The organism is Phytoactinopolyspora limicola, assembly GCF_011320225.1.
Classification (GTDB): Bacteria; Actinomycetota; Actinomycetes; order Jiangellales; family Jiangellaceae; genus Phytoactinopolyspora; species Phytoactinopolyspora limicola.
The window spans coordinates 428,973-486,643 of sequence record NZ_JAAOEN010000004.1; the positions used below are offsets into that span (position 1 = coordinate 428,973).

Below are 57,671 nucleotides of genomic sequence, written 5' to 3' on the forward strand. Positions count from 1 at the left end.
CCCCTCCCCTCCCCGCCCCTCCCCTCCCGGTGATCATTGGCTTTTGACTCCCGAATTCGGTAGTCAAAAGCCAATGATCACCGGGAGGGGAGGGGGCGGATAGTCCGGTGAGTTATCGCGAACTCTTGACTGTCGTCATATAGATGACAGACTGTGCATAGCTACGGTCCCCCGCCGGGTCTCCGGCGGGGGATGCCATGGGGTGCACGTCCAGGGACCGCGAGGTGAGCCATGCAGTTGACGGAGTCCGCCCACGTCGACACGTTCTGCCGCGACCGGCTACCCCCCGCCGACGCCTGGCCCGAGCTACTCTTCGACCTCCCCGAACTCCAGTACCCCAACCGGCTCAACTGCGCCCACGAACTGCTCGACGCCACCATCGAACAGTTCGGCGCCGACCGGCCATGCCTGCTCGGCGCCGGCGGCACCTGGACCTATGGCGAGCTACGCGACCGCGCCAACCAGGTGGCCAATGTCCTCACCGAGCGGTTCGGGCTGGTCCCGGGCAACCGCGTGCTGCTCCGCGCCCCCAACAACGCATGGCTGGTCGCCACCTGGATGGGTGTCCTCAAAGCCGGTGGCGTCGCGGTGCTCACCATGCCCCTGCTGCGGCCCACCGAGCTAGTCACCACCATCGAGCTCACCCAGCCCGACCTCGCCGTCTGCGACCACCGCTTCGTCGCCGATCTGCAGACCGCTCGCGACCAGGCCGCCGCGTCGCTCCCGGTGATTCCGTATGGCAGCGACCTCGACGACGACCTCACCGCCCTGGCGGCCGCCGCCAGCACCGACCACACCGACGTCGCCACCGCCGCCGACGACGTCGCGCTGCTCGCCCCCACCTCCGGCACCACCGGCAAACCCAAAGTGACCATGCACTTTCACCGGGACGTGCTGGCTATCGCGGACACGTTCAGCCGGCACCTCCTCAAACCCCGATCCGACGACGTGTTCACCACCACCGCGCCGTTCGCGTTTACCTTCGGACTGGGCGCGGCACTCGTGTTTCCCTTGCGGGTCGGCGCGTCGACGCTGCTGGTCGAGCGGGCCAGCCCGATGGAACTCGCCGACGCCATCGCCGAGCACTCCGTGACGGTGTTGTTCACCGCACCCACCGCGTACAAGGCGATGATCGCCGGCGGCAAAGCCGACGTCCTGCGGGCGGTGCGGCGGGCGGTGTCGGCCGGAGAACACCTGCCGGCCGCTACCTGGCGGGCGTTCCACGACGCCACCGGGGTGCAGATCATCGACGGGATCGGCGCGACCGAGATGTTGCACATCTTCATCGGCGCTGCCGACGACGACATCCGCCCCGGTTCCACCGGCCGGGCCGTCCCCGGATACGTCGCCACCGTCCTGGACACCAACGGGCAGGAGGCACCGCCGGGAGTGGCCGGGCGGCTGGCCGTCCGCGGCCCGACGGGCTGTCGCTACCTCGCCGATGATCGCCAACGGGTGTACGTCCAGGACGGGTGGAACGTCACCGGCGACACCTATATCCGGGACGAGGACGGCTACTTCTGGTATCAAGCCCGCAGCGACGACATGATCGTGTCGTCGGGATACAACATCGCCGGCCCGGAGGTGGAGCAGGCCCTGCTGAGCCATCCGGACGTCGCTGAGTGTGCCGTCATCGGCGTCCCGGACGAGGACCGGGGGCAATTGGTGAAGGCGATCGTTGTCCTCAGCGACCAGATCTCCCCCGACGACGACACCGCCCGCAAGCTACAAGATCACGTCAAGTCGCAGATCGCACCGTACAAGTACCCGCGCGCCGTCGAGTTCCGAGCCAGTCTGCCGAAAACACAGTCCGGCAAGCTCCAGCGCTACCGGCTCCGCCAGGAAGCCGCCGAACCGGCCGCGCGAGAGTAACCGCGTAGGTCCCAGCCGTCCGGATCCGGACTGAAGAGCGCCGGCCCCGGACACCCAGCACAGTGATCGCGGAGGCCACCATGCCCAGCCATCGCTCGACCACCTCGCACCCTCACCCCGCACCAGCCGCCCCGTCGTTGCGGATGCGCGGCGGAGTGCCGGCGCTGTTCATCCCGTTCGCGGTGATGCTTACCGGCATCCTGATCCTCGGCTTCGCCGGACTCGCCGTGCCCGAGGCGTTCTGGCCGATGGTGCTGCTCGGGTTGCTCGTCGGACTCGTGCTGGCGCGCAGCCAGAAGGCCTACGTCGAGGCACTTGTCGCCGGAATCGCATCGCCGATGCTGGCGGTCATTCTGCTGGCGTGGTTCCTCGCCGGGATCTTCGGGCGGGTGCTGAACGAGACCGGTGTCATCGAAGGGCTGATCTGGGCCGCGACGTCGGCCGGGCTGGCGGCGGCCTGGGTTCCCCTGGTGGCTTTCGGTATCTCCGGAGTCCTGTCGCTGTCGACCGGTACCAGCATCGGCACCATCCTGGCGGTCACGCCGGTGCTGTTTCCGGCCGGCTTCGCCATCGGCGCGGATCCGCTGCTGCTGGCCGGTGCGATCATCGGGGGTGCGTTCGTCGGAGACAACCTGGCACCGGTGTCCGACACCACCATCGTCTCCGCCTACTCGCAGGGCACCGACGTTCCGAAAGTGGTGCGGAGCCGGCTGAAATACGCCGCCGTCGCCGGGGCGGCCACCGTACTTCTCTACGTCGTGCTGGGGTTCGTCAACAGCGGTGGGACATCGTCGGGCGACGCCATCGACGCCGAGGCCGGCGGACTCGTCATGCTGTTGGCTCCCCTGCTGCTGATCATCTTGATGATCCGACAATGGCATTTCGTCGCCTCGCTCCTGGTGGCCATCGCGTTTGGCCTGACCCTCGGCCTGGTGACCGGGCGCCTGGAGTTCGCCGACCTGCTCAGCGTCGACTCCGAGACCTACGAAACCTCCGGTGTGATCGTCTCCGGTATCCAGGGCTTCGTCGGCATCGCCGTCTTCACCATCTTGCTCATGGGGCTCATCGGCACGTTCCGGGCCGGCGGGTTGCTCGACTGGCTGATGGAGAAGTCGCGACGCTTCGCCACGACGCCGCGGCGCGCGGAGACCGCGATCGTCGGCGTCGGCCTCGGGGTCAACGCCCTCACCACGGCGGGGACCCCCACCATGGTGATGCTGGGACCGTGGACCCGGCGGATCGGACACTCTTTCCGCATCGCGCCGTGGCGCCGCGGTAACCTCCTCGATGGTGCGTCGACCTCCATCATCGGCTTCCTCCCCTGGAGCGTCGCCGTCCTCATCCCGATCGGCCTCGTCGGTTCCGAAGTGCGAGCAGCCGGCGAAACCGGCTTCGACGCGGTGAGTATCGTGCCGTTCGTCTTCTACTGCTGGGCTCTGATGCTCGTGATGATCGGCGCCGCCGTGACCGGGTGGGGACGCGAAACGATGGACGACGCGTCGTGGCGGGCCGAGGAGGCCGTTCTCGCCGCGGAGAGCGCGGCGGAGAGCGTCGCCGACGGCGGCGCGGATGGTGGGTTGAGCACCCCGCCAGACGAAGGTCCGGGCGGCGTCGGAAACCGATGAACACCGGCACGACCCGGCGGACGGCTCCTCGCGGTTACCTCGACTTCGCCTGCCTGGGAGTGCCGAGTACCCGGACCGCGGCCGCCGTGTCAGCGGAGATCGAGACACTCGTGACGTCTACTCCCGACGCCACTGCACAGTCGATCGCCTGGCTCGACCACACGACGGCGACCCGTGCTGCCCTGGCCCGCCTGTTCGGCACCAGCCCGGATGACATCACCCTGATCCAGAACACCACCGAAGGGCTGGCCAGGGTCCTCGCGGCGGTCCCCTGGCGCTCCGGAGACGCCGTCGTCGTGGCCGATCGCGAGTTCCTGGCCGCCATGACGGTATGCCGGTGGCTTGCTCAGGTACACGGACTCGACCTGCGGGTGGCCGATGCCGCGTCGCCGGAGGCATTGCGGCCGCACCTGGACCCGCGGGTTCGGGCCGTGGTGATCAGCGCCGTCGCCGAGGTGAGCGGGGTGCGCGCCGACCTCGAGGCGGTGGCCGACGTGGCCGGGTCGTACGGTGCGGCGCTCGTCGTCGACGGTGCTCAGGAGGCCGGCGTACTCCCCCGCGACCTGCCGCGCAGCGGAGCCGACGCCTATGCGGCAACGGGGCACAAGTGGCTGCGGGCGCCGTTCGGCACGGGTGTGCTGTGGACGTCGGCGGCCTTGCGGGAACGGCTCACCCCGCCGACACGTGGGTACCTGGCGCTGGCCGAACCCGCGCAGGGGTGGGACGTCTATCTTGGGTCGCCGCGCCGCGACGCCGCCGACCCGTTGCCGTTCCGGGGTGACGGTGCTGCTCTGGAGAGCGGGGGTACCCCGTCGTGGGTCGGTGCCGTGGCGCTGTCCAGGGCGGTGGACGACCTCCTCGCCGCCGGGCCGACGCGGATCGCCGAACGTGCCATGAGCCTGGCGACCCGGCTGCGCGACGGGGTCGCCGCCCGGGGTTTCGGTGCCAGCTTGGTTGACCCTTCCGCGAGTTCACCCTTGGTCAGCCTGGCCATCGACCCGGCTACGACGGCGGTGGCCGACGTGTTCGCGCGGCACGGGGTCCGGGTGTCGGTCCGGGGTGCGCTGGGCGATCGTGTCGTCCGGGTGTCCTGTCATGGCTGGAACGAACCGGCCGACGTCGATCTGGTGCTCGCGGCGATCGACGACGCGGTTCCCCTGGTTCCTCGTCGACGTCGATAACCACCGCGGCCACACCGGCCACAACAAGCCTCCTTATGCCCGCGGGCGCTGCGCCACAAGCTTCCTTACTGTCGCCATAGCAACCACAAGCCTCCTTATGCCCAGGGGCAGGTGACCACAAGCCTCCTTGTGGCAGGGCGGCGTGCTGGTGGCAGGGCGGCGCGGCGCGCTACTGCGGCATGAAGCGGCCGCCGTTGACGTCGAGCACCACCCCGGTGATGTACGACGCCTGCGGGGACAGCAGGTAGCAGATCGGTTCGACGATCTCTCGAACCTCGGGGAACCGCGCCAGCGCGATCGCGTCCAGCACACCGCGCCGCTCCGCCTCGGGCATGTCGTCGTACATCCGCTGCAACCGGCCGGTCAGGAACAACCCCGGCGCTACCGCGTTGACCCGCACCCCGGCCGGGCCCCACTCCCGCGCCAGGCGGCGGGTGAGCCCGCCCACGGCTGCTTTGGCGCTCGCGTAGGGCACCCCGGTCACCGGCGACGGCTGCCGCCCGCCGATCGACGACACCGCGACAACGGCGGCCGGTTCACCACGCCCGGCAGCCGCCCGCAACGCACCGGACGCCGCCTGGCAGGAGTAGAAGGTTCCTTTCAGGTTGACGTCGATCACCAGGTCGAGGTCGTCGGGGCCGATGTCGTCCAGGTCACGTGGTGTTCCCAAGGAGCCACCGGCCAGCGTCACCAGGAGGTTCAGGCCGCCCAACTCGTCGACGACGGCGTCGGTGGCGGAGTGCACGGCGGTCGAGTCGCGTACGTCCACGCCGTACCCGGCGGCACGCCCGCCGGCGTCGCGGATGACGGCGGCGGTGGCATCACACGCCGCTTGATCGACGTCGACCACGGCCACCGCCGCGCCGCGCCGCGCGAGGTCCCGGCAGAGCTGGGCGCCGATGCCGCCGGCACCTCCGGTCACCAGCGCTACCTGACCTTCGAAAGGGGCTGCGTCCAGGAAACTCACGTTGCATCTCCCGCGTTGTTGACGCCCGTCGTAGATACAACATACGCTGAGCGGAGCCGGCATGGAAGCCGGCTGGTCAATCCACGTGGACCATGCGGACCGCTCAACGCCCCGAGGAGTCCTATGCGCATCGCGATCGTCGGCGGTGGCCCAGGGGGCCTGTACTTCGCCGCGCTTGCCAAGCGGCTCGACCCCCACCGCGAGATCACCGTCTGGGAACGCAACGCCGCTGACGACACGTTCGGCTTCGGAGTTGTCCTGTCCGACGAGACCCTCGGCGGCATCGAACACGCCGACCCGGTTGTCTTCGCGGCGATGCAGCGCGAGTTCGCCCGCTGGGACGACATAGACGTGCACTACGGCGGCGAGGTGATCACCAGTGGCGGGCACGGGTTCGCCGCGATGAGCCGCAAGAAGCTCCTGGCCGTGCTGCAGGACCGCTGCCGCGAACTCGGGGTGACGGTCCATTTCGGCACCGAGGCGCCCGACGTCGACGAACTCGCCGCCACCCACGACCTGGTGATCGCCAGCGACGGCGCCAACTCGCGTATCCGCACCCGCTACGCCGACGTCTTCCAGCCCGACCTCGAACAACGACAGTGCCGGTACATGTGGCTCGGCACCGATCTCGTCTTCGACTCGTTCACGTTTCACATCGAGCAGACCCCGTACGGCGTCATGCAGATCCATGGGTATCCGTACGACGCACACGGCAGCACCTTCATCGTCGAAATGCACGACGACGTGTGGAAGGCCGCCGGACTCGACGCCACTCATGACGAGACCGCACCACCCGGGGTCAGCGACGAAGGCTCCATCACCCGCATCCGCGAACTGTTCGGGCACGTACTCGGCGGACACCACGTCTTCGCGAACAACTCTCGCTGGCTGACGTTCTCTACGGTGCGCAACGCCACCTGGCGTCACGGCAACATCGTGCTGCTCGGCGACGCCGCACACACCGCTCACTTCTCCATCGGCTCGGGCACCAAGCTGGCCATGGAAGACGCCCTAGCACTCGCCGCCTGCCTGCACGAACAGCCGGACGTCGACGCCGCCCTGACCGCCTACGAGGAGGAACGGCGTCCCGTCGTGCTCTCCACCCAGCGCGCCGCGCAGGCCAGCCTGGAATGGTTCGAGAACCTCGGCCAGTACACCCACCAGCACCCCGTCCAGTTCGCGTTCAACATCCTCACCCGGTCCCGCCGAGTCACCTACGACAACCTGCGGCTGCGTGACCCGGAGTACGTCGACGCCGCCGACGCGTGGTTCGCCCAGAGCGAGGTCGAGCGTGGTGTCGCCGCACCGCCGGCCGAGCCGCGCCCGCCGATGTTCCAGCCCTTCCGGCTACGCGAGCTACAGCTGAAGAACCGGGTCGTGGTGTCGGCCATGGATATGTACTCCGCCGACGACGGCCTGCCCAACGACTTCCACCTGGTACACCTGGGCAGCAAGGCCCTCGGCGGCGCCGGACTGGTGATGACCGAGATGGTGTGTGTGTCCGAGGCCGGGCGGATCACGCCGGGCTGCACCGGCCTGTACAACGACGAGCAGGAATCCGCGTGGACCCGGGTCACCGACTTCGTCCACCAGCGCACCACCGCCGCCATCGGCATCCAGCTCGGCCATTCCGGACGTAAAGGCTCCACCAAACTCATGTGGGAAGGCATCGACCAGCCGCTGCCGGACGGCAACTGGCCCCTCGTCGCGCCATCACCGTTGCCCTATTCGCCGGCCAACCAGACGCCGCGGGAGCTGAGCCACGCCGAGATGGCCGAGATCCGCGAGCAGTTCGTCGCCGCGGCCCGTCGTGCCGACAGCGCTGGGTTCGACCTCCTGGAGCTGCACTGCGCCCATGGGTACCTGCTGTCGTCGTTCCTGTCGCCGCTGACCAACCAACGAAGCGACGAGTACGGCGGTTCGCTGGAGGCCCGGCTGCGCTACCCGTTGGAGGTGTTCGACGCCGTCCGCGCGGTGTGGCCGGAGCATAAGCCCATGTCGGTGCGGATCTCGGCCACCGACTGGCATCCGGGCGGCGTCGAGGCCGACGACGCCGTCGCGTTCGCCGAGGCGTTCGCCGCTCACGGTGCCGACGTCGTCGACGTGTCTACAGGCCAGGTCGTGAAGGAGGAGCGGCCGGCCTTCGGGCGTAGCTACCAGACCCCGTTCGCCGATCGGATCCGCAACCGGGTCGACACCGCCGTCATGGCGGTGGGCGCCATCTCGTCGCCGGAAGACGTCAACGCGCTGATCCTCGCCGGCCGAGCCGACCTGTGCGCCCTCGGCCGCACCCACCTGTACAACCCGCACTGGACACTGCATGCCGCCGCGGACCAGGATTATTCGGGTCCGGGCGTGGACTGGCCGGTACAGTTCCGAGCCGGCCGGCGCAAACCCCAGGCCGGCCGCACCGACGGTCCGAAACCGCGCCTGGAGCTGATCCGCGACCAGGCCACGGGCACCCGCCATGCCCGCTGGCGACCAACCGTGAAGGAGACGCCATGACCGTGCTCGCCGACCTGCTCGACGCCGTCTCGTCCGACCGCATCCAGGTGCTCGACCTCACCGCTCCGCTCACCTCCCAGACACCAGTGCTCGTCCTACCGGAGCCGTTCGCCCAGACCAACACGTTCCAGCTGGAGGAGATCAGCCGGTACGACGACCGGGGTCCGGCCTGGTATTGGAACAACATCAGCACTGGTGAACACACCGGCACCCATTTCGACGCCCCCAACCACTGGATCACCGGCAAGGATCTCGACGACGTCTCCCAGGTCCCGGTGAAGCGGCTGGTGGCGCCGGCGGCCGTCATCGACGTCACCGAGCAGACGGCGGCGGATCCAGACTTCGTGCTGGAGGTGGAACACATCGAGGCATGGGAGCGGGAGCACGGAGCGCTGCCGGAGGGTGGTTGGCTGATGCTGCGTACCGGCTGGGACGCCCGCAGCCACAGCCAGGAGGAGTTCCTCAACGCCGACGAGAACGGTCCACACACCCCCGGCGTGAGTGTGAACTGCGCGAGGTGGCTGGCCGACAAAGCACCGGTTATCGGGTTGGGTGTGGAGACGGTCGGCACCGACGCCGGTGGCGCACACTCCTTCGACCCCGCCTTCCCGTGCCACGCGTTCCTGCTGGGCGCCGGCAAGTACGGGCTGACGCAGTTGCAGAACCTGGCCCAGCTGCCGCCCACCGGGGCGGTCATCATCACCGCTCCGCTGCCGATCGTCGGCGGCTCGGGCAGCCCCACCCGGGTGCTCGCCCTCGTCGAACGCTAACCCACCCATGATCATTGGCTTTTGACTACCGAATCCGGTGGTTAATCGTCAATGATCATCAGACGAGTCCGGAGGGGTTATGAAAGTCGCGGAGGCCGTCGGGCAGGTGTTGGCCAGGCTGGGCGTCACCCATACGTTCGGTGTGGTCGGCAGCGGCAACTTCCACATCACCAACGCCCTGACGACGGGCGGTTCGCGCTTCGTCGCCGCTCGCCACGAAGGCGGCGCCGCCACGATGGCCGACGCCTACTCCCGGATGAGCGGGCAAGTGTCGGCGCTGACCCTGCACCAAGGGTGCGGGCTGACCAACGCGATGACGGGTATCGCCGAAGCCGCCAAAAGCCGCACACCCATGCTGGTGCTCGCCGCCGAAACCACCACGCCGTCGTCGAACTTCTACGTCGACCAGCCGACCCTGGCCCGGTCGGTGGGCGCCGAGAGCATCCGGATCGAATCGGCCGACACCGCCGTCGACGACACCCTGCGGGCCTTCGGCATCGCCCGCGACCAGCGTCGTACCGTCGTCGTCAACCTCCCCCTGGACGTACAGGCGAGCCCGGCGCCGGAGCCGCTGCCCACCCCGTCATTAGTGCCCTCGCCACCTCCCCCGCCCCCGTCGGCCGGAGACGTCGCCGCACTCGCCGCGGCGTTGGCCGCCGCCCGTCGGCCCGTGATCATCGCCGGCCGAGGTGCCCGGCACGCCCGCACCGAACTGACCGATCTGGCCGCCGCGAGCGGCGCGCTAGTAGCGACGTCCGCGGTGGCCAGAGGGCTCTTCCATGGCAACCCGTGGTCCCTGGACGTATCCGGAGGTTTCGCGTCGCCGCTGGCCGTCGAGCTGATCACCGACGCGGACCTGATCGTCGGGTTCGGCTGCGCCCTGAACATGTGGACCATGCGGCACGGCCACCTGATCGGACCTTCCGCGCGGGTGGTTCAGGTCGACGTCGAGGCCGCGGCGCTCGGCCGCAACCGCCCGGTGGATCTCGGCATCGTCGGAGACAGCGCGGCGGTCGCCGCGGCGGTCACCCATCAGGTGCTCGGCCAGCCCGGAGCCGACGCCGGATACCGCGACACCGCGCTACGCCGGCGGATCGGCCGCGAGCTGCGCTGGCGCGACGTACCCTACGACGACTGGGGCACCGGCACCGGCGACGACGCCCGGATCGACCCACGGACGTTGAGCATCGGCCTCGACGACGTACTGCCCACCGACCGGGTAGTCGCCGTCGACTCCGGCAACTTCATGGGCTACCCGAGTATGTATTTGGCAGTGCCCGACGAGTTCGGATTCTGCTTCACCCAGGCATTCCAATCGATCGGGTTGGGGCTGGCCACAGCCATTGGCGCAGCGCTGGCACAACCGGACCGGCTCCCCGTTGCGGCATTGGGCGACGGCGGAGCGCTGATGGGCGCCGCGGAACTCGACACCGTCCGCCGGCTCGGTTTACCCATGGTGGTCGTGGTGTACAACGACGACGCATACGGCGCCGAGGTGCATCACTTCAACGACGGTGCACCCCTGGACACCGTGACGTTCCCGGACACCGACATCGCCGCCGTGGGCGCCGGATACGGCTTCGACTCGGTGACCGTGCGGACGCCGACCGACCTGGAGACGGTGCGCCGGTGGGTGGGCGGACCTCGGGACCGGCCGTTGCTGGTGGATGCGAAAGTGGCGTCGCCACGCGGTTCGTGGTGGTTGGAGGAAGCCTTCCGCGGCCACTAACGCGTGCCTGACTCCCCCGCTTTTTGCGAGTTGTCAGGCCGGACAAGTCGCTGAGCTGCTAGTTCGTCGCCACTCACCCTGACAGGTGATGCACGGTTTCGAGTTGTCAGGGTAGGTGGCGACGCCGCCGCTGGCCAGACACGTGTCCGGCCTGACACCTGCGCTACTGTTCGAGCTGGAACGAGCCGTACGCGATGTCTCCGCTCCGCACATAGGTGCTGATAGTCACGCCGGTGGTAGACGTCGTCGTTTCGGTGAGCTTCAACGCCGCCGGTACCGTACCGGAGCCGAACAGCCGCTTACCGGTGCCGAGCAGCAGCGGAAACGTCCACACGTAGTACTCGTCGATCAGATCGTGCTCAATCAGCGTCTGTAGTAGCTCCCCGCTGCCATTGACCATAATGCGGCCATCCAGTTCGGCTTTGAGCCTGGCCACCGTCTGTGCCGCCTCTCCCTTGAGCACCGTGGTGTTCTTCCATTCAGCGGTGTCCATGGTCCGTGACGTCACATACTTGGGGATGCTGTTCAACCGGTCCGATATCGGATCGCCGGACACATTGGGCCAATGAGCTGCCCAGATGTCGTATGTCTTCCGGCCCAGCAGGATGGCGTCGCCTTTCGCCGACTGTTCAACGATGGCGCCGCTCATCGCGTCGTCCCAATAGGTCACGTTCCAGCCGCCGTGCTCGAACCCGCCGTCGCGGTCTTCGTCCGGCCCGCCAGGTCCCTGCATCACTCCGTCGAGTGTCACGAATGCGCCCACCACTAGTTGCGCCATGGTGTCCTCCAGATCGATTGATGATTGGGCAGCCCTGCGGCGTAGCGATCGAGGCGCCGACGCCCGTGCCGCCAAGGGCTCTACCACCGTTTCACCGACAGTTTATTTTGTCAAGACGACTATAGTTGTCGGTTGTGCGCCGCAGAGGCAGTCGTCGTGTGCGAAACCCGCCGGACCTACCTACCCGGTCGACGTCAGCACTTGCTCCGTCAGCGCTTGCTCCGTCAGCGCTTGCTCCGTCAGCCCCCGCTCCGCCGGCGATGAGGCCGGACAACCGGCGCGGATCAGATGCACCAGTACACGGTGCACACGTGTGTAGCGCTCCTGATGGCGCACTTCGCTACCGCCAGGTGGCGTTAAGACCCGGATTCGGGCTTTAACGCCACCTGGCGGTAGCGAAGTCCGGGGGCACGCCGCCCGGTGCTCACCGCAAACATGTCGCCGTCCGGGCCACAGCAAGGAGGCTTACTGCGGCAGCCGCCCCGGACACAAGGAAGCTCAATGTCGCCAGGGCAACCACAAGGAGGCTTACTGCACACGGCCGCGCGCCATAAGGAAGCTTGTTGCGCCAGCCGAAGATGGCTTTCACCGCAACCTACGCCGAGACCCCACAGACAACGACGGGCCGCCCCGAACACGATGGGCGGGACAGGCACGACGGACGCCGCGCTGAACGCGGTCGAATGGGATCTAGAAACACCAGACCTCAGACCGGCTGCCACACACCACCGCGATGACCAGTCGTCTCCGTACTGGCAGTGATGCTCGACCACCGATGGTGAACAGACACGGCGCGGTGAACGCCCCTCACGATCAGATGCATGCCTCGCTACCGCACACGTTTGTTGTGCATCTGATCGTTGCCCGTCCGGATCGTGGACGCGATCAGATGCACCACACCGCGCCGCCACCGCCGTTGGCACACCTGATCGCCCCCACGAAAACGATCAGGTGACCAAACGGAGATCAGGTGCACAACGGGGGTGGCTACTTGGCGCCGCCGAGGTAGAGGCGGGCGACGTCGTCGTTGTGCAACAGGTCGGGCCCTGGGCCCTCGAAACGGTTCTGCCCCATGTCCAGCACGTAGGCATAATCGCTACTGGCCAGCGCCCGACGCGCGTTCTGTTCCACCATCAATACCGCGATCCCCGAGTCGGCGATCCGCCGGATCTCCCCGAACACCATACGTACGCTGTTCGGGTCGAGCCCGGCTGACGGTTCATCGAGCAGCAACACCCGTGGATCACCCATCAACGCCCGGGCCAGGGCGACCACCTGGCGTTGGCCGCCAGACATCGTGCCGGCTTTCTGGCTTCGGCGCTCGGCCAGCAAGGGCAGCAGGTCGTAGATCCACGCCGCTCGCGTCGCCCGTTCTCGCGGCGACAGGTAACACCCCATCCGCAGGTTCTCCTCGGTGGTCAGCGACGGGAACACGTTGGCGACCTGCGGCACATAGCCGATTCCGGCGGCCACCAGGTGATGCGTCGGCACCCGGGTCACGTCCCGGCCGTCCAGCAGCACGGTCCCGGCCCGCACGTCGACCAACCCGAATACCGCTTTGACCAGCGTCGACTTACCGGCACCGTTGGGCCCGATGATGGACACCAGCTGCCCTGCGGCTACCCGCACATCACACTCGCGCACGACGTCGATCTCTTTGACGTAGCCGGCCCGCAGCCCAGCCACCTCGAACAGGCCACCCGTTTCGCCGTCCGCCGGTCCAACTCCCGCCGCCGGTCCAACTCCCGCCGCCCGCTCGGCTCCTGCCGCTGCATCGACCTTCGGCTGCTCCATCAGTCGTCCTCCGCGCCCAGGTACGCCTCGATGACCACCGGGTCGGCTTGGACCTCGGCCGGTGTCCCGCGGGCGATGGTGCGCCCGTTGGCCATCACGGTCACCGCGTCGCACACTCGCATCACCGCGTCCATGTCGTGCTCCACCAGCACGAACCCCATTCCTTCGTCGCGCAACGCCTGCACGTGGTCGAGCAGTTGCACGCCGAGCGTCGGGTTGACGCCGGCCAGTGGTTCGTCGAGGAGGAGCATCCGGGGCCGCAGCATCAGCGCGCGAGCCATCTCCAGTAGTTTGCGCTGGCCGCCGGACAACTCGCCGGCGTAGCTGTCGCGGAGCCGGGTCAGGCCGAACCGTTCCAGCAGTTCGTCGGCCCGGGTGGTGTTGGCGCGTTCCTGCGCCCGCACGCGCCACGGCGCCAGCATCGCGCCGAACATGATCTCGCCCACCTGTCTCGGGGCGGCTACCCTCATGTTGTCCAGCACTGTCATTCGGGCCAGGGCCTTGGTGAGCTGGAAGGTACGCGCTACCCCGTGCCGGCACATGACGTGTGGTGGCTTTCCGGTGCGGTCCACTCCGTTCACCCGGACGACGCCGGATCGGGGTCGGTAGAAGCCGCTGATGACGTTGAACAGGGACGTCTTCCCGGCGCCGTTGGGTCCGATGAGTGCGGTGATCCGGCCGAGTGGGGCGTCGAACGACGCACCGTCGACGGCGCGTAGCCCGCCGAAGGTCATGACGACGTCATCCGCGGTGAGGAAGGCTTCGGCCTCGGCGGCCGCCGTCGCACCCGCGTCCGGGTCCGTAGCGAGCTCAGTGTCGGCTTTCACGCAGCAGCTCCTTCCGGTTGCCGAGTAGTCCTTGGGGCCGGAGCAGGACCATCACCATGATCAGTAATCCGACGAGGATCAGCCGCAGGTAGGCGGCATCTTGGCTGGACATCCACTCGCTGGGAATAAACGTCGTCGCGTTGAACAGCGCCCAGAACAGCACCGATCCGACCACGGGGCCGAGCAGGCTGCCTCCTCCCCCGATGAGGATGATCACCCACGCGTAGATCGAGATCATCGGGAGGAACGCTTCCGGGGTGATGCTGCTCAGGTTCAGCGCGAAGAACACGCCGGCCAGGCCGGCGAGGGCGGCACCGAAGGCGAACGACTGCATCTTGTAGGCGACGACGTTCTTCCCGAGGGCCCGCATGGCGTCTTCGTCTTCCCGGATGCCTTTGAGCACCCGGCCCCAGGGGCTGCGGATCATGACGGTGACGACGAGCAGCACCAGCAGCACGACGATCCACACCGCGGCCATCAGGAATTCCAGGCCGGTCATCCACTGGAGGCCGAGGGTTTCACGTAGGCCGAAGAAGTCGTGGGAGTAGCCGCGGATGCCGGACGGGCCGCCGGTGAGGTCGACGACGCCCGGGCTGGAGTGCAAGACGATCCGGCAGATCTCGCCGACGGCGAGGGTGGTGATGGCCAGGTAGTCCGAGCGCAGCCGGATGGCTGGCAGGGCGACAAGGACACCGAGCACGGCGGCAGCCAGCATGGCCGCGGCCATCGCCGCCCACAGTGGCCAGTCGAAGACGGAGACCAGGACCGCCATGGTGTAGGCGCCGACGGCGAAGAACGCGACCACCCCGAAGTTGAGCAGTCCGGTGTATCCCCAGTGGAGGTTGAGGCCCTGCGCGAGGAGCGCGAAGATCCCCGCCGAGACGAGGACGCTGATGATGTATCCGGTCATACGTATCGCCTCGCTCCGAACAGGCCCTGCGGGCGGATGACGAGGGCGACGACGAGGAACAGGAACACGAATGCCTGTTTCATCTCCGGCGGTAGCCCGAGCGCGGAATGGGTGACCAGTTCCTGGCCGACGCCGATGACGAGGCTGCCCACGGCGGCGCCGGCGGCGGTGCCGATGCCGCCGAGGACCACCGCGGCGAACACCAGCAGGATGATGTTCCAGCCCATGTTCGGGAAGATCCGGCCGCCGATGCCGAGCAGCACCCCGCCTACTCCCGTGAGTACACCTACGATCACCCAGGTGATGGCGCTGGTGCGGGCTACGTCGACGCCGCTGGCCCGGGCCAGGTCCATGTTGTCCGCCATGGCCCGCATCGCGGTGCCGATCCGGGTCCATTTCAGCAGAGCAGCCAGTCCGATCATGCACACTGCCCCACCGGCGACGACGGTCAGTCCTTCGCGGGTCATGTAGACCGGGCCGATGGCCAGCTCCCGGGTGGGTGGCGCGTATTGGTGTGTCTCCTCGCCGAAAATCAGGAAGAGCACATGTCGAACGACGTAGGCGAGGCCGACGGACAGCAGCAGGAGGCTGAAGTTGCTGCCGCCCCGGGCACGCATCCGCCGCCAGAGTGACAGCTCGAGTCCGAGCGCGATCAACGCCGACGCGACGGCCGCGACGATCAGGGCGATGACTAGCGGTAGGCCGGCATTGACGCAGACGAGCGCGGCGAACGCCGCGACGGTCAACAGATCTCCGTGGGCGACGTTGATCATACGTAGCACGCTCATGATCAGCGACAGGCCCACTGCCGCGACCGCGAGGGCAGCCGCCACGACGACGCCGTCGGCCACCAGTTGTAGGGCTTCGTCCACTGGCGCCTCCATTCGGTCTGATGCGACGACACGGTACATCGTTTGCTCTTGACGGTCGTCAAGAGTACGCGATAATTGTTCATCTACATAGAATTTGAACGACGATAATTCATTCCGACCGAACGCCAGCCCGGATTCTGCCAGGGAGTGGACATGAAAAAAACATGTACGGCGAAAGGGAACCGCGGCCGCCGAAACGGGCTCGCCCGCGCGATACTGCTGGCGGCTGCCGCCGGGCTGGTCGTGACCGCATGCGGGGCTGACGACGGGTCCGGCAACACCACGGGCACCACTGACGACGCCGCAGGCGACGGCGCGGTCACCGACGGAGCCGGCGGCGAAGGCGGATCCGCGCTGGCCATCGGCGGCGTGCTGCCGTTGAGCGGCGAGTCCGCGGAGTTCGGCGGCTCGATGGCCCGCGGTATGGAACTCGCCGCCGAGCAGATCAACACCTGTGGTGTGCTCGACGTGAGCCTGCACATCGAGGACGACGGCACCGACGAGCAGACCGCCATCGGCGCCATCCAGAAACTGGTCAATGTCGACGACGTGCCGGCGATCGTCGGCTCGGTGGCCAGCCGGATCACGCTGGCCATCGCCGACACCGCGATCCAGAACCAGCGGGTATTGGTGGCTCCCGGCTCGTCCAGTCCGGTGATCACCGACTACGACGACGATGGCTACCTGTTCCGGACGCTGCCCTCGGACCTGGACCAAGCGCCGGCCATCGCCGAGGTGGCCGTCGCCCGGGAGTTCCGGCAGGTCAACGTCGTAGCGTTGAACGACGATTACGGCAAAGGGCTTAGCCAGGCGTTCAGCGACAGCTTCGAGGCGTCCGGCGGCAGCGTCGGCACCGTCCGCCTGATCGACCCCAAGGGTGTCGACTTCGCCGCGGACGTACGCGCCGCACTCCGTGACGATCCGGACGCCTTGCTGCTGGCCGTGTTCCCGGAGACCGGGAGCGCGGTGTTGCGGGCGCTGGCCCAGCAGGGCGCCATCGGCGAGACCCCGCTGCTGATGATGAACGGCCTCGCCGTGGCCGGCTTCCCCGAGCAGGCAGGGGTCGATCTCGACGGCGAGGTGGGAGTCCGTCCCACCAGCGGCGGTCCGGGTGACGACTACTTCACCGAACAGTTCCAGGAGAAGTTCGACACCGCTCCCGGCTACGCGACGTCCAACGCCTACGACGCCACCATGCTGATCGCGTTGGCTGCCGCGGCCGGAGAACCCACCGGCCCGGCCATCCGCGACCATCTCCGCGACGTCTCCGCCGGGGGCACCCAGTACACCCCCGATCAGATCTGTGCCGCTCTGGAGGCCGCGGCCGCAGGTGAGGACGTCGACTACACCGGCGCCAGCAGCAACGCCGAACTCGACGAGAACGGCGATCTGGCCACGCCGGTGTTCGACGAATGGACGTTCGAGGACGGCACTCCGGTCCGCCTCCGGGTACTGGAGCTGGGTACGTGAGCGCCGGCGCCACCACCGACCTGCTGGTCTTCGAGTTCGTCGACCACGGCGTCGCGGTCCGGGCCCGGCTGAACACCGCGGGGGCGCCGAACACCTGCGCCGTCGTCGGCGGAATCGCCAGCACCGAACCGGCCGTCCGGGCCTACCACGCCATCTTCAGTGGCCGCCAGCTCGGCATCCACGTCGCGCCGGAGGTCGCCGGAGAGATTGACGGCGCCCGCGAGGTGCCGCCGGAGTGCGCCACGGCGTTCCCGGCCCCGGGCGACGTGTTGTGGCAGTACTGCCCACCAGGCAAGATGGACGGCGGCCCGGAGATCTTCGACCTGGCGTTGTGTTACGGGCGAGACACCCGCATTCTCATGCCGTGGGGGTTCTCCCCCGCCAACCGGTTCGCCCAGGTGGTAGACGAGGATCTACCGTCGCTGGCGAAGCTCGGCGCCACCATGATCGAGACCGGCGCCGAGAACGTCCGCATCCGGAGCGTCGCGTGACGGCGGGACCACCGGTGAGCCCCGACGCCGGCTGGTCGGTCATGTTCACCGCGGCGGCGACCAACAACTGGTACGACGCGGATGGCGACGAGAAGCGCCAGGTCCTCGACCGGCTGCTCGACGTGCTGGCCAGCTGGCTGAACACACCGGGATGCCGGCACGTCGCCTCGTTCGACGACGACCTGCTCATGGTGGGCGACCCGCGGCTGTGGGCGGTACCGTCGATCTACATCCTGATGGACGTGGAGACCGCCGACGTCGTCCCCGCCATGGTGGACCTGTTCCGCCACGGCGACGTCCGGCTCGACCGCTACTTCACCCTCCAGGCCCGGCTCGGCCGGCCGTTCTGGCCGATCGAGCGGGTCCGGAACCGGGCCGACCGTCCATCTCCCAAGGAGGAAAGATCACCGTGACCAGCGCACCACGCGCCACCCCCACACCCCCGACGACCACCCTGGCCGACGGCATCCGACACCGGTTCCCGATCTTCGAGCGCCGCACGTACGTCAACTCGTGTTCGCACGGCGCCTTGTCCGACAGCGTCCGCGCCGCATACGACGGCTACCTGGCCGGGCTCGAAGATCAGGGTGCACCGTGGGACACCTGGGTGGGTGAACAGGAGCGGGTGCGCGCCCTGGTAGCTCGGCTCCTTGGCGCCGACTCGGCCGAGGTGGCGGTGACGACGTCGGCCTCGGCCGGCCTGAACGCGGTGGCCAGCGCCTTCGACTTCAGCGGACCGCGCGACACCGTCGTCGTCACCGACGCCGAGTTTCCCACCGTCGGCCAGATCTGGCATGCCACCGAGCGACGGGGCGCCCGGGTGGTGCACGTTCCACGAGCGGCGGACCGCACGTTGCCCATCGAACACTTCGAGAAGGTGATCGACGACCGCACCGCCGTGGTCTCGGTGACCGACGTGTGTTACCAAGATGGCGCCCGGACCGATCTGACCCCGGTGATCGAGCTGGCCCACGAGCGCGGCGCCCGGGTCGTCGCCGATGTGTTCCAGTCCGCGGGGACGGTGCCGTTGGACGTTGGCGCGCTGGGCGCCGATTTCGTCGTCGGCGGTATGCAGAAGTACCTGCTTGGTGCACCCGGCGCGGCGTATCTGTACGCGTCGGCCGAGCGCACTGCCGACTACGTCCCGGTACACACCGGGTGGTTCGCGGCGGAGGACATCTTCGCGATGAAGGTGGACGGGTACGAGCCGGCGCCGGACGCCCGGCGGTTCGAGTCGGGTACACCCCCGGTGCCCTGCCTGTATGCCGCTTCGGCCGGCCTGGAGTTACTGCTCGACGTCGGGATCGAAGCGACGGCCGCGCACCTGGATCAGCTGACGGCGCAGCTACGGTCCGGGATAGCGGGTATCGGCGGCACCGTCGTCACCCCGCCGCCGCCGGCCAGCGCGGCCATGGTGGCGGTGGCGGCGTCCGACGACCACGCGTACGTGGCCGCGCTCGCGGAGGAACGTGTCGTCGTCAGCTGCCGGGCTGGCAACGTCCGGATCTCGCCCCACTGCTACAACACCCCGGGCGACATCGACACCGTGCTCGCCGCCCTCTACAAGCACCGGCACCTCCTCCGGCGTTAATCGAGTTGTCAGGCCGGACAACTCTGCAACCTGCACCGATGGCGCCGTTGATCCTGACAAGTCGAACGCGCTCCCACTTGTCGGGATCAACGGCGCAACAAGCGGTTACTTGATCATGTGCGAGTTGCTCCCCCCATTCGGGGTGCAACTCGCACATGATCAAGGACGTAATTATGTTGTCTTCTTGACGGCAGTGATAGAAGCGTGACAACGTCGGTATATGAGCCAGGAGACCCACCAGCTCCGGGTGCTGTGGAACGCGCGGTCCATCGCCGTGATCGGCGCCACGGACCGGGCCGGCGCCCTCGGCCGGCTGCCCGTCGAGTTCCTGCTCGCCCACGGATACCGCGGCCGCATAGTGCCCGTGAACCCCAAGGGCGGCACCGTGTGCGGGTTGCCGGTCAGCCCACAGCTCGACGACGCGGTCGACCTCGCGCTCGTGATGGTGCCCGCGCCGGCCGCACCCGCCGTCATCCGCCGCTGCGGGGAGGTCGGAGTACCCGTCGCTATCGTCATGTCCAGCGGATTCGCCGAGACGGGCGCTGACGGCGCGAAGCTACAGCGCCTGCTCGTCGACGCCGCTCAGGAGGCCGGCGTCCGGGTGGTGGGCCCCAACTGCATCGGAGCCGTGGGGTTCGGCCCCGGCCAGACCGCCACGTTCAGCCCGCTGTTCGGAGCCCCGCAGCTGCCCCGGGTCCCCGGCCGGATCGGCTTCGCCACCCAGTCCGGTGCACTCGGCTACGGCACGGTCAGCCTCGCCCTCGAACGTGGCCTCGGCCTGCACGCCGCGGTCAACACCGGCAACGAGGCCGACGTCACCACCCTCGACGTCCTCGAGGCGCTGGCGGCCGAGCCCGACGTCGACGCCATGCTGGCCTACACCGAGACCCTCTCCGACGGTCCGGCACTTCGCCGACTGGCTGCGACGGGCAAGCCGCTGGCCATCCTGAAGGCAGGAACCAGCGACGCGGGCTCCCGGGCGGCCGCCAGCCACACCGGTGCGCTGGCCACCAGCGACCGCGTAGTAGACGCCACGCTGCGGCAACTCGGCATCGCCCGTGCTCACGACATCGACGACCTCCTGGACCTCGGTACCGCGTTCACCAGCCCATACCGGCCCCGCGGGCCTCGAGTGGCCGTTGTGACGACGTCTGGGGGCTCGGGCATCCTGGCCGCCGACGCGATCGACGCCACCGGTGGCGAACTCACCCTGGCCGGCCTCGCTCCGGCGACGACGGCCGCGCTGGAGGAGATCGTGCCCGCGTTCGGCTCCACCGCCAACCCGGTAGACGTCACCGCCGCCGTCATGAGCGATCGGGAATTATTGCAACGCGCACTCGACGTGGTCGTGGACGACGATGGCGTCGACGCGGTGCTCGCCTGTTTCTGCGTGCTCACCGGCGATCAGGTGATGGACATCGTCAGCGCACTCGGCGACGCCGCGGCCCGGTCCGGCGTACCCGTAGCCGTCGCCCGCACCGGCGCGGACTTCCTCGCCCCCGACGCGAGCGAGGCGCTGCGCAAGGCCGGCCTCCCCGTCTACCCCACCCCGGGCCGGGCGGTGCGGGCGCTGGCCGGTTTATGGCGTACCTCTCGGCCCCGCATCGACGTTCCTCCCGAGCCGCCGTCTGATGCCGTCGCCGGGGCGGCGCCGCAGCCTCCAGTGGTCAGCGACGAACCCCGCCTCAAGGCGCTGCTGCGGGGCCGAGGCATGCCGGTTCCGCCGGGCCGCCTGGTCGACGGGCCCGACGACGCGGTGGCCGCCGTCGCCGAGGTCGGTGGACGCGCCGTCGCGAAAGCCGTCGTCCCCGACCTGATCCACAAGAGCGAGGCCGGCGGCGTCATCGTCGGCGTGACCACCGAGACCGCGCCCGCCGCCTACGATCAGGTCGCCGCCCTCGGCGGGGAGGTTCTGATCGAAGAGATGGTGGCCGCCGAACACGGACTGGAGGTCCTGGTGGGGATCGCACCCAGCCCACTCGGGCAGGTGCTCACGGTGGGCCTCGGCGGGGTGCTCACCGAGGTTCTCGACGACGCCGCCAGCCGCCTGCTACCGATCACCCGCGGCGACGCCACCGAGATGATCTCCGAGCTGCGTGGGGCACGGCTGCTCGCCGGCTACCGGGGCGGGCCGGCGCTGGACACCACCGCGTTGCTCGATCTGATCGTGGCCGTGTCCGAGCTGACCTACGGCTGGCGCACCGGGTTCGAGCTGGACCTCAATCCGGTGCTGGTGCTCCCGGACGGGGTGCGGGTGCTCGACGCCGCCTACGTCCCACCCCCACCCGTGGCCGGTGATCATTAGCAACATCGAGGCGCTATAGCAGCAGGATTCCGCTAACGATCACCGAGAAGGTGACCGATCGAGGAGGCAACGCAGACGTGGACATCGCGACCCTGGTAGATCGGGCGGCGCGCCGGTTCGGCGAACATCTCGCCGTGGAGGGCCCGGATGCCGCTGGCCACTGGCAGCGGCTGACCTTCGCCGGGCTCGGCGACCGGGTGTTACGGCTGGCCGCCGGGCTACGCCGGATGGGCCTACAGCCGGGAGACCGGGTCCTCGACCTGCAATCGAACTCCACCACGTACTTGGAGACCGACCTCGCTATCCGAGCCGCCGGGCTGGTCCGGGTGGCGCTGAACTACCGGTTGCATCCGGAGGACTGGGCCCGGATCGCCGCCGATTGCGGCGCCACGACGTTGATCTACGACACCCGGTTCGCCGGCGACGCCGCTGGGCTGGCCAGCCAGCTCGATCGGGTGCTCGTCGTCGGCAGCGACAGCGCTCCCGGGACCCCGCTGGATTCCCTGCTCGACGCTCCGGCCCCTGCGGTCGGCACGGCCAGCGACCCCGACGATCTGTGCGGGTTGCACTACTCGTCGGGCACGACGGGCCATCCCAAAGGGGCGCAGCGCACCCATCGCAACTGGGTGGCCGGCACCGTCAACATGACCCACGACGTCCTCGGCGGCCCCCCGTCGGCCACCGACGTGTACTGTCACGCCGGCCCTATCACCCACACGTCCGGGCTCTTCGTGCTGCCGTTCCTCGTCGCCGGGGCCCGACAGGTGATCCTGCCGAAGTGGGACGCCGACCAGTTCGCCGACGCCATCACCCGGTACGGCGTCACCCACACCGCGCTGGTGCCCACGATGGTGTCGCGGCTGCTGGCACTGGACGACGACACGCTGGCGCCGGCTCGGCGCCGGCTGCGAGTGCTGGGTTACGCGGGTGCGCCGATGCCGCCGGAGGTGATCCGGGCCGCACACTCGCGCATCACCCCCAACCTGGTGCAGTACTACGGCCTGGTGGAAGCGATCCCACCGGTCACGATCCTCGACGCCGCCGACCACGCCACCGGTCTCGACGCCGAACCGGACCTGCTGTCCAGCGCCGGACGCCCAGCGCTCGGCGTCGAACTGCGCGTCGTCGACGAATCCGGCCAGCCGGTACCCGACGGCGACATCGGCGAAGTGATCACCCGCGGCGACCACGTGATGCGTGGATACTGGAACGGCTCCGGCCGTACCGACCTGGGCAAAGCCGTCGTCGACGGTTGGCTGCATACCGGTGACCTCGGCCGGCTGGATGGCTCAGGGCGGCTGTGGCTGGTCGACCGGGTCGGCGACATGATCATCACCGGTGGGTACAACGTGTATCCACGGGAAGTGGAGGACGTGGTGGCCGAAGTACCAGGTGTCACACAGGTGGCCGTCGTCGGCGTCACCGATGCCGACTGGGGACAACGCGTCGTCGCCCTCTACACGGCCGACGGAGACGTCGACGAGAACACCGTCACCACCCACTGCCGAGACCGGCTAGCGTCGTACAAACGCCCCAAGCAGGCGATCCGCGTCACGTCGTTCCCGCTGAACAGCACCCAGAAGATCGCCAAGAAGGTCCTGCGGGAGCGGCTGGAGCTGGGTGAGGAGCTACCCCGATGGAACGCCTGAGAACCGACTACGCCCCCGACGACGCCGAACGCCCGGGTGAGTACCCCTACACCCGCGGCATCAGCGCCGAACCCCGAGTGTGGACGATGGGCCAGTACGCCGGGTTCGGTTCGGCGGCGGAGTCGAACAAACGGTTTCGCACCCTCCTCGACGCCGGCGGCACCGGATTCTCCGTCGCACTCGACCTACCGACCCAGATGGGCCTGGACTCCGACGACCCGCAGGCCGCCGGCGAGGTAGGCCGGGTGGGCGTCGCGATCGACTCCCTGGCCGACATCGAGACCCTCATGGACGGCATCCCGTTGGAGGAGATCTCGCAGGTCCGCACGACCGCCAACTCCATCGGCTACATCTGGGCGGCCTTGTTCCTTGCGCTCGCCCGACGCCGCGGAGTGGACCCGAACGAGTTCGGGATGTTCATCCAGAACGACGTCCTCAAGGAATACATCGCTCGCGGCACCCAGATGTACCCGCCGGAACCCTCGCTGCGGCTCGCCGTCGACACCATCGAACACTGCGCCACACACGTGCCGCGGTGGGTGCCGCTGGCGATGAGCGGATACCACATCCGCGAATCCGGCGCCGACGCCGTACAAGAGGTGGCGTGGACGTTCGCCAACGCCCGCGCCTATCTCGACGAAGCCGTCCGCCGCGGAGTGTCGATCGACGACGTCGCCCCGACCCTGTTCACCTTCCTGTCGGTGACCATCGACGCCCTGCCGGAGGTGGCCAAGCTGCGCGCCGCCCGGCGGGTGTGGGCGCGGCTGATGCGAGAGGTCTACGGCGCGGCGGACCCGCGGTCGATGCAGCTGCGAATCTTCGCGTTCACCGCGGGATCGACGTTCACCGCTCAGCAGCCAATGAACAACGTCGTTCGAGCCTCGGTGGAAGCGACAGTCGCGGCGCTGGCAGGGGTGCAGACGTTACACGTGTCCGCGTATGACGAGGCCCTAGGCGTGCCGACGGAGGCCGCCGCCACCTTGGCACTGCGCACCCAGCAAGTAGTGGCCTACGAAACCGGGCTCACCGACACCGTGGATCCGCTGGCCGGTTCCTACGCGGTGGAAGCCCTCACCGACGACCTAGAGCGCCGCATGTGGGACACGTTAACCGACGTCGAACGCCGAGGCGGGGCGCTGCGATGCATCGAGTCGGGTGTCTTCGCCGACCAACTGTCCGAATCGGCCTACCGGTACGCGCAGGAGGTCGACCGCGGCGAACGCGTCGTGGTGGGTGTCAACCGGTTCCCCGCACCCGCCGACCCCCTCGAAGTCTTCACCCCGGATCCCGCTACCGAGGCGGCGCAGGTCACCGCGGTGCGCGACGTCCGTTCCCGTCGGGATTCCGTCGCATGGCACGCTGCGATGCGACGGCTGCGGGAGACCGCGGCGACCGGAGATAACATCGTGCCGGCCTGCGTCGAGGCGGTGTCGGCGTATGCCACGATCGGTGAGATCTGCGCCGTGCTCAAAGACGTCCACGGCAGCTGGGTCCCCACCACCACCTACTAACCCGGTTGTGCACCTGATCTCCGTTTTGTCACCTGATCTTTTTCCCTGGAGCGATCAGGTGTGCTGAACGCGCGCAACGGCCTACGTTGGTGCATCTGATCGCGTCCACGATCCGAACGGGGCAACGATCAGATGCACCAACCGCTCATTGTCGGCCCGTCGCGCATCTGATCGCCAGGCTGCGACAACGATGTGAGGACGAGACGGGCACCTGAACTATGACCCGGAACTTCTGGCCGTCGGTCATTGGCTGCGCGACAACCTGTGTGTCATTCGGCGCGGTGGGTAACGAGAAGGCAGGAGCGTGGGATCCCGGATTCCAGATCCGGGCCCGCTCCCGCACTATTCGACCAACGGAGGACCGTGATGGGTGAAGGCGACCGTATGAAGCATGAGGCCGAAGAAGCCAAGGGTAAGGCCAAGGAGAAGATCGGTGAGGTCACCGACAACGAGCAAGCGCAGGCCGAAGGCGCGAGTGAGCAGGCCAAGTCGAAGCTCAAGAAGGCCGGCGACAAGTTGAAGGACGCGGGCGAGGAAGCCCGCGACGCGTTCAAGCGGTAGGAGCCCGTACTCCGCGACCGCCCGGTCGCACCACGATCAGATGACGTCGCACCCCATGGGATCGCCCTGTGGGGTGCGACGATCGCGTCTGATCGTTTCGTCTAGGCGCGCCGACGCCCTGGCGATCAGATGCACGACCGGCCGACAATGAACGGTTGGTGCATCTGATCGTTGCCCCGTTCGGATCGTGGACGCGATCAGATGCACCAACGTAGGCCGTTGCGCGCGTTCAGCACACCTGATCGCTCCAGGGAAAAAGATCAGGTGACAAAACGGAGATCAGGTGCACAACGGGGTTAGCCGAGGATGCCGTCGACGAACTCCTCCGGGTCGAACGGCGCGAGGTCGTCCGGCCCCTCCCCCAAGCCGACAAGTTTGACCGGCACGCCCAGCTCACGCTGCACGGCGACCACGATGCCGCCCTTCGCGGTGCCGTCGAGTTTGGTCAGCACTACCCCGGTGACGTCGACCACCTCACCGAAGACGCGCGCCTGCATCATGCCGTTCTGCCCGGTTGTGGCGTCGAGCACCAGCAGGACCTCATCGACCGGTCCGTGTTTCTCGACGACTCGTTTGATTTTGCCGAGTTCGTCCATCAGGCCAACTTTTGTCTGTAGCCGCCCGGCGGTGTCGACGAGCACGACGTCGGCCTCGGCGTCGGTCCCGGCTTTGACAGCGTCGAACGCCACGCTGGCTGGGTCGCCACCCTCGGGTCCGCGGACCGTGGGGACTCCGACGCGGTCGCCCCAGGTGGTCAGCTGGTCGGCCGCGGCGGCGCGGAAGGTGTCGGCGGCAGCGAGCACGACGTCGCGGTCTTCGGCGACGAGCACCCGGGCAAGTTTGCCGACCGTGGTGGTTTTGCCGGTGCCGTTGACGCCGACGACGAGCACCACGGCGGGCCGGTTCTCCGCGACGTGCCGCTCGGTGCGTAGTTTGCGGTCCATCGACGGGTCGACCAGCGCGACGAGTTCTTCTCGCAGCACGGTGCGGGCGTGGTTGGGGTCGGCGATGCTCTCTACGCGGACCCGTTCACGCAGCCGTTCGACGAGTTCCTGGGTGGGCGCTACGCCGAGGTCGGCGGTGAGCAGGGTGTCTTCGATCTCTTCCCAGGTGTCTTCGTCCAGGCGGTCCCGGGCAAGGAGGCTGAGCAGGCCGCGCCCGAGTGTCGACTGTGACTTGGCCAGCCGGGCGCGCAGCCGTCCGAGTCGACCGGCGGCCGGCTCGGGCCGTTCTACCGGCGTGTCGACGATCGCTTCGGCCGCGGCAGGGTCCGGTTCGACGTCGGGCTGGGGGGTGAGGGTGACGTCCTCGACGGGCCGCCGCGGCGCCTCCACGACGGGCGCGGCGTCGTCTCCGACGCCTGGGGTGTAGTCGACGCCTGGCCGCTGTGACTTGCTCCGCTCTCGGATGCGTTGACGACGACGGGGGACGACGAGCGCCAGCGCGACACCGACCGCGACAACCGCGATGGCCAGACCTATGAGCACGTATTCCACAACCGCCCATCCTTGCACGTCCGGACGGCGCTAGGTACCCGGCCGGGTACCTAAGTGCCCGACGTGAGAACTAGCCGTGCGTGATCACGAGGTCACGGTGGACACCGCGCGATGCGGCAGCGATACGACGGGGCGGGCGACCGGTGCCGCGGCTGGGGGTAGGTGCACCGGGGCCGGACGGCTGAGCTGGGCGGCCAACGTGCGCCGGGCGGCGCACAACGTGCGGGTACCGGCCCAGTAGGTGGCGTCGACGTGTCGGCGGATGGCGTAGCGCCGTCGGCGCATCCAGCGGCGCCCGCGGGGCGATCGGGTGAGTTCGTGCATGAGGCCGACGAACCCGAGCACGGCAGAGGCGAGCAGCATACTCACCAGCATCGCTACGGCGATTGCTGTCATCTGGACTCCCTTGGACAACACTCGAATACTCGAGTCACATCAGTAACAACAGCACCACCAGGTTACGTGTGTCGCACAAAGACGGAGGGACGTCGCTCCACACGGCGTGTCGCGGTCGCTTCTCCCGACCACCGCGCCGGGCCAAGACGGCGAGGTGTCAGCGAACTGTCCGCCGACTGTCAGTGCCCTCGACGAGGATGGGTGCACTCGGTGAACGGCGCGTCGGCCAGCCCCTAGGGCAACTGGCCTAGCGCCGATCACCGCGGAAAGAGCGGAGCGGCCGGCGGCAACCGGCCTCATCGGTGCCGTCCGAACCGCCCGGAACCAACAAAGGAGATTGACATGTCCGCCACCACGGCCGACCTCGCGATCCACGCCGAAGGCTTGGTCAAGCGTTTCGGCGAGACCACCGCCCTCGACGGCGTCGACCTCGAGGTCCCCCGCGGCACAGTGCTGGGGGTCCTCGGCCCGAACGGCGCCGGAAAGACCACCGCGGTACGTATCCTGAGCACGCTGCTTGGCGCAGATGCCGGACACGCCACCGTGGGTGGCTACGACGTCCAGAGCCAGGCGCATCAAGTCCGTCAGCTGATCGGGTTGACGGGCCAATATGCCGCGGTCGACGAAGCACTGACCGGAGCTGAGAACCTCCTGCTGATCGGGCGGCTACTCGGGCTCGAAAGGTCTGCCGCCAAACGGCGGGCTCAAGACTTGTTGTCGGACTTCGACCTCGTCGACGCCGGCCACCGCGCCGCTGGCACCTATTCGGGCGGGATGCGCCGGCGGCTGGACCTGGCGGCCAGCTTGGTGGGCCGCCCGCGCATCCTCTATCTGGACGAGCCGACGACGGGCCTCGACCCGCGCGCCCGCAACGACCTCTGGGACATCATCAGGGGCTTGGTCGCCGACGACGTCACGGTCTTGTTGACCACCCAGTACCTGGAGGAGGCCGACGAACTCGCGGGCCAGATCGTCGTCATCGATCACGGCCGCGTCATCGCCCGAGGCACACCCGACGAGCTCAAGGCCATGACGGGGACGAGAACCCTCGCGGTGCGCCCAGAGAACCACACCCACGTGCCCACGGTGCGCGTCGTCGTCGCCGAACTGGCCAGCGTCGAACCCGATGTCAACGGACAGCTGGTCACCGCACCCATCACCGACTCCGCGATCCTGCCGCTAGTGGTTCGCCGGCTCGACGACGCCGGGGTCACGGTCACCGAATTGAACCTCCGCACCTCCAGTCTGGACGAGGTGTTCCTCTCCCTCACCGGCAAACCGGCCGAGCCGGATAGGGGCCACGACACCAACCAGGCCGAAAGGATCCCCGCATGAGCACCATGACCGCCACTACTCAGCGCCAGCCCGACCAGGCCAGTGGCACCACCCCGTTGTCCAGCCGGGTTGGCCCCATCGAGGGCACCAAGCAGAGCCTCACCCTCGCTTGGCGCTCAGTGATCCAGATCAGGCACAGCCCCACCGACCTGGCCGATTTCAGCGTCCAGCCCATCATGTTCGTGCTGCTGTTCACGTTCATGTTCGGCGGCGCCATCATGGGCGACTGGCAGACCTACCTGACCTTCATGCTCCCGGGCATGATCGTCATGAACATGCTCTTCGTCACGATGTACGTCGGGCAAGGGCTCAACTCCGACCTGACCAAGGGTGTCTTCGACCGTTTCCGCTCGTTGCCCATCGCTCGCTGGGCGCCCCTGGCCGGGCGGATCCTCGCCGAGCAGGTCAAGCAGATCTGGTCGATCATTCTGGTCCTCGGTGTCGGCATGATCCTGGGCTTCCGGCTACAGAACGGTGCCCTGGGGCTGCTGGCCGCCGTCGGATTGCTGCTGTTCTTCGCCCTGGCATTCTCGTGGGTGGGGGTGCTCGTGGGCATCCTCGCCAAAGATCCCGAACGGGTACAGATCTACGGCATGACGGTGTTGTTCCCGGTGACGTTCATGAGCAACGTCTTCGTTCCGCTCGAGTCGTTGCCCAGCTGGCTGGAGCCGGTGGTCGACGCCAACCCGGTGTCGACGATGGCCGACGCCGTCCGCGGCTTGATGATGGACGGCGCGGAGTCCGGACCCATCCTGCAGACGCTGCTGTGGGGGGTTGTGTTCGCCGCGGTGTTCGCCCCGTTGGCGGTGCGTGCGTTCCGGCGGCGCATCTAGTCGGCGACGCATCTAAGAGCGTCCGCGCGGCGTTTATGCCGCAGGTGGATGACGAGCGGGGCAGCTGCCTCGCTCGTCATCCACGTGCGGTCGCTACCGGCATCGGCGAACGCGACGGCTCCGGCACGGTCACACCGGTCACGTCACGGACAAGCCGCACGGCTTCAGCACGCGGCATCGCGGCACCGGAGGCGAAAGCCCGCTCGTAGGCCTCGTCGCCCAACACCAGCCGGGTGTGCCGTTCTGTCGCGGCCCGTTCGGCGCTACCCATGTCCATCGCTCCACGAACCGCTAGGCACACACCCAAGAGCTGAGCTGCCACAACGGGCCGGCCCTCGGCCAACTCGATGGCCGCCCATGACTGCGTGAGCCGGGCCAGGCTCACGAGGTCGGGCGCCCCCGCCAGCGCGCGAGTGCTCCGGTTGAGGATCAACTCCAGACCCTCGGTCACGACCTCTCGCGCTTCTTCCACTTGGCCCGCCGCCAGTTGGACGTCGGCAAGATCGGTCCGGATGTACACCTCGCCGGGGTCATCGACACCGCAGGAGGAGCGGGCCCGGCCCAACAGGTCGAGGGCGGTCTCGACGTCACCTTCGCGGTAGGCCAGCCAGCCCCGCGCGGCGTCGACGGCCACCGTCGCCGCTGTGGCGCCGGATCGGCACGCCTCGGCATACCCGGCCTCCAGCACCCGTCGTGCGGCGGGCAGGTCACGAAGCTGCGCGTAGTGCCGGCCCATCTCGGCCAGAAGCACCGGAACGTCGTCGACGGTGCCGAGTTCGCGGCTCCAACGCAGCGCCTCCTCCAACATACGTACCCCCGCGACGTGGTCACCGGCGAAGCCGAGGAAGCTGGCCTTGGTCCGCGCCAACATCGCCATCCCCATCCGATCGCCCACGGCGCTGAACTCAGCCATGGCACGTTCCATCTGCTGGTCGCGGGTCTCGATGTCGCCGTCGGTATCGGCCAAGAACATGCCGGCCGAATATATGACGGCCCGCATCCATGGATCATCGGAGGTGGGCAACAGCTCTCGGGCTGATGGGCGCCCGTCCATCGCGGCAAGCCACATCGTCTCGACGAGGGCGTGGACCGGGAAGCTGGAGTCGGGCGAGGTACGCCGGCATATCAGTCGGGCCCGGGCGAAGCTCCGGATGCCATTCGGAATATCGCCTTCGCTAAAGGTGTTCGCCGCGTCGAAGAATTGCACCAGGGCCCGGCGCGCTGTGGGCACCTCGTCCGGCAGGGCGAGTGTCTGACGTAGCCACATCCCGCTCTCCCGTCGGCCACCCCGCAGCATCCAGAAGTAACCCAACGGCGCCGTGATCCGTACCGCGAGGTCGGTCTCGACGTTGTCGATCGCCCAGCGCAACGCCCCGAGGATGTTGTCGTAGTCACCGGAGATCCGCGCTATCCATTCCAGCTGCTCGGCCCGGCGCAAGTATGGCTCCGCCCGCTCCAGCAGGTCGCCGAAATACTCGGCGTGCCGGCGCGCGAAACTCTCGGTTTTGCCCGTCGCGGCCAACTGCTCGGCGGCATACGCCCGGACCGTCTCCAGCAGCCGATACCGGACCTCGCGGCTGCTTCCGTCCGATCCGGCTTCCACGAGCGACTTGTCCACCAGCGACGCCACGGTGTCCAAGACATCCTCGGTGGCGACGCCAGGGCCGGCACAGATCCGCTCCACCGCGTCGAGCGACGCTCCACCCGAGAACACCGAGAGGCGGCTCACCAGCAGCCGCTCGGGCTCCTCGAGCAGGTCCCAGCTCCATTCCACCACCGCTCGCAACGTCTGTTGCCGCGGCAGAGCGGTACGCCCGCCATTGGTCAGGAGGCGGAATCGGTCGTCGAGGCGCTCCTCGATCTGCTCGGGCGACAACGCCCGAACCCGGGCGGCGGCGAGTTCGATGGCCAACGGCATGCCGTCCAGGCGGCGGCAGACCTCGACGACGGCGGGCACCGTCGCCTCGTCGAGCCGGAAACCCGGCCGCACTGCCACGGCCCGGTCCACGAACAGCTGGACCGCGGCGTAGTCGCTGGCGCTTTCTGGGGAGAGTTCCGCAGCGCTGTCCGGCAACGGTAATGGTCCGACGGGAAACAACACCTCGCCCTCGACACCGAGCGGCTCCCGGCTGGTGGCCAGCAGTCGGAGCCGTCGGCATGAGGACAACAGGGTGTCCGCCAGTGCGGCAACCGCCGAGATCAGGTGCTCGCAATTGTCGAGAACGAGGACCGCGTCCTTGTCTCTGAGCGCCTCGGCCAGCCGGCCGGCGGCATCGCGGCTGACGGGAAGCCGGTCGCGCATGGTGTCGACGCTGGCCGTGGTGACCTCGCCGAGCCCTAGGACGGTCAACAAGGCGGGGGCGACCTCGAGGTGGTCGGCCACCGACGCGAGTTCGACGAACCACACACCATCGCCGCCCACCGTGGAAGGATCCTCGGCCAAGTGCCGGGCGGACTCGATGGCCAACCGAGTTTTGCCGGCGCCGCCGGGGCCATGCAGAGTGATCGCCCGAGATTGCCCGATGGCTGCCACCAGCGCCTCGACGTCACTTCCCCGGCCGACGAAACTGGTACGGCGGGTGGGCAGGACTGGCCGGGACAATTGGGAGGTGGGGTCGCCGGGTGGGGTGAGATGGCTGCCGGCCGGCGGATCGTCACCGCCAGCCAAGGCCGGAGCGGCCAGTTCGCCGCGTAGTGCCGCCAGATGGATGTCTTGTAACTCGGGCGACGGGTCGATGCCGAGTTCGTCGACGAGTCGGCGCCGGGTCTGCTCGTATACGTCCAACGCCTCGGCCTGCCGACCCGACGCCGCCAACGCCCGCATGAGCAGCCCACGGATGCGCTCCCGCAGGGGGTACTCGCCGGCGAGCCCTTCGAGCTCCGCCACGACATCGGCGTGCCCGCCCAGCAGCAACGATGCCTCGATGCGGTCCTCGACGACGGAGAGTCGCAGCTTGTCGAAGCGGGCCGCGGCGGCAGCAACGAACGACGCGTCGCCGAGGTCGACCAGCAGCGGCCCGCGCCACAGATCCAAAGCAGCCGTCAGGGTCTCCTTCGCGGTCAGGGGGTCCCCGGTGCGTAATGCCTGGCGGCCGGTCCGGGCCAGTTTCTCGAACCGGTGGGCGTCGACGTCGTCCTTGCCGACATCAACCCGGTACCCGGCGTGGTGGGACTCGATGGCCAGCGTCGGCGCACCACCGTCCGGCTCGGCTGCCTGGAGGGCGCGGCGCAGCCGGGAGACAACAGCCTGCAGGGCGTTGCCCACCGCGGCGGGCGGATCGTCTTCCCAGAGCGCATCGACGAGTGCGTCGACCGGGACCGGGCGGCCCGGGTCGATGGCCAGCCGAGCGAGCAGGACTCGGGGCCGGCCGCCTCCGATCTCGATCGGGTGGCCTTCGGGGGTCCATACCTGTAACGGCCCTAAAATCCCGATGCGCACTATTCCAGCTTCCCATGCCCGGCCAGGCTTCTTGTCTCACGGCACAACACTCGGCAGGCCGCCACCCTTCCCGGATCCTGTTCCTCGCCGCCGACCCACGGGTGGTTCGTCAGGCCGGTTCGGATTCCCGGATGCGCTGGCTGATCACCGCGGTCACACCGTCACCACGCATCGACACCCCATACAGGGCGTCGGCGATTTCCATCGTGCGCTTCTGGTGGGTGATGACGATCAGCTGGCTGCGTTCGCGTAGTTCCTCGTAGATGGCGAGTAGCCGGCCCAGGTTGGTGTCGTCGAGGGCGGCCTCCACCTCGTCCAGAATGTAGAACGGACTTGGTCGGGCCTTGAACAACGCGACGAGAAATGCCACCGCCACCAGCGAGCGCTCACCACCGGACAGCAGCGACAACCGCTTCACCTTCTTACCGGGTGGCCGCGCCTCGACCTCAATACCGGTGGTGAGCATGTCGTCGGGCTCGGTGAGCACCAGACGCCCCTCGCCGCCGGGGAAAAGCCGGGAAAACACGGACGCGAACTCCCGTGCGGTGTCCTCGAAGGCGTTGGTGAACACCTCCTGGACGCGATCGTCGACCTCTTTGACGATGTCCAGCAGATCTTTGCGGGTGCGCTTCAGGTCCTCCAACTGCTCGGCGAGGAAAGAGTGGCGTTCCTCGAGCGCGGCGAACTCCTCCAACGCCAGCGGGTTGACCTTGCCCAGCCGGTTCAGCTCGCGTTCGGCTTTACGAGCCCGTTTCTCCTGCTCCTCACGGACGAACGGGACCACCTTGTGCGGCGGCTCGGCGGCCCCCACAAAGCTCGGCTCGTCCGCCGCCGTTGCGCCGCTTCGCCCGGCGGCGTCGGCGCCCGCGCCAGCCTCCGCCGCGCCAGCCTCCGCCGCGCCCGCCTCGGCGGGGTACGCACCGGGTCCGTCCGCGTTTGCGCCCTTCCGGCCGGCGCCGTTCGCCGATGACGTCGCACCCGGGGCGGGCGGCGCCTCCAGCACCGGAATCATCAAATGCGGGCCGTACTCGTCGATCAGCGTGGACGGCTCGATCCCGTGTTCCTCTAGCGCTTTCGTCTCCAACGCTTCGACCCGCATCCGATGCTCGGCGCGAGCGAGTTCGTCCCGGTGCACCGACGACGTGACCTGCTCCAGCTCGGTCGCGACGGTCCGGGTGCGTTCTCGCTCGGCGGCCAGCGCGGCCTCTCGCTCGGATTTGGCCTGTTCGGCGGCGCCCCGTTCGGCGTCGGCGATCTCCAACGACGTCTCGACGCGGCGCAGTGCGATCTCGGCACCACGGGCGACGGCCTGCGCGATGTGGGCGGCGCGGGCCCGTTTGCGGGCCAACGCCTCGGCCCGCGTCCGATTCTGCCGCTCCTCCCGCGCCGCCCGTTCCAGGCTCTCGGCCCGACCGGCCAGTGCCCGAGCACGTTCCTCGCCGGTGCGCAGTGACAACCTCGCCTCGGTCTCGCGTTGGCGGGCCAGCCGAACCAGTTCGGCCAGCCGGTCTCGTTCTTCGGTGGACGGTTCGGCGGTGGTGTCGTCGTCGCCGGCTTCTTCGACGGCTTCGAGGCGCGCCTCGAGTTCCTCGAGCGTCGCGGCCTCTCGCTCGCACTTCTCCTCGGCCTCAGCGACCGCCGCCACTAGCCGCTCGGCTTCGTCGCTGGCCGATCGGGCGGCCTGGCCCAGCCGGTTGAGCTGCTCCGCCACTGCCGAGAGCTCAGCATCTGACTCATGCAGCTTGTTGAGCGCCGCGGCCTCCCGCGTGGCGGCCTCATCGCGACGCCGGGTGGCCGCGGTGAGCTCGCGGCTGAGCCGTTCCGCCCGCCCGGCGGCCGCCGCCAGTTGGTCGGCGGCCTCATCGACGGCAGCCTGTACCTCCAGCAGGCTGGGAGCGCTGGACGAGCCGCCATAGGCTCGCCCGCGGCCCAGGAGGTCACCATCACGAGTCACCGCCACCATGTCCGGGAGCTCGGCGACCAGCGCCCGCGCGGAAGCAAGATCCTCGACGGCGACCATACCCCGAAGCAGGCTGCTCAGAGCTGGTTGCAACTCAGCGGGAGCGGTGACCAGATCGACGACGTAGCGCATGCCGCCGGGCAAGGTGGTCCACGCCCCGGGATCGTCGTACGGCGCACCGCCAACCAACAACCCGGCCTGGCCGAGGTCGTCGTCGCGGAGCAGGCGCAGCGCGGCGACGGCGTCGTCGACGGAACCGACGGCCACCGCATCGGAGGCTGAACCGAGCGCGGTGGCCACGGTGGCCTCCCACCCGGTTTCGACGGTCAGCAGCGCCGCCACCGAGCCGAGGACGCCGGATATCCGGTCTGAGGCGGCCAGCAGAGAAGCGGCGCCGTCTTTGCGGGACAACCCGATCTCCAGGGCCTCTTTACGGGCCGCTAGTGCCGCCCGCTCCCGTGAGGCCGTCTGCTCTTGCTCCTGCAACGCTGCGACGGCGTCGCTGGCCTCGGCCAGCTCCGCCGCGATCCGCTCGTACTCGGCGTCCAGCCCTTCTTCACCAACCGACAACCCGGCGATGGTGGTCTCCAGGCTGGTGAACTCTCGCTCGGCGGCGGCCGCCCGGTCCAGGGCATCCTGCCGAGCAGCGGTCAGCCGGACGAGTTCGGCCTGGGCTGCGGCGACCTGCCGGCGGGCCCCGTCGACCTGCCCGGACATGCGGGCCATACCCTCTCGCCGGTCAGCGGCGGCCCGGATCAGGCTGGCGAGCTGCCGCTCCTCAGCTTCGACGGCCTCCTCGGCCTCGCCACGCTGGGTGATGGCGTCGTCGAGCATCTCGCGCGCTTCGCTGATCTGCTCGTTGAGTTCGGCCTCCTGCTCCCGGACGGCGGCCGCCTCGGCCTCCATCTCGTCTGGATCGCGCCCACTCGGGGTGGTGTCACCCGCCGATTCCAAATGGCGGCCCCGCTCGGCGGCCAGCGATGCCGTACCCCGCAGCCGCTCCCGCAGCCCAGACAGCCCGAACCAGGCCTCTTGAGCCCTGGCCAGCAGGGGTGACGCCTCCCGAACCTCAGCCTCCAGCCGGGCCTCAGCCACACGTGCCTGCTCCAAGGTGCGCGTCAGCTCAGCCTGCCGGGCCTTCAGCGCGGCCTCGTCGGCCACCTCCTGCTCCAGATTGGCGCGGGCTTGGCCGAGGTCGTCGGCGAGCAGCCGCAACCGCGCATCACGAAGGTCAGCCTGGATGGTGGCGGCCCGCCGGGCCAACTCGGCCTGCTTACCCAGGGGGCCCAGCTGCCGGCGCAGCTCAGCGGTGAGGTCTTGCAGCCGGGTCAAGTTGCCCTGCATCGCCTCCAGCTTGCGCAGCGCCTTCTCCTTGCGCTTGCGATGCTTCAGCACGCCGGCTGCCTCTTCGACGAACCCCCGGCGGCCCTCCGGTGTCGCCGACAAGATGGAGTCGAGCTGTCCCTGACCAACGATGACGTGCATCTCCCGGCCGATGCCGGAGTCGGACAGCAGTTCCTGCACGTCGAGCAGCCGGCAGCCCTGGCCGTTGATCGAGTATTCCGAGCCGCCATTGCGGAACATGGTGCGGGAGATCGTGACCTCGGAGTACTCGATAGGCAAGGCGCCGTCGGTGTTGTCGATGGTCAGCACTACTTCGGCCCGGCCGAGCGCGGGCCGGCCCGAGGTGCCGGCGAAAATGACGTCTTCCATTTTGCCGCCACGTAGGCTCTTGGCGCCCTGCTCTCCCATAACCCAGGCCAGGGCGTCGACGACGTTCGACTTACCCGACCCGTTGGGGCCGACGACACACGTGATGCCCGGCTCGAAGTGCAGTGTGGTCGACGAGGCGAAGGACTTGAACCCCCGCAACGTCAAGCTCTTCAGGTGCAACGCACAACTCTCCTCCCGCCTGGACGCTCCCACTGCCCCACAGGGTGTTTACGCCGCCGTCGGTGATGCCCAACAGCCACGCGGCCCCGCTCCAAGGACGGTGCCGGCATAGTGGCGCACCCGGTAGCTGTCGCGCCCTGCGACGGACAGCCGGTGCGCATCGGTGGTAGCTCCAGGTCCTGCCCCCGTTTTCCCGAGCAGCTTACGAGTATGGCATGGGGAAGATGGCCGCCACCTTACCCGCTGACGGACCGAATCGCTGGCAAAGCCACGCCCTGACCTGTGATCATCTGGTCTGGGCGACGGGTGTCACGCCCCGGGCAGTGCCACCGTCGACGGTACGACGGCTCGACCCCGACCACGAGTCGGGCCCACCCCAACAGCGAATCGGGTTCGGCGTCAGACCGTCCGGGCGAGCCGACTTGCCGCGGGCACCGAATCGACGTACGTTCCGGCTACTTGACTTGTTGATGGCACGGAGTCATCAGCAAGTTCGTCGCGTGGTCATGATTAGGGTCGACGCCCCAGCGCCGGGCGGATGACACCAGTAAGCAACGGGAGTACGGATGTCCGCAAATGTCGTCGGGATGGCGCTGTTGCTGCTGGGCCTGGTCCTGGTGGTCGCCAAGCTGATCCGGCTACGCAGCCGCTGGTGCCAACGGCTGTTCTTGCCGAGCTCGATCATCGGAGGGTTCCTCGCACTGCTGCTCGGCCCGGAGCTCCTCGGCCGGGCCGCGAGCGGGCTGGGCTACGACGGCTGGGCCGAGGGCGGGATCTTCGGCGCCGACATCCTGTCGGTGTGGAGTACGTTGCCCGGCCTGTTGATCAGCATCGTGTTCGCCACACTCTTCCTGGGTGAACGGATCCCCAACCCGAAAGACGCCGCCAAACTGGTGGGCCCGCAGCTGTCGTTCGGTGTCGCGATTGGTGCCGGGCAGTACGTCATCGGCCTACTTCTGGCCATCCTGCTGCTGGCGCCGTTGTTCGACATCGACCCAATGGCCGGAGCGCTGATCGAGATCTCGTTCGAGGGTGGCCACGGGACCGCCGCCGGAATGCGCGACACCATGGCCGACAACGGCTTTCCCGAGGGCGCCGACCTCGCTCTGGGTCTTGCCACCGTCGGAGTCGTGTCCGGCGTCCTCATCGGCGTAGCGATGATCAACTGGGCGGTGCGCCGTGGTCACACCCAGTTCCTCAAGGGCGACGCACAAGCCTCGGTCGAAGAGCAGCGGGGCCTCTATCTGAAAGACGACCAGCACCCGGCCGCCACGATGACGGTGCGGCCGTCGTCGGTCGAGCCGTTGGCCATCCACTTCGGCATCGTCGCGGTAGCGGTCCTGATCGGTTATCTCATGCTCACCGCCCTGCGCGGCATCGAGGAACTGCTGTGGCTCGACTCCGTCGAACTGTTCGCCCACGTGCCGCTGTTCCCCATGGCGATGCTTGGGGGTGTCGTGGTCCAGCTGTATATCGACCGCGCCGACCACACCGGATTGGTGGATCGGCTGATGATGCTGCGGATCCAGGGATTCGCACTCGATCTGTTGATCATCAGCGCGTTGGCTACTCTGTCCATCCAGGCCATCGCCGACCACCTCGGGCCGTTCTTGCTGCTCGCCGGGGCCGGTATCGCCTGGAACGTCGCGGCGCTGGTCTTCCTCGCCCGACGGATCATTCCCACCTACTGGTTCGAGCGCGGGATCGGCGACTTCGGTCAGTCGATGGGTGTCACCGCAACGGGGCTGATCCTGATGCGAGTGGCGGATCCCGAAGGAAAGAGCCCTGCCTTCGAGGCGTTCGGATATAAGCAGTTGCTCTTCGAGCCGTTCTTCGGCGGCGGGTTGATCACCGCGGCGGCCATTCCGCTCATCGCCCAGTTCGGTCCGGAACCGTTCCTGCTCGGCATGGCGGCGCTCATGACGTTCGCGCTGGCCACCGGTCTGCTCTACTTTGGCCGCCAAGGACCGGCGGCGACCTCTGACACTCAACTTCGGTGATCGTCACCGCCCGTGTATGGTGCGTTGAGCGCATGCCACAGTGGACGATTTGCCTGGTTAGTGGAGGCGTTCAACGCACCATGCGCGTGCGGATCTGGGACTCAAGCACCCGGACTGACGGCGGAAACGCGGCAACGGTCACCAGGGGCGGGGCGCGCGGGTCGCCGGCACGCAACAGTGGATACCCAAGGCCAAGCACGCGGTCAACGTGGGCTTCACGTACCGCATCTCCACATGGCTGCCGGCACTACGACGATCGCGACCGTTTGCGCGTAGCACGCGCTGGCCCGTCGTCGGGGCGCCAACACAAAACGGTCTGACAGCTCGCGCTGCCAGACCGTCAGGTGAGTGCGGGTTCGCGGATCGAAGAATCGTCGAGAACGAGGCTTTCGTGCTCAAGTGCAGCCTCGGCGAGGTCGTCGTTGGCCGCTTGGAGCCGACCTACCTCTGCCTCGAGATCATGGACCCTGCGGCGCAGTCTCTGTACCTCCGTGATGAGCCTCGGATCCGGGCCCCCCACATGTCCCAACAGCGCCTTTGCCATCGCTGGTGCCCTCCACAGGCTGATGCTCAAGAATGATGGATACCGTCACGGAGGTGCCAGCCAGCGCCGAATATTCTCGCGGCAGGCACATTAACCCCGCAACTACATCTCCAGGATGTCACTCCGCGGCGCAGGGGTCAAGTTGCCACTAGACACGACCGGACTCAACTTTGCCGCATTCTTCGCTAATCGGACCTGCCTGGTAGCCCAGCGTGGTTCGCCTCCGCGCACACGGCTCCTGAACTCGATACGCGGCTGCCCGTCGGGCGGGATGCCGCCCCCGGATACGGCTATCGGGATGGGCGCATCGACCCCGACCCACCACAAGGCAGCGACTCCATTTCGCCGACTGCATGAACAATGGTGGTACTTCGCAGTACATCGACTTCGGGCCGCTGGGCGAAGGCACCGTGGGGCAGGTCGTCAGATACCCTGCATGAGCCCTTCGCCCTCACGCCTCAACGTTTCGCTGACATCGTGGGCAGTAATGCGAAGAGCGGTTCATGAACGGTTCGCGTTGAACCGGAGCCCCGCACCGCGCACACGGCTCCCCTTCTCGCCCGTAGACCTGCAGCGACCGGTCAAAGTAGCCGCTTTCGCCGTTGACGTTGACGTACAGCTGATCGAACGACGTGCCACCCTCGGCCAGCGCGGCCAGCATAACCTCGCGCACCGCACCCACCAGGCGGTCGATCTCAGCGCGCCTCAGCGTGGCGGTGGGCCGTGCATAGTGCAGCTGAGCCCGCCACAGGGCCTCGTCGGCGTAGATGTTGCCGACGCCGGAGATCAGGGTTTGGTCAAGCAACGCCCGTTTGATTCCCGTCCGGCGCCGCCGCAAAGCTGTCGCGAATCCCGACGCATCGAAGGCTGCGTCCAAGGGGTCGACGGCGATATGTGCGATCTCGACCGGAACGCCGTCATCACCCAGCGCGGACACCGCCAGCCCGCCGAACGTCCGCTGATCGACGAACCGTAGCTGAAGACCACCGTCGTCGAACGTCAGCCGGACCCGCAAATGCGGGCCGTCCGGTGTGTACCCGGCGAGCAACAGCAACTGTCCGCTCATCCCGAGGTGGCCCAGGATCGCCCGATCCGGCTCGTCGTCCAGCGGCAGCCAGAGGTATTTTCCGCGCCGCCGCACATCGGTCACCCGAGCACCGGCCAGCGCCGCCGCGAACTCGGCCGGGCCGGCGACATGCCGACGCACCGCTCGCGGATGCAGCACCTCCACGCGCTCGATCCGCCGGCCGACGACATGCTGCTCCAGGCCCCGGCGGACCACTTCCACCTCGGGTAACTCCGGCACCGACGGACCTACTGAGTCTCGTGCTGGGCTTCCGGACCGGCGTTGGCCGCATCGACGGCGTCGGCGGCATCGACGCTGGCCGCGTCGTCAGCGGTGGCGTCGTCGTCGGTGGTGGCCGCGTCGTCGACATGGTCGTTGAGCGCGCTCCAGGCCAACTCCGCCGCGTGCGCCTCCGCCTCTTTCTTGCTGCGGCCTTGACCTGTGCCATACACGATCCCACCGAGGCGGACCTCGGCGGTGAAGGTCTTCTCGTGGTCGGGGCCTTCCTCGCTCACGTGATATTCCGGCACACCGAGCGACTCCCGCGAGGTGAACTCCTGGAGGGAGGTCTTCCAGTCCAGGCCGGCACCCAGGGTGGCCGACATGTCGATGAGGTCGTCGACAAGGCGGTGAACCAGCGCCGTCGCCTCGTCCATGCCACGGTCGACGTAAACCGCACCGATCAGGGCCTCGATGGTGTCGGCGAGGATCGACGCTTTGTCGCGCCCGCCCGTGGTCTCCTCGCCCCTCCCCAGCCGGAGGAAGTCACCCAACCGCAGTGACCGCCCCACGCCGGCCAGGGCGCGCATGTTGACCACCGCGGCACGCAGCTTGGCCAACTGACCTTCGGAGAGGTCAGGGTGGCGGCGGTAGAGCGAGTCGGTCACCACGAGCCCGAGCACCGCGTCTCCGAGGAACTCCAGGCGCTCGTTGGTGGGTAGCCCGCCGTGCTCGTATGCGTACGAGCGATGAGTCAGCGCCTGTTCGAGGAGCCTCGGGTCAACGGTGAGGCCAAGGCGGGCCTCCAGCTCGGAGTTACCGTGCGGCTCAGCCGTCATCGCCAGATCCGATCAGGCGTCGCCTACCTGACGCCCGTTGTACTCCCGGAAGAGGGCGGTGCCCTGCGAATCTTCGACGACGTGCGCCCGGTGCGCCACCACCCAGGTGGTGCGACCGTTGACGGTACGGCGCTGAATCTGCGGCAGCTTCGCCTTCCACTGCGAACGGCGGTGCCGGGTGTTGCTACGGGACATCTTGCGCTTGGGGACGGCCACGGCTACATCTCCTCAGTCGGGCCGGCCCCGCGGGAGCCGGACTCGTTCGTATCGTCGGCGAGCAACTCGGCCAGAGCTGCCCACCGTGGGTCGGTTATGTCGTGCTGGTGGGAGGGATCGTCCGCCAGCCGCGCCCCGCAGACGGAGCACAGACCAGGACATTCCTCCCGGCACACCGGTGCGGACGGTAGCGCCAAGACCACCGCATCACGAACCGGCTGTTCGAGGTCGATGTTGTCGTCTATGACGAGCAAGTCTCCCTCACCGGCCTCCGGGCCGGGCTCGTTCTCAGGATAAGCGTACAGTTCCTGAACGTCGACGACGATGTCACCGCCGATCGGATCCAGGCATCGAGCACACTCACCGGTGAACGACGCACGCGCCGTCCCCGAGACGAGAACACCTTCCATCACTGCCTCAAGCCGAAGTTCGAGCCTGATGGCAGTTCCTTCAGGTACCCCGACCACACCGCCTAGTCCGAGATCGGCCACTGCCGGCACATCGCGCGAGACCCGGCGCATTGATCCGGGACGTCGCCCGAGCTCGTGAACGTCGAGCACGAAGGGTGCTCGCGGATCGTGGACGCTCAGGGCAATCAACTCTCGTGCGATGTGGGCATGATCGATCCTGGCCTAGACGAGAGGCCGACAACTAGGTTACATGGCCGGCTCCAGCGCGCCAAACCCGCCATGACCGCTCCCCGCCCCGCCCCGCTCCCGCCTCTCCCGCTCCCATGATCATGAACACTTTGCCGTGTGATAGCACGGCAAAGTGTTCATGATCATGGGAGGGGCGGGAGGGCGGGCAGGGCGGCACACTCAGCGCGGCTCGGCCTCAGGATCGTCGGCCGCGGGCGGCTCCGATGGCTGCGCGGCGTCCGGGAAAGCGTCGGCGCTGACGTCGGCATCGACCGACGAGCTGGTGGGAGCGTCGCCGAACGACCCGGCCACCGACTCCTCCAATGGCCCAGCCCCAAAGTCACCGAACGACCCGGCCACCGACTCCTCCAACGGCCCAGCCCCAAAGTCACCGAACGACCCGGCCACCGGCTCCTCCAACGGTCCGGCCCCAAGGTCGGAGAATGGCACGGCATCCGGGTCCTCAACGGACGTGGCACCCAGATCCACGGCGGAACTCTCCCGCGTCGCCTCGGCAGACACCGCCGCGATCTCCACCTCGGCGTCGGCGCCAAGGTCGCCGCCCCACCCAGCGGCGAGTTCGTCATACGGACCGGTGCGCCGCAGTTGGTCGCGGCCCTCGCGGACCGTCTCGACGATTCGCTCGGCGATCACCTCGACATGTGCCAGCTTGGCGTCCACGTGGTCGTCCAACGCCACGCGCATCGCCTCCAACTCCTGCCGGGTCTGCTCCAGCGTCCGCCCACGCTCTCGGCGCGCCTCGATCAGGACCGTGTGATCACCCACGAGGCGGGCCTGCTCCGCCCGCGCGTCGTTGATGATCTTCGATGCGTTGCCCCTGGCCTCTTCCAGCAACTCTTCTCGCTGTTCGATGACGGTGTCCGCTGCCGCGAGGCTCTCCGGCAACAGGTTACGTACCTGGTTGACCAGCGAGAGTACGTCGTTCTTGTTCAGGATGGCCGACGACGACATCGGCATGGTGCGCGCCGACTCGACCAGTCCGGCCAGCTCATCAAGCTTCTTGTGAATCTCCACGGCTTCTTCCCCTGTCGTGTGATCCGGGCCAGCGCTACGCAGCGCGACCCGCTCCCCCATCACGCGCCGGCCGACGACTCCGACCCGAACCGCTCACGTAGCCGTTCCAGCACCACCTTGGGCACCAGCCCGCTCACGTCTCCCCCATGCGAGGCGACCTCTTTGACCAGGCTCGACGATAGGTACGAGTACTCCGGGTTGGTGGCGACGAAGAACGTCTCCAATCCGGTGAGCCGGTGGTTCATTTGCGCCATCGACAGCTCATAGTCGAAGTCCGTCACCGCCCGCAGCCCCCTGATGACAACAGGGATGTCGTTCTGGCTCGCGAAGTCGACCAGCAGACCCTCGAAGCTCTGGATCCGCACGTTGCCGAGATGTTCGGTGACATCGCGCAGAATCTCCATCCGCTCGTCAACGTCGAATAGGCCTTTCTTGGAGACGTTGAACAGCACTGCGACGACGACCTCGTCGTACAGGCCCGATGCCCGTTCCACGACATCCAGGTGCCCATAGGTCACGGGATCGAACGATCCCGGGCAGACGCATCGACGCAACTTACCTCCCAGAAGGTCTCCATGCGGACGGCGCATCGGTCACTCCGTCCCGGCCGAGCGACCGTACCAGAGCACGGTCTCGCCATATGCGCGTTCCCGCAACCCGGTGAGCCCGGCCGGCCATTCGATCGGTTCGCTGCGGCGGTCTCGTTCGACCACCACGAGGGCGTCTGGCGCCAGCCATCCGCGCACGAGCAAGGCGAGGATGTTCTCCATCTCGCCGGTGGTGAGGGCGTACGGCGGATCAGCCACGACAAGGTCGACCGGGTGGCCTCGGTCGACGGATCGTCTCTGCAGGTCATCAGCTGTTCGCGAGGTCGCGGACGAGGCCGCCGCGGCGTCCGTGGCCGACGTGTCGGGCGCCTCTGCGGCCCGGGGGGTGCGGCCGGCGGCCAGCCAACGCTCCACGCGGTCATGGACGATCGACGTGCCAGGCAACCCAACAGTCGTGACATTGGCCCGGATGGTCCGGACCGCGCGGGCCGCGGATTCCACGAAGGTGACGTGGGTCGCACCACGCGACAACGCCTCCAGGCCAACAGCTCCGCTGCCGGCGTAGAGGTCCAGCATCCGCACGCCGGAGAAGCCGCCGAGGGTCGACTCCAGTGAGGAGAACAGGGCCTCGCGGACGCGATCGGCCGTGGGGCGGGTCGCCTGCCCTGGAGGCACCCGGAGTCGCCGCCCCCGCGCGCTGCCCGCCACGATCCGGGTCACCGCGGCTCCGTTCGCGGCTGGCCCTCGTGCCGTCGTTCCCGAATGAACTGCCTTAAAGCTTCCGCTCTTAGTGCACTCCACTCGGGATCGACGACGATGTCAGCCGCACACCTGTTACCGGTCATGGTCGGATCAGCCCTTGTCGATGTAGTCCTCGTCCTGCGCGGCGAGCACCGCGTCGATGGCCGCGGCTAGCTCCGGGTGCTCGCGCAGCTCCGGGTCGGCGGCGACGACGTCAGCGGCGGCGTCACGAGCGGCCCGGATCACGTCTTCGTCCCGGATGACCTTGAGGAACCTCAGGCTCGAACGGCGTCCGGACTGAGCCGCCCCCAGCACGTCACCCTCACGCCGATGCTCCAAGTCGACGCGGGCCAACTCGAAGCCGTCGCGGGTAGCGGCCACCGCTTCCAACCGTTCGCGCGCCGGGGACCCGGGCGGCGCCTCCGTCACCAGGAGGCACACACCGGGAAGAGAGCCTCGGCCAATGCGACCGCGCAGCTGGTGCAGCTGCGATACACCGAACCGATCAGCGTCCATGATCACCATCATCGATGCGGTCGGTACGTCGACGCCGACCTCGACGACGGTGGTGGCCAACAACACCGGCGCGGCACCGGACACGAACCGCCGCATAGCCGCCTCCTTGGCATCGGGAGGCAACCGGCCATGCAAGATCTCGGTCTCGACGCCGGCCAGCGGCCCGGCCCGTAAGGTCTCGGCCAGGTCCACCACGGCCATCGGGCGGCGGCGGTCGTCGGCACGGTCCGGGTCGTCGCCGCCCGACCCGTCGTCGTCCCCCATGCCGGCGCCCGCCTCAGCGGCCATCCCGTCGGCTATGGCCAGCATCGACGCGTCGTCCTCGTCGCCGATGCGTGGGCAGACGATGTACACACCACGCCCGGCGGCGGCCTCCTCGCCCGCCCGCTCCCAAGCCCGCTCCAGGAAACGCGGCTTTTCCAGCGCCGGCACGACGTGAGTGGTGACCTCCGCTCGTCCGGCCGGAACTTCGGTCAATGTGGAGATCTCGAGGTCGCCGAAGACGGTCATAGCGACCGTGCGCGGAATGGGGGTAGCCGTCATGACGAGCACGTGCGGGCGGGTGCCGTCGCGGCTCTTGGCCGCCAGCGCGGCCCGCTGCTCGACGCCGAAGCGGTGTTGTTCGTCGACCACCACCAGCCCGAGGTCGAAGAACTGCACCCGCTCCTCCAGCAGGGCATGAGTGCCGACGACGATGCCGGCGTCGCCGACACCAATGTCCAGCAGCGCCTCGCGGCGGGCCGCCGCCGACATCGAGCCGGTGACCAGCGCGACTTTAGTGCCGATGTCCGAGCCGCCCAGCATGCCGCGTTGTCCGAGCGACCCGAGCAGCCCCATCAGCGATCGGTGATGCTGCTGCGCGAGCACCTCGGTGGGTGCCAGCAGCGCCGCCTGTCCTCCCGCGTCGATCACCGAGAGCATCGCGCGCAACGCCACGACGGTTTTCCCCGCGCCGACCTCACCCTGGAGTAGCCGATGCATGGGATGTGCCGCCGCCAGGTCGGCGGCGATCACCTCTCCGACCTCCCGCTGGCCGGCAGTGAGCTCGAACGGCAGCTGGGCGTCCAGCGCCTCCAACACACCGCCGGGGGTGGCCAGGCGCGGCTGTGCCAGCAGCGCCGCCGTGGAGGCACGCCGCCGGGCGAGCTCCGCCTGGAGCACGAACGCCTCCTCGAACCGGAGGCGGTCACGGGCCTGATAGGCGCTGCGCATGTCCGCTGGCCGGTGGATGGCGTGGAACGTCTCCCCCAGACCGAGCAGGTTGCGGGCAGCACGAACGCCGGCCGGCAACGGATCCGGGACGTCGCCCAACTGGTCGAGGACAACCCGGACGCATCGTTGGATGCGCCACGACGCCATCCGTTTCGTGGACGGGTACACCGGGATGATCTCGTCGGCGAACGCCTGAGCAGCCTCCTGAAGGTCGTCGACACCTTCCGGAGCCATCTGGTACTCCGGATGGGCCAGCTGCCGCTGTCGCCGGAACGTTCCCACCTTGCCCGCGAACATACCCACCCGTCCGGGCTGCAGATCGCGGTGCCGCCAGTTCTGGTTGAAGAACACCAGTTGGACGTCGCTGGTGCCGTCGGTGACCATCACCTCCAGCCGCTTGCTCGACCGGCGTCCACCGCCCCGCGACTCCCTGACCTGAGCGGTCTTCACCCGTGCCAGCACGGTGACGTGTTCATCCTCGCGCAGCGACGCGAGCTCGGTGAGCTCACCGCGTTCAATGTAGCGGCGCGGATAGTAGCGCAACAGATCCTCGACCGTATGTAGGTCGAGCTCCTTGGCCAGCACCGTCGCGGTTTTGTCGCCGACGGCCTGGACGAGGCTCCACTGCAGCTCCACCTTCATTCACCTCCCGGCACCAGGCCCGCTACGTCGTTGCGACGACGTATCCGTCGAGCCGGCTACGTCCACACCCCGTCATTCCACACCCAGCAACAGCGGATAACGGGGCTGGCCACCTTCGTAGACGACCGTATCCACCTCCGGATGACTACGCCGGACCGACTCCTCCACACCCGCGGCCAGGGCAGGGTCGGCGCCGTCACCGGCGACCACCGTCACCAGCTCACCACCGGCCGACAACATCCGCCGCACCACCTCACGGGCTACCTCCAGCAGACCGGAACCGATCACCGCGAAGTCACCCTCCACCACACCGAGGACGTCCCCGGGCTGGCAGATGCCGGCCATGGTCACCGCCTCGCGTGCGGCCACCGTCACCGCGCCATGCCGGGCGTGACCGGCGGCCGTCGTCATCGCTACGACGTCGGCGTCGAACGCCCGCCCCGGCTCGTGTACGGCGACCGCCGCCAGCCCCTGCACCTGCGCGATGGTGGGGATAACCGCTACTCGGCGGCCTTGGGCACGCAACTCGGCGGCAGCCGCCTCAGCCACCGGCACGGCCTCCCGCTCGTTCGGCAGAATCACGATCTCGCCGGCTTGACTCGTGCCGACCGCGGCAAGGATCTCGGTGGTCGACGGCCGGCTGCCGGCCGAGGTCGGCGCGACGACGGAGCCTGCCGAGGCGAACAGATCGACGAGCCCCGGACCAGCGGCGAACGCCACCACCATCCGCTCGGCCGTCCACGTGGCCGCGGGGTCGTCGCCATGGTGGCCGCCGGAAACGCCGAGATGGGAAATGCTGATGCGGTGCGGGCGGCCGGCGGCGATCCCCGCCTCCACCACCGCTCCGGCATCGTCTGCATGGATGTGGACGTGCCACTCGCCCGCACCGCCGACCACCACCAGGGAGTCACCGAGACCGGCCAGCTCACCGCGCAGAGCCGAAACCGCCTCATCGGGGGCGTCGAGCAGGAACATCACCTCGAACGCGGGAGCTTGAGCGCTGGCCTGTGCGGGCGGGCATGGCGCCGGGTGGGTGGGGGTGAGCTGCACCCGCCCGGTGGTCGGGACGGGCACATGGTGGTCGCCAACACGGCGCGGGCTCGGCAACGGCCGCCGCCCGGTGAGCACGGTGTCGAAGGCGTCCAGCAACACCGACAGACCGCGCCCTCCGGCGTCGACCACGCCGGCGGCGCGGAGCACCGCCAACTGGTTCGGGGTGGCCGCCAGAGCCTCGCGCGCGGCCCGACCCGCCGCCAGCGCCACCTCGGCCAGGCGGGCGATATCAGCCTCATCCGACGTACCGTCGACGGGGTCTGGCGCAGAAGCGGCGGCCAACCGAGCGGCCGCGCCGGCAGCCCGCGCCACCGACAAGATAGTTCCCTCGACCGGCTCGTGAACCGCGGCGAACGCGGCGGTAGCCGCCCGCTCCAACGCCTCGGCCAGCGCCCGGCCGCCGGCCAACGTGCAGCCGGGCCGCCCCAGGACTTCCGCGACCCCCCGAAGCATCTGCGCCAGGATGCTGCCGGAATTGCCCCGGGCGCCGAGCAGCGCGCCGCGCGCCATGGCACCGGCCACCACGTCCAAGGCGGCATCAGCCGGGAGCGCCTCGACGGCCGTGACCGCGGACTCCATGGTGAGGTAGAGATTCGTGCCGGTGTCGGCATCCGGCACCGGGTAGACGTTCAGCGCATCGATCTCCTCGCGGGCCGCGGCCAGGCCATCAAGCCCGGCTCGACACCAGCGGCGGACGATCTCGGTGTCCGGGATCGGCTGCACTCGACACCTCCGTTTCACGTGTCCCGTCGGTGGGCACGAACCCCTGTCGGTGGAGCGTATCTCCCATCGGCGTACACCGCGTCGGGGCCGCCGGCCGGGCCGTCACCTCGGGTCGGCTCCGCCGAACGAAACCCGAAGCGGAACTACGGCCGCGGGGCCGCGCGCCTCGGGCTTTGGCCGGCTCCGGGGTTGGTTTGGGTCTTGAGCGCTGAACCGGTACTCTAGAGCGGTTGCCTCGGCGCGGCGTCGTGTCGAAGCCGGGCACGTTCTTGAACCTGACACCATCTCCGGAGGAGTTACCCGTGGCTGCCACATGCGACGTCTGCGGTAAAGGCCCGGGCTTCGGCAACAAGATCTCGCACTCGCACCGCCGGACCCCGCGTCGTTGGAATCCCAACATCCAGTCCGTGCGGACGGTCGTCGGGGGCACACCCAAGCGGATCAACGCGTGCACCTCGTGCATCAAGGCCGGCAAGGTCGCGCGGTCCGTCTGACCGCCCGACGGCCCGAACGCCTGACCGCCTGACCTCCCATCACCTCCCCTGCATCTGATCTCCGTTTTGACGCCTGATCATTTGTATGAGGACGATCAGGTGTGCAACGGCGGCGTTCAGCGCGTTGTCATGCATCTGATCGCGTCTCACCATATGAACGCTAAAAGATCAGATGCACGATCGAGCGATTTCTGACGACTTGTGCATCTGATCGATGAAGCATCCAGATGGCGGCCGCCCACTATCGGCCCCCGAAGGCGTCGCCGTCGTCAGATCGGTTGTGGCGCGACGGCCCCCTGCACCCGCCCACCGCCGTTCACACACGTGATCGTCCCCGACCAGACGATCTGTGCGTGCGGCATTGGTGGTGCTAGTTGGGATCGCCGTCGGGCGAACATAGGCGCCGGCCGCGCAACGCGTGCTGCGGTCGGCTCATTCTTATCCTTCAGGGGCGGGCGCCCTGCCCCATCACCCGTCCAGGCCTGCCGACGACGGCGAACGCCGCACCGTGGGGATGCTGAGCCGGACGGTTCGCTGCACGGATGAGAGCCAGATCCCAGTGCGACATCCCACACTCCGCTACCGCCAGATGGCGTTAAGGGCCGGATTCGGGCTTTAACGCCATCTGGCGGTAGCGGAGTGCGGGGGTAGGCAGCGGGGTCCTCACCACAAGGGATGCATCAACGGAGATCAGGTGCGCAACGAGCGGTGCTCAGCGGAGGGGTTGGCGCCGACCAGGCCGCCGGACAAGTCTGAAGCGGCGCCGCGAGCGAGGTGTGATCGGCGCGCCCCTCACCCGTCTCATGCTCAGCGTGAGAAGCCTTCCTCACCGTCGCTGCCGACCAGGGGTAGTTTGAACCCGACATGAGTGGGACGGAATCCGAGCTGTTCGTAGAACCGGTGCGCCCGGGTCCGGCTAGCGTCCGTGGTGAGCTGGATCATCCGCGCCCCATGGCCACGTGCCTCCTGGACCGCCCAGTCGATCATCAGCCGTCCTAGGCCGGTACCGCGCTCCGTCGCGTGCACCCGCACCCCTTCGACCTGCGCTCGCCATCCCCCTTGGTGGGACAAGCCAGGGATCAACGTCAGCTGCAACGTGCCGACGATCACCCCGGCACGCTCCGCGACGACCAGCAGCTGATGGGGGTCGGCCTCGATCGCCTCGAACGCCCGCAGGTACGGCTCGGGGCGATCCGGAGCTTCGCGTTGTGCGCCGAGTTCGTCGTCGGCCAACATCGCCACGACGGCCGCCACGTCGTCGCGCCGCGCCGGCCTGATGGCGACATCGGTCTCGGCTACCTGACTGTCCACAGCGTCGCAGCCTAATGCGCCGTCAGGCGCGGCACCGTACCGGGTGACATGCACTACCCGTTAGGGCAGGGCAGGGCGCTGGGTCACGCACGTGAAAGAATGGCGTATTGGGTCACCCGTCGGTTGATCGCACTTCCCTCATCGTTCGCCCCTCGCCAGGAGCCCAGCGCCCATGCGGAACATTGCCGTCTTCAGTGGTAGCGCACACCCGGAACTCGCCGAAGAAATGTGTGCCCATCTCGGAGTTCCACTTCATCCGGTCAGTGTCCAGCGGTTCGCCAACGACTGCCTGCAAGTCCAGCTCCAAGCCAATTGCCGAGAACATGACGTCTTCCTGATCCAGCCCATCGTGCCGCCGGTTCAGGAGAACCTCGTCGAGCTGCTGCTGATGCTCGACGCCGCACGGGGGGCCTCGGCGGCCCGGGTGACAGTGGTGATGCCGCACTACGCCTACGCCCGTTCGGACAAGAAGGACGCGCCGCGTATTTCCATCGGCGGCCGCCTCATGGCCGATCTCATGGCCACCGCTGGCGCTACTCGAGTGCTGGCCATGACGTTGCATTCGCCGCAGGTCCACGGATTCTTCAGCATGCCGGTGGATCAACTGCATGCGCTACGTGAGCTGGCCGGCCACTTCGAGAACGACGACCTCTCCAACACGGTGGTGGTCTCGCCCGATCTCGGCAACGCCAAGCCGGCGTCGGCGTTCGCGCGTCTGCTCGGTGTGCCCGTCGCCGCTGGTGCGAAGCAACGTTTCGCCGACGACGAGGTCCGGATCAGCGCCATCATCGGCGATGTCACCGACCGCGACATCATCGTGCTCGACGACGAGATCGCCAAGGGCAGCACCGTCATCGAGCTGGTCGATCGGCTACGGGAACATCAGGTGCGCTCCATCCGGGTCGCCTGCACTCATGGATTGTTCACCGACAAAGCGTTGGACCGCCTCGGTGAGATGCACGACGTCCGGGAGATCGTCTCCACCAACACGGTGCCCATTCCGGAGACGAACCGGCACCCGAAACTCACCGTGTTGTCCGTCGCGCCGCAGCTGGCCGACGCGATCCGGCGGATCCACCATGGCGAGTCGGTCAGCGCGTTGTTCCACGATCATTGAGCCGACACGCGGCGCACTCACCCTGGTCAGATGAGTCAGGTGAAATGGGCATGACCGCCGTCCCCGCCGTAGGGTTCGCCATCGACGACGACACCGCTGCCGGCCAGCACCCGGCCGATCACCTGCCACCGTGCGGTCAGGCCCACGTCGGGCGGGAACGTTGCTAGCAGGGCGTTGTCATCGCCGCCGGTGAGCACCCAGCGCAATGGGTCGGCGCCGGTCGCGTTCGCGACGTCGCGCATGGCCCCGGTGATCTCCAACGCGCCGGACTCGACGTCGATGGCCACCTCGCTGGCTGCCGCCAGGTGTCCGGCGTCGGCCAGCAGCCCGTCGCTCACGTCGCACAAAGCCGTGGCGCCGAGATCGGCGGCTTCGGGGCCGGCGTCATACGGAACCTCCGGACGCCGATGCGCGTCGACGAGGACCCGAGGCGTGCGAAACCCACGCCCAAGAACATGCAACCCAGCTTCGGCCCACCCCAGACGCCCGCAGACCGCGAGCACGTCGCCCGGCCGGGCACCGGAGCGCAGCACGGGGTCTCGGCCGTCCAGGTCCCCGAGCGCGGTGATGGCCACGACGATGGAGTCCGCACCGACGACGTCGCCACCGGCCACGGACGCCCCCACCTGGGCACACTCGTCGCGTAGCCCATCGGCGAGTTCCAAGACCCAGGCCGCTTCCAGCTCCGCGGGCGCGCCCAGACCGAACGTGATAGCCGTCGGCCGTGCGCCCATCGCCGCGACGTCGGACAGGTTCTGCGCCGCGGCCTTACGGCCGACGTCATATGCCGCCGACCAGTCACGCCGGAAATGCCGGCCCTCGACGAGTAGGTCGGTCGTCACTACCACGCGGCCATCGCCGGCACCCACGACGGCGGCGTCATCGCCGGGCCCTACCGTCACCGGCGGGCTCTGCGGGAAACGTGCGGTCAGAGCGTCGATGAGGCCGAACTCACCCAGATCGGCGATACTGTCGGGCACGCTGGCTCCTCTTCGGTGACGGACACGGGGTAGGTTGGCGCTCGGACTATCTTTCCCTAGGAGCTGGAGGCCAGCCCGTGGTGGTACAGGCATACATCCTGATACAGACCGAGGTCGGCAAGGCGGCGCAGGTCGCACGGCAGATCTCCGAGATCGACGGCGTACAACTCGCCGAAGACGTCACCGGACCGTACGACGTCATCGTCCGGGCCGAAGCCGACAACGTGGATGACCTCGGCAAGATGGTTGTCGCCCGGGTGCAGGCCATCGACGGCATCACACGTACACTCACGTGCCCCGTCGTTCATCTCTGAGTCTTCTCATCCCCGTCCTCGCCGTGGCCGGCTGCGGTTTCGGAGCGGTTTCCGTCGAACCGTACGAACCCCAGCCCGGTAGCGAGCAGACGTGTGCCGCGCTGCTCGCCGACCTCCCCAACGTGGTCAGCGACGCCGTCCGCCGGGACGTCGACCCCGACACCACGCTGGCCGCCGCGTGGGGCCAACCGGCCATCGTGTTGCGGTGTGGGGTGCCGATGCCCGCGGCTTATCAACTGGACGCCACCCTGTTGGATGTCGGCGGGGTCGGCTGGTTCGCCGAAGAAGGTCAAGGCGGCACGTTCTTTACCTCAACCGACCGGCAGGTTCTGGTGGAGGTCGCGGTGCCTGGTGATTACGCGCCGGAGGGATTCGTGCTCGACGACATCGCTCCCGTCGTCGCCGAACACTTCGAGGAGCGCTCGCTGCGTTGACCCCGGCCGCGGCTCCGCGACGACGGTGGGGTTGACGACGGCCGGGGCGACGACGAGAGGGGCCGACGACGAGAGGGGCCGACGACGAACGCGGGAGCCGGCCGTCAGCGCAGACCGAGGGGGCGATCCAGGGCGGTGCGGATCATGCGGTCAACCAACGCGCCGTAATCGAGGCCCGATTTGGTCCACAACATGGGGAACATCGACGTCGGGGTGAACCCCGGCATGGTGTTCACCTCGTTGACGACGAGGCTCCCGTCGGGGCGCAGGAAGAAGTCGACCCGGGCCAGACCCTCGCACGACAACGCCTGGAAGGCGGCAACAGCCATCCGGCGGGCCCGCTCGGCGGTTTCCGCCGGGACGTCTGCCGGAATGTCGAGTTGGACATCGTCTTCAAGCAGATACTTGGCCTCGAAGTCGTAGAACTCGTGTGCGTCGCTGATCCGGATTTCGCCGAGAACACTGGCCTCCGGCTCCGCACCGCCAACACCTTCGAGCACGCCGCACTCGACCTCGCGGCCGGCGACGGCCTCCTCGACGACCACTCTGGGGTCATGCTCCTGGGCGGCCGCGATCGCGGCGTCCAGGGCGTCGGGGCCGTCGACCTTGGCCACCCCCATACTCGACCCGGCCCGGGCCGGCTTAACGAATACCGGCCAGCCCAACTCGGCGATCTCGGCGGTCAGCTGGTCGCGCCGCAGATTCCACGCTCGACGCTCCACGAGCACGTGCCTGGCCACGGGCAGGCCGGCGTCGCGGAGCAGGATCTTCATCACGTGTTTGTCCATGCCGACCGCTGAAGCGAGCACCCCCGAGCCGACGTAGCGCACGCCAGCCATCTCCAGCAGACCCTGCAACGTCCCGTCTTCGCCGAACGGCCCGTGCAGCAGCGGGAACACGACGTCGACCTCACCCAGCTCGCGCGGCACCTCACCGGGCGACTGCACCACCAGTCCGGAACCGGCCGCCAGCACGACCGATCCGCCTTCGTCGTCCACTTCGGGCAGCCGACCGTCGGTGATCGCGAGCTGCTGCGGGTCACCGCTGGCCAGCACCCAGCGGCCCTCGGTGCTGACGCCGATGGGGACGATGTCGTAACGCGCCGGGTCGATCACCGACAACACACCGCCCGCGGTGACGCAGGAGATGGCGTGTTCGGAGCTACGGCCGCCGAAGACAACAGCGATCCGGATTCGGCGCGGTGGTGTGGCGTTCATCGTCGCATGACCCTATCCCAGACTATGAGCTGTCGCTAACGCGGTCTCGGCTCAGTGCCCGTGCCGTTCCGGCTTCGCCGAACGTGACAGCAACGAACGCAGCATGTCCTGCGGAGTGATGTCGCCACGGACCACCCCGACCACGTGCTCGACGATCGGCATGTCCACCCCGGCCCGCCCGGCCAGGTCCAGAATCGGCTCACACGACTTGACCCCTTCGGCGACCTGGCGGGACATCGCCGCGGCCTCGTCGACGCTGCGGCCCTCCCCCAGCCGCTCGCCGAACGTCCGGTTGCGCGACAGCGGCGACGAACACGTCGCCACCAGATCACCCAGGCCAGCGAGTCCGGAGAACGTGTACGGATCGGCCCCCAACGCCTGGCCCAGCCGGGCGGTCTCAGCCAGTCCACGGGTGATGACGCTGGCCCGCGCGTTGTCGCCGAAACCGAGCCCGACAGCGATCCCGACCGCCAGCGCGATCACGTTCTTCACCGCTCCGCCCAGCTCGGTGCCGACGACGTCGGTGTTGGTGTAGGGGCGGAAATGTGGCGTATGACAGGCGCGCTGCACGCGCTGGGCCAACTCGTCGCTGGCGGCCGCGACGACGCTGGCCGCCGGCTGCCGCGTGGCGATCTCGCGGGCAAGATTGGGGCCGGAGAGCACACTGATCCGATCCGGCCCGGCACCGGTCACCTCGGCGATCACCTCGCTCATTCGGTCGGCGGTGCCGAACTCCACCCCCTTCATCAGACTGACCAGGATGGCGCGGTCGGGCAGCAGCGGCGCCCAATGGCGCAAGTTGGCCCGCAGGCTCTGCGCAGGCACGGCGAACACCACCAGGTCGGTACCCGACGCCGCCTCCTCTGGGTCCGTCGTCGCCCGCACTTCCGTGGGCAACTCGACACCACCCAGATAGTCGTGGTTGATGTGAGTGCGGTTGACGGCGTCGCACAACTCCGCCCGGCGGCCCCACAACACGACGTTGTTCCCAGCGTCGGCCAGCACCAGCGCGAAGGCCGTCCCCCACGATCCGGCGCCGAAGACCGCCACCTGAGCGCGGCCGCCGGATGCCCCCTCGCTCATCGATCTCCCTCGGTGTTCTTGCGTAGGTCGAACCGCTCGCCGGGTGCTTTCTCCCCCCGCACGACCTCGAGTTCAGCGACGACGGCGGCCATGATCCGGTCGGTGGCCGTGCGCATGACCGTCGACGTCACCGGTTGGCCCTGCAGATCGCTGAGGTCGACGGGCGCACCGACGCGCACCTGCACGTCCTTACGAGGGAACAGCCGCGGCCGCTTCGAGTACGGCGGAAGGATGTCCTGCACGCCCCACTGCGCGATCGGCAGCACGTCACACCCCGTTTCCAGGGCCACTCGAGCAGCACCGGTCTTGCCGACCATCGGCCACAGCTGCGGATCACGCGAGATGGTGCCCTCCGGGTAGATCGCCACACACTCGCCCCGCCGTACCGCGGCGACCGCGTCGCGATAAGCCGTGGCCGCGTCGCCGGTATCGCGGTACACCGGAATCTGCCCACACCTGGCGATCATCTTGCCCAGCACCGGAATGCGGAACAACCCATCCTTGGCCAGATAACGCACGGCCCGACCGTGGTCCCACAGGAAGTGCGCGAACGTCATGGGATCCAGGTGCGAAATGTGATTGGCGACGACAACGACACCCGTGCCAACCGGCGGCACCCGCTCTCCGCCGTGCCAACGGCGCTTGGTGATGGCGAGGAGCGTCGGGCGGACGATCGCCGCGATGAACCGGTAGGTCAGGCCCAGCCGCTGTTTTGGTCCCGCCACAAGCATCTCCCTCACGTCCGGTTTGCCGGGGCGCGCCCGGGCGAAGCACACTTCGCCTGAACAGTCTGGCCCCCCGCGATGGCCGAGTCGACTCCGCCATGGGAGCATAGCTATGCATGTTCCGGACACAACGCTGGGCCCGGGCGGCTACGCCGTCGTCATCCCGGCCGGCTCGGAAGGACAACCGCCGGTGACATCCCGGATCGTGCCCGCAGCGAGCACACACCCCGAGGCGCATCTTCTCAAGCCGGCCACGACGGCGTCCCAGCTGACCTGCCTAGGCACCGGCACAGCCCGAGGCGGCCGACGTCGATGACCGAACTGACCTGGACCATCGTGACACCGGTCAAACGGCCCGAATTCGCCAAGACCCGGCTCGCCGATGCCGTGGGCGACCTCCGGCCGCACATGGCCCGTGCGTTCGCCGCCGACACCGTAGCCGCCGCACTCGACTGTCCATCCGTGTCCGCCGTGCTCATGGTCACCGATGACGAAGAAGCCGCCGAGCAGGCCCGGCAACTCGGCGCCGAGGTGGTAACCGACCTGCCCGCGGCCGGACTGAACGCCGCCCTCAGACACGGCGCCGCGACCGTGCGGAGTGCCCGGCCGCTCGCCGCGGTGGCATCTCTGTCAGCGGACCTGCCGGCACTGCGCCCGAATGAGCTGGCCCTCGTGCTGGCGGCCGCCGCCGAGCACCCCACCTCGTTCCTAGCCGACGCTACGGGTATAGGCACCACGCTGTACGCGTCCACACCCGGTGCACCCTTCGAGCCGCGGTTCGGTGGCCGTTCGCGGGCGGCGCACCGGGCTGCCGGTGCAGTGGAGCTGCGTGTGCCAGGGGTTCGTTCGGTGCGACGCGACATCGACACCGCGGTCGACCTATGGGACGCGATGCGAATTGGGCTCGGCCCCCGCACCGAGTCCGTCGTTGTCCAACTCGACTCCGCCTTCTAGCCGTTGTGCACCTGATCTCCGTTTCCGCGCCTGATCGTTCTTCTGGCGCCGATCAGATGCGCGAGCACGGCATACCTCGCTGGCCGACGCGCCGCAGCGTCGTCCGATCGCATTCACCATGTGAGCGGGAAAAGGATCAGATGCATCAACTGGCTATCACGGCCGGCGCATGCATCTGATCGTCAGAGCGTCCACCGCGCCGTGTCTCTTCACCGTCTCTGGAGGAGCACCAACCATCAGCACCGCGGGCGTCGCGGGCATCGGTCTAGGCGTACGCTCCGGTGTCCGCC

The 57,671-nt window shown here is 68.3% G+C and carries 47 protein-coding genes and 1 pseudogene; 23 read left to right on the forward strand and 25 right to left on the reverse strand.

Annotated elements, in window-relative coordinates; translation table 11 throughout:
- The first annotated feature begins 231 nt into the window (after window positions 1-231).
- The 3 genes from G8760_RS13430 (at window position 232) to G8760_RS13440 (ending at window position 4,678) form a co-directional block, all read left to right on the forward strand.
- Window positions 232-1,872 carry an AMP-binding protein gene (locus tag G8760_RS13430; RefSeq protein WP_166351786.1) on the forward strand — a complete coding sequence of 547 codons (1,641 nt, stop codon included), beginning with the start codon at window positions 232-234 and terminating at the stop codon, window positions 1,870-1,872.
- 80 nt (window positions 1,873-1,952) lie between these two features.
- Window positions 1,953-3,497: a Na+/H+ antiporter NhaC family protein gene (locus tag G8760_RS13435; protein ID WP_166351789.1), complete on the forward strand. Its 1,545-nt coding sequence runs from the start codon at window positions 1,953-1,955 to the stop codon at window positions 3,495-3,497.
- The gene (locus G8760_RS13440) at window positions 3,494-4,678 is read left to right on the forward strand and encodes an aminotransferase class V-fold PLP-dependent enzyme (RefSeq protein ID WP_166351791.1); all 1,185 of its coding nucleotides are present in this window, start codon (window positions 3,494-3,496) and stop codon (window positions 4,676-4,678) included. Before G8760_RS13435 ends, G8760_RS13440 begins: the two co-directional genes overlap by 4 nt.
- A gap of 169 nt (window positions 4,679-4,847) precedes the next feature.
- On the opposite strand, the gene G8760_RS13445 is transcribed toward G8760_RS13440, so the two are convergent.
- Window positions 4,848-5,645, reverse strand: a complete 798-nt coding sequence (locus tag G8760_RS13445; protein WP_207782324.1) for an SDR family NAD(P)-dependent oxidoreductase — start codon at window positions 5,643-5,645, stop codon at window positions 4,848-4,850.
- A 123-nt stretch (window positions 5,646-5,768) separates the two neighbouring features.
- On the opposite strand from G8760_RS13445, the gene G8760_RS13450 reads away from it, so the two are divergent.
- The 3 genes from G8760_RS13450 to G8760_RS13460 all read left to right on the forward strand — a co-directional run bounded on the left by G8760_RS13450 (window position 5,769) and on the right by G8760_RS13460 (window position 10,649).
- A complete protein-coding gene (locus G8760_RS13450) occupies window positions 5,769-8,150 on the forward strand; it encodes a bifunctional salicylyl-CoA 5-hydroxylase/oxidoreductase (RefSeq protein WP_166351795.1) in 2,382 nt (793 codons plus the stop codon).
- On the forward strand, window positions 8,147-8,920 hold the full coding sequence (locus tag G8760_RS13455; RefSeq protein WP_166351798.1) for a cyclase family protein: 774 nt from the start codon (window positions 8,147-8,149) through the stop codon (window positions 8,918-8,920). The genes G8760_RS13450 and G8760_RS13455 overlap by 4 nt, the downstream gene beginning before the upstream one ends.
- 79 nt (window positions 8,921-8,999) lie before the next feature.
- Window positions 9,000-10,649: a thiamine pyrophosphate-binding protein gene (locus G8760_RS13460; protein ID WP_166351800.1), complete on the forward strand. Its 1,650-nt coding sequence runs from the start codon at window positions 9,000-9,002 to the stop codon at window positions 10,647-10,649.
- A 163-nt stretch (window positions 10,650-10,812) separates the two neighbouring features.
- Here the strand turns inward: G8760_RS13460 and G8760_RS13465 are convergent, their stop codons facing one another.
- From G8760_RS13465 to G8760_RS13485, 5 genes are all read right to left on the reverse strand, one after another.
- Window positions 10,813-11,427, reverse strand: coding sequence for a dihydrofolate reductase family protein (locus G8760_RS13465; protein WP_166351802.1), 615 nt, complete (start codon window positions 11,425-11,427; stop codon window positions 10,813-10,815).
- A gap of 987 nt (window positions 11,428-12,414) precedes the next feature.
- Entirely contained in the window at window positions 12,415-13,221 is an 807-nt protein-coding gene (locus G8760_RS13470; RefSeq protein ID WP_166351804.1) for an ABC transporter ATP-binding protein, read from the reverse strand.
- Window positions 13,221-14,048, reverse strand: coding sequence for an ABC transporter ATP-binding protein (locus G8760_RS13475; RefSeq protein ID WP_207782325.1), 828 nt, complete (start codon window positions 14,046-14,048; stop codon window positions 13,221-13,223). The genes G8760_RS13470 and G8760_RS13475 overlap by 1 nt, the downstream gene beginning before the upstream one ends.
- Window positions 14,032-14,958 (reverse strand): branched-chain amino acid ABC transporter permease, encoded by a 927-nt coding sequence (locus G8760_RS13480; protein WP_166351806.1) that lies wholly within the window; start codon window positions 14,956-14,958, stop codon window positions 14,032-14,034. Before G8760_RS13480 ends, G8760_RS13475 begins: the two co-directional genes overlap by 17 nt.
- Window positions 14,955-15,830 (reverse strand): branched-chain amino acid ABC transporter permease, encoded by an 876-nt coding sequence (locus tag G8760_RS13485; RefSeq protein WP_166351808.1) that lies wholly within the window; start codon window positions 15,828-15,830, stop codon window positions 14,955-14,957. Before G8760_RS13485 ends, G8760_RS13480 begins: the two co-directional genes overlap by 4 nt.
- Before the next feature lie 153 nt (window positions 15,831-15,983).
- Between G8760_RS13485 and G8760_RS13490 the strand changes: the two genes are divergently transcribed.
- From G8760_RS13490 to G8760_RS13525, 8 genes are all read left to right on the forward strand, one after another.
- Complete coding sequence (locus G8760_RS13490) at window positions 15,984-17,300, forward strand: ABC transporter substrate-binding protein (protein WP_166351810.1); 1,317 nt, start codon at window positions 15,984-15,986, stop codon at window positions 17,298-17,300.
- Window positions 17,297-17,791, forward strand: a complete 495-nt coding sequence (locus G8760_RS13495; protein WP_166351812.1) for a DUF3830 family protein — start codon at window positions 17,297-17,299, stop codon at window positions 17,789-17,791. Before G8760_RS13490 ends, G8760_RS13495 begins: the two co-directional genes overlap by 4 nt.
- A complete protein-coding gene (locus tag G8760_RS13500) occupies window positions 17,788-18,204 on the forward strand; it encodes a hypothetical protein (protein ID WP_166351815.1) in 417 nt (138 codons plus the stop codon). The genes G8760_RS13495 and G8760_RS13500 overlap by 4 nt, the downstream gene beginning before the upstream one ends.
- Entirely contained in the window at window positions 18,201-19,382 is a 1,182-nt protein-coding gene (locus G8760_RS13505) for an aminotransferase class V-fold PLP-dependent enzyme (RefSeq protein ID WP_166351817.1), read from the forward strand. The genes G8760_RS13500 and G8760_RS13505 overlap by 4 nt, the downstream gene beginning before the upstream one ends.
- 220 nt (window positions 19,383-19,602) lie before the next feature.
- Window positions 19,603-21,687 carry an acetate--CoA ligase family protein gene (locus G8760_RS13510; protein ID WP_166351819.1) on the forward strand — a complete coding sequence of 695 codons (2,085 nt, stop codon included), beginning with the start codon at window positions 19,603-19,605 and terminating at the stop codon, window positions 21,685-21,687.
- A 77-nt stretch (window positions 21,688-21,764) separates the two neighbouring features.
- Window positions 21,765-23,336, forward strand: a complete 1,572-nt coding sequence (locus G8760_RS13515; RefSeq protein ID WP_166351822.1) for an AMP-binding protein — start codon at window positions 21,765-21,767, stop codon at window positions 23,334-23,336.
- Window positions 23,324-24,847 (forward strand): acyl-CoA mutase large subunit family protein, encoded by a 1,524-nt coding sequence (locus G8760_RS13520; protein WP_166351824.1) that lies wholly within the window; start codon window positions 23,324-23,326, stop codon window positions 24,845-24,847. Before G8760_RS13515 ends, G8760_RS13520 begins: the two co-directional genes overlap by 13 nt.
- Before the next feature lie 366 nt (window positions 24,848-25,213).
- Entirely contained in the window at window positions 25,214-25,408 is a 195-nt protein-coding gene (locus G8760_RS13525) for a CsbD family protein (protein WP_166351827.1), read from the forward strand.
- 296 nt (window positions 25,409-25,704) lie between these two features.
- On the opposite strand, the gene ftsY is transcribed toward G8760_RS13525, so the two are convergent.
- Window positions 25,705-26,904, reverse strand: coding sequence for a signal recognition particle-docking protein FtsY (ftsY, locus tag G8760_RS13530; RefSeq protein WP_166351829.1), 1,200 nt, complete (start codon window positions 26,902-26,904; stop codon window positions 25,705-25,707).
- Window positions 26,905-26,988: 84 nt separating this feature from the next.
- On the reverse strand, window positions 26,989-27,300 hold the full coding sequence (locus G8760_RS13535) for a hypothetical protein (RefSeq protein ID WP_166351832.1): 312 nt from the start codon (window positions 27,298-27,300) through the stop codon (window positions 26,989-26,991).
- Window positions 27,301-27,642: 342 nt separating this feature from the next.
- Between G8760_RS13535 and G8760_RS13540 the strand changes: the two genes are divergently transcribed.
- A complete protein-coding gene (locus tag G8760_RS13540; RefSeq protein WP_166351834.1) occupies window positions 27,643-28,635 on the forward strand; it encodes an ATP-binding cassette domain-containing protein in 993 nt (330 codons plus the stop codon).
- Window positions 28,636-28,640: 5 nt separating this feature from the next.
- Window positions 28,641-29,468 (forward strand): ABC transporter permease, encoded by an 828-nt coding sequence (locus tag G8760_RS13545; RefSeq protein WP_166352116.1) that lies wholly within the window; start codon window positions 28,641-28,643, stop codon window positions 29,466-29,468.
- Window positions 29,469-29,544: 76 nt separating this feature from the next.
- On the opposite strand, the gene G8760_RS13550 is transcribed toward G8760_RS13545, so the two are convergent.
- Both G8760_RS13550 and smc read right to left on the reverse strand, forming a co-directional pair.
- Entirely contained in the window at window positions 29,545-32,907 is a 3,363-nt protein-coding gene (locus G8760_RS13550) for an AfsR/SARP family transcriptional regulator (RefSeq protein WP_166351837.1), read from the reverse strand.
- Window positions 32,908-33,016: 109 nt separating this feature from the next.
- Complete coding sequence (smc, locus tag G8760_RS13555; RefSeq protein ID WP_166351839.1) at window positions 33,017-36,760, reverse strand: chromosome segregation protein SMC; 3,744 nt, start codon at window positions 36,758-36,760, stop codon at window positions 33,017-33,019.
- 566 nt (window positions 36,761-37,326) lie between these two features.
- Here smc and G8760_RS13560 point away from each other — a divergent pair.
- Window positions 37,327-38,760 (forward strand): sodium/glutamate symporter, encoded by a 1,434-nt coding sequence (locus G8760_RS13560; RefSeq protein WP_166351842.1) that lies wholly within the window; start codon window positions 37,327-37,329, stop codon window positions 38,758-38,760.
- A 340-nt stretch (window positions 38,761-39,100) separates the two neighbouring features.
- On the opposite strand, the gene G8760_RS13565 is transcribed toward G8760_RS13560, so the two are convergent.
- Window positions 39,101-39,304 carry a hypothetical protein gene (locus G8760_RS13565; protein WP_166351844.1) on the reverse strand — a complete coding sequence of 68 codons (204 nt, stop codon included), beginning with the start codon at window positions 39,302-39,304 and terminating at the stop codon, window positions 39,101-39,103.
- 335 nt (window positions 39,305-39,639) lie between these two features.
- On the opposite strand from G8760_RS13565, the pseudogene G8760_RS30835 reads away from it, so the two are divergent.
- Window positions 39,640-39,735 (forward strand): annotated as a pseudogene (locus G8760_RS30835) (SMI1/KNR4 family protein); the annotation flags it as partial.
- Between the two features lie 20 nt (window positions 39,736-39,755).
- Here the strand turns inward: G8760_RS30835 and mutM are convergent.
- From mutM to G8760_RS13610, 9 genes are all read right to left on the reverse strand, one after another.
- On the reverse strand, window positions 39,756-40,610 hold the full coding sequence (gene mutM, locus G8760_RS13570) for a bifunctional DNA-formamidopyrimidine glycosylase/DNA-(apurinic or apyrimidinic site) lyase (RefSeq protein ID WP_166351846.1): 855 nt from the start codon (window positions 40,608-40,610) through the stop codon (window positions 39,756-39,758).
- 8 nt (window positions 40,611-40,618) lie between these two features.
- A complete protein-coding gene (gene rnc / locus G8760_RS13575; RefSeq protein ID WP_166351848.1) occupies window positions 40,619-41,428 on the reverse strand; it encodes a ribonuclease III in 810 nt (269 codons plus the stop codon).
- A 12-nt stretch (window positions 41,429-41,440) separates the two neighbouring features.
- Complete coding sequence (rpmF, locus tag G8760_RS13580) at window positions 41,441-41,644, reverse strand: 50S ribosomal protein L32 (RefSeq protein ID WP_166351850.1); 204 nt, start codon at window positions 41,642-41,644, stop codon at window positions 41,441-41,443.
- A 2-nt stretch (window positions 41,645-41,646) separates the two neighbouring features.
- Entirely contained in the window at window positions 41,647-42,240 is a 594-nt protein-coding gene (locus G8760_RS13585) for a YceD family protein (RefSeq protein WP_343074408.1), read from the reverse strand.
- Window positions 42,241-42,462: 222 nt separating this feature from the next.
- Window positions 42,463-43,317, reverse strand: coding sequence for a F0F1 ATP synthase subunit B family protein (locus G8760_RS13590; RefSeq protein ID WP_166351852.1), 855 nt, complete (start codon window positions 43,315-43,317; stop codon window positions 42,463-42,465).
- Between the two features lie 59 nt (window positions 43,318-43,376).
- Window positions 43,377-43,871, reverse strand: coding sequence for a pantetheine-phosphate adenylyltransferase (gene coaD / locus G8760_RS13595; protein WP_343074409.1), 495 nt, complete (start codon window positions 43,869-43,871; stop codon window positions 43,377-43,379).
- Between the two features lie 39 nt (window positions 43,872-43,910).
- Complete coding sequence (locus G8760_RS13600; protein WP_166351856.1) at window positions 43,911-44,585, reverse strand: RsmD family RNA methyltransferase; 675 nt, start codon at window positions 44,583-44,585, stop codon at window positions 43,911-43,913.
- 132 nt (window positions 44,586-44,717) lie between these two features.
- The gene (gene recG, locus G8760_RS13605) at window positions 44,718-46,970 is read right to left on the reverse strand and encodes an ATP-dependent DNA helicase RecG (protein ID WP_207782327.1); all 2,253 of its coding nucleotides are present in this window, start codon (window positions 46,968-46,970) and stop codon (window positions 44,718-44,720) included.
- 78 nt (window positions 46,971-47,048) lie between these two features.
- Window positions 47,049-48,752 carry a DAK2 domain-containing protein gene (locus tag G8760_RS13610; RefSeq protein WP_207782328.1) on the reverse strand — a complete coding sequence of 568 codons (1,704 nt, stop codon included), beginning with the start codon at window positions 48,750-48,752 and terminating at the stop codon, window positions 47,049-47,051.
- 302 nt (window positions 48,753-49,054) lie between these two features.
- Between G8760_RS13610 and rpmB the strand changes: the two genes are divergently transcribed.
- A complete protein-coding gene (gene rpmB, locus G8760_RS13615) occupies window positions 49,055-49,246 on the forward strand; it encodes a 50S ribosomal protein L28 (RefSeq protein WP_166351860.1) in 192 nt (63 codons plus the stop codon).
- 807 nt (window positions 49,247-50,053) lie between these two features.
- On the opposite strand, the gene G8760_RS13620 is transcribed toward rpmB, so the two are convergent.
- The gene (locus tag G8760_RS13620; RefSeq protein ID WP_166352122.1) at window positions 50,054-50,482 is read right to left on the reverse strand and encodes a GNAT family N-acetyltransferase; all 429 of its coding nucleotides are present in this window, start codon (window positions 50,480-50,482) and stop codon (window positions 50,054-50,056) included.
- 247 nt (window positions 50,483-50,729) lie between these two features.
- Between G8760_RS13620 and G8760_RS13625 the strand changes: the two genes are divergently transcribed.
- The gene (locus G8760_RS13625) at window positions 50,730-51,674 is read left to right on the forward strand and encodes a ribose-phosphate diphosphokinase (RefSeq protein ID WP_166351862.1); all 945 of its coding nucleotides are present in this window, start codon (window positions 50,730-50,732) and stop codon (window positions 51,672-51,674) included.
- A gap of 35 nt (window positions 51,675-51,709) precedes the next feature.
- Here G8760_RS13625 and G8760_RS13630 read toward each other — a convergent pair whose 3' ends face one another.
- Complete coding sequence (locus G8760_RS13630; protein WP_166351864.1) at window positions 51,710-52,654, reverse strand: thiamine-phosphate kinase; 945 nt, start codon at window positions 52,652-52,654, stop codon at window positions 51,710-51,712.
- A gap of 80 nt (window positions 52,655-52,734) precedes the next feature.
- Between G8760_RS13630 and G8760_RS13635 the strand changes: the two genes are divergently transcribed.
- The gene (locus G8760_RS13635) at window positions 52,735-52,968 is read left to right on the forward strand and encodes an Lrp/AsnC ligand binding domain-containing protein (protein ID WP_166352124.1); all 234 of its coding nucleotides are present in this window, start codon (window positions 52,735-52,737) and stop codon (window positions 52,966-52,968) included.
- A complete protein-coding gene (locus G8760_RS13640) occupies window positions 52,947-53,402 on the forward strand; it encodes a DUF3515 domain-containing protein (protein ID WP_166351866.1) in 456 nt (151 codons plus the stop codon). Before G8760_RS13635 ends, G8760_RS13640 begins: the two co-directional genes overlap by 22 nt.
- A 104-nt stretch (window positions 53,403-53,506) precedes the next feature.
- Here the strand turns inward: G8760_RS13640 and G8760_RS13645 are convergent, their stop codons facing one another.
- From G8760_RS13645 to G8760_RS13655, 3 genes are read right to left on the reverse strand one after another with little or no spacing between them, the layout of a single operon-like run.
- The gene (locus tag G8760_RS13645; RefSeq protein ID WP_166351868.1) at window positions 53,507-54,619 is read right to left on the reverse strand and encodes a D-alanine--D-alanine ligase family protein; all 1,113 of its coding nucleotides are present in this window, start codon (window positions 54,617-54,619) and stop codon (window positions 53,507-53,509) included.
- Between the two features lie 51 nt (window positions 54,620-54,670).
- Window positions 54,671-55,702 (reverse strand): NAD(P)H-dependent glycerol-3-phosphate dehydrogenase, encoded by a 1,032-nt coding sequence (locus tag G8760_RS13650; RefSeq protein WP_166351870.1) that lies wholly within the window; start codon window positions 55,700-55,702, stop codon window positions 54,671-54,673.
- A complete protein-coding gene (locus G8760_RS13655) occupies window positions 55,699-56,427 on the reverse strand; it encodes a lysophospholipid acyltransferase family protein (protein WP_207782329.1) in 729 nt (242 codons plus the stop codon). The genes G8760_RS13650 and G8760_RS13655 overlap by 4 nt, the downstream gene beginning before the upstream one ends.
- 321 nt (window positions 56,428-56,748) lie before the next feature.
- On the opposite strand from G8760_RS13655, the gene cofC reads away from it, so the two are divergent.
- Window positions 56,749-57,381, forward strand: coding sequence for a 2-phospho-L-lactate guanylyltransferase (gene cofC / locus G8760_RS13660; RefSeq protein ID WP_166352126.1), 633 nt, complete (start codon window positions 56,749-56,751; stop codon window positions 57,379-57,381).
- Window positions 57,382-57,671 lie beyond the last annotated feature (290 nt).

Coding starts and splice junctions, on each gene's coding strand:
- G8760_RS13430 (WP_166351786.1), top strand. CDS start 232: ATGCAGTTGACGGAGTCCGCCCACGTCGACACGTTCTGCCGCGACCGG.
- G8760_RS13510 (WP_166351819.1), top strand. CDS start 19,603: ATGAGCCAGGAGACCCACCAGCTCCGGGTGCTGTGGAACGCGCGGTCC.
- G8760_RS13650 (WP_166351870.1), bottom strand. CDS start 55,702: ATGAGCGAGGGGGCATCCGGCGGCCGCGCTCAGGTGGCGGTCTTCGGC.
- G8760_RS13450 (WP_166351795.1), top strand. CDS start 5,769: ATGCGCATCGCGATCGTCGGCGGTGGCCCAGGGGGCCTGTACTTCGCC.
- G8760_RS13460 (WP_166351800.1), top strand. CDS start 9,000: ATGAAAGTCGCGGAGGCCGTCGGGCAGGTGTTGGCCAGGCTGGGCGTC.
- G8760_RS13560 (WP_166351842.1), top strand. CDS start 37,327: ATGTCCGCAAATGTCGTCGGGATGGCGCTGTTGCTGCTGGGCCTGGTC.
- G8760_RS13470 (WP_166351804.1), bottom strand. CDS start 13,221: ATGGAGCAGCCGAAGGTCGATGCAGCGGCAGGAGCCGAGCGGGCGGCG.
- G8760_RS13465 (WP_166351802.1), bottom strand. CDS start 11,427: ATGGCGCAACTAGTGGTGGGCGCATTCGTGACACTCGACGGAGTGATG.
- rnc (WP_166351848.1), bottom strand. CDS start 41,428: ATGACGGCTGAGCCGCACGGTAACTCCGAGCTGGAGGCCCGCCTTGGC.
- G8760_RS13520 (WP_166351824.1), top strand. CDS start 23,324: ATGGAACGCCTGAGAACCGACTACGCCCCCGACGACGCCGAACGCCCG.
- G8760_RS13625 (WP_166351862.1), top strand. CDS start 50,730: ATGCGGAACATTGCCGTCTTCAGTGGTAGCGCACACCCGGAACTCGCC.
- G8760_RS13540 (WP_166351834.1), top strand. CDS start 27,643: ATGTCCGCCACCACGGCCGACCTCGCGATCCACGCCGAAGGCTTGGTC.
- G8760_RS13525 (WP_166351827.1), top strand. CDS start 25,214: ATGGGTGAAGGCGACCGTATGAAGCATGAGGCCGAAGAAGCCAAGGGT.
- G8760_RS13480 (WP_166351806.1), bottom strand. CDS start 14,958: ATGACCGGATACATCATCAGCGTCCTCGTCTCGGCGGGGATCTTCGCG.
- G8760_RS13535 (WP_166351832.1), bottom strand. CDS start 27,300: ATGACAGCAATCGCCGTAGCGATGCTGGTGAGTATGCTGCTCGCCTCT.
- G8760_RS13440 (WP_166351791.1), top strand. CDS start 3,494: ATGAACACCGGCACGACCCGGCGGACGGCTCCTCGCGGTTACCTCGAC.
- G8760_RS13435 (WP_166351789.1), top strand. CDS start 1,953: ATGCCCAGCCATCGCTCGACCACCTCGCACCCTCACCCCGCACCAGCC.
- G8760_RS13455 (WP_166351798.1), top strand. CDS start 8,147: ATGACCGTGCTCGCCGACCTGCTCGACGCCGTCTCGTCCGACCGCATC.
- G8760_RS13620 (WP_166352122.1), bottom strand. CDS start 50,482: ATGTTGGCCGACGACGAACTCGGCGCACAACGCGAAGCTCCGGATCGC.
- G8760_RS13490 (WP_166351810.1), top strand. CDS start 15,984: ATGAAAAAAACATGTACGGCGAAAGGGAACCGCGGCCGCCGAAACGGG.
- G8760_RS13545 (WP_166352116.1), top strand. CDS start 28,641: ATGACCGCCACTACTCAGCGCCAGCCCGACCAGGCCAGTGGCACCACC.
- G8760_RS13645 (WP_166351868.1), bottom strand. CDS start 54,619: ATGAACGCCACACCACCGCGCCGAATCCGGATCGCTGTTGTCTTCGGC.
- G8760_RS13565 (WP_166351844.1), bottom strand. CDS start 39,304: ATGGCAAAGGCGCTGTTGGGACATGTGGGGGGCCCGGATCCGAGGCTC.